Origin of the sequence: Romboutsia sp. MSSM.1001216sp_RTP31141st1_G3_RTP31141_220114, assembly GCF_039031195.1 — a bacterium.
Lineage (GTDB): Bacteria > Bacillota > Clostridia > Peptostreptococcales > Peptostreptococcaceae > Romboutsia_C > Romboutsia_C hominis.
The window spans coordinates 1-41,918 of sequence record NZ_JBCIUO010000014.1 but is presented as its reverse complement, the minus strand read 5'-3'; the positions used below and the strand labels follow the sequence as shown (position 1 = coordinate 41,918).

The window sequence follows — 41,918 nt, the reverse complement described above, 5'->3', positions numbered from 1 at the left end:
TACTTATCAAAAGACCATTGTATACAAGATGCAGATGATATAATGGCTAGATATAAAATTTCTGGGGTACCTATAGTAGATGAAAATAATAAGTTAATAGGAATAATAACTAACAGAGATATAAAATTTGAAGATGATATGACTAAGAGTATAGAGGAAGCTATGACTAAAGAAAACTTAGTAACAGCTAAGGAAGGAATCGATTTAGTTGAAGCTCAACAAATACTTAAAAAGCATAAAATAGAAAAGCTACCTATAGTAGACGAAGAAGGTCGTTTAAAAGGATTAATAACTATAAAAGATATAGAAAAGAAAATACAATACCCGAATTCTGCTAAGGATGCTCATGGAAGACTTTTATGTGGTGCAGCTGTCGGAATAAGCGCAGACTTATTAGATAGAGTAGATGCATTAGTTAAGGCTAATGTAGATGTTATAGTATTAGATAGTGCACATGGACATTCAAAGGGAGTTATGGATGCAGTTAAAAAAGTAAAAAATGCTCATCCACAGCTTCAAGTTATAGCAGGAAATGTAGCAACACCAGAAGCAACAGAAGATTTAATAAAAGCTGGAGCAGACTGTGTAAAGGTTGGTATAGGACCAGGGTCAATATGTACTACAAGAGTAGTAGCAGGTATAGGGGTACCACAATTAACAGCTGTAATAGATTGTGCAGAAGTTGGTAAAAAATATGGAGTGCCTGTAATAGCAGATGGAGGAATTAAATTCTCAGGAGATATAGTTAAAGCATTAGCAGGTGGAGCAGCAGTATGTATGATGGGATCAATGTTTGCTGGAACTGAAGAAAGTCCAGGAGAAACAGTTCTTTATAGAGGTAGATCATACAAAACTTATAGAGGAATGGGCTCTATAGGGGCAATGGAAAGAGGATCAAAGGATAGATATTTCCAAAATGATGCTAAGAAATTAGTTCCAGAAGGTGTTGAAGGAATGGTTCCTTACAAAGGTAAAGCAGAAGATATAATATTCCAAATGATAGGTGGAATAAGAGCTGGTATGGGATACTGTGGAGCACCTACATTAAAAGATTTAGCAGATAATGCTCAATTTGTTAAGATAACAGCAGCATCTTTAAAAGAAAGTCATCCACATGATATAACAATAAGCAAAGAAGCACCAAACTATAGTATGCAAGGGGAGATATAATATGAAGCATGAATTAGTACTTGTTGTTGACTTCGGAGGTCAATACAATCAATTAATAGCAAGAAGAGTAAGAGAAAATAACGTATATTGTGAAATAATACCATATACGACTCCTATAGAGAAAATAAAAGAAAAAAATCCAAAGGGTATAATATTTACAGGAGGACCTAATAGTGCATATTTAGAAGATTCTCCTAAGATAGCTAAGGAAATATTTGAAATAGGTGTACCAATACTTGGAATATGCTATGGTATACAAGTAATGGCTCACATATTAGGTGGTAATGTAAGAAAAGGAAATACTAGTGAAAAAGAGTATGGAAAAACATCAATAACTTATGAAAAGTCAGCTATATTTGAAGGTATAACTACAAGTACAGTATGGATGAGTCATACAGACTTAATAGATGTTTTACCAGAAGGGTTCAAGTCAATAGCTTACACTGCTGATTGTCCAGTAGCAGCTATGGAAAATGCTGAACTGAACTTATATGGAGTGCAATTCCATCCAGAAGTTGAACATTGTTTAGAAGGAGATATGGTTCTTAAAAACTTCTTATACAATGTATGTAAGGTAAGTGGAGATTGGACAACAGATTCTTTCATATCAGATAAAATAAAAGAATTAAAGGAAACAATCGGAGATAAAAAAGTTTTATGTGCATTAAGTGGTGGAGTTGACTCATCAGTTGCTGCAGTACTTGTTCATAGAGCTATAGGAGATAACTTAACTTGTGTATTCGTTGACCATGGTTTACTTAGAAAAAATGAAGGTGACGATGTAGAAAGAATATTCAGAGATAAGTTTGACATGAACTTAATAAGAGTAAATTGTGAAGATAGATTCTTAGGAAAATTAAAAGGGATAACTGAACCAGAAGCTAAGAGAAAAATAATAGGTGAAGAATTCATAAGAGTATTCGAAGAAGAATCTTCAAAGTTAGGAAAAATGGACTTCTTAGTACAAGGAACTATATATCCAGACGTAGTAGAAAGTGGACATGGAGAAGCTGCTACTATAAAATCTCACCACAATGTAGGTGGAATACCTGAAGATATAGAGTTCCAAATAGTAGAACCATTAAGAGAATTATTCAAAGATGAAGTTAGAAAAATAGGTTTAGAACTTGGAATAGATGAAGCTTTAATATTCAGACATCCATTCCCAGGACCAGGTCTTGGTATAAGAGTTATAGGAGAAGTTACTAAAGAAAGATGTGATATCTTAAGAGAAGCTGATGCTATATATATGGATGAATTAAAAAAGGCTGGATTATACAAAGAAATATGGCAAGCATTCGCTACTTTACCAGATGTTAAAACTGTTGGAGTTATGGGTGATGAAAGAACTTATGCTTATTTAGTAGGTTTAAGAGCTGTTACATCTTCTGATGGAATGACTTCTGATTGGTATAAAATGCCATATGATGTTTTAGAGAAAATATCAAATAGAATAGTTAATGAAGTTGATGGAGCAAATAGAGTTGTTTATGATATAACTTCTAAGCCTCCAGGAACTATAGAGTGGGAATAAGATTATAATATAATTACTTCATATACACTTTACATTATAAAAATAAAAGGCTTATAGCCTTTTATTTTTATAAAACCATCGACAAAATATTACAGTATAAAATAAAAAATAATATAAAATTGAAAAAATTCTGAAATATTAATTGAAGGAGACGTATAAATGAAAGATACGATAAAAAATAGCAAAGGGAAGGTTAATGTTTTAGAAAATATATTTAAGCTTAGCGAAAATAATTCAAATGTTAAAACAGAAGTATTAGCAGGGATTACTACATTTATGACAATTGCATATATATTAGTTGTAAATCCTACAATACTAGGACAAGCAGGTATGGACAAGGGAGCTGTTTTTACAGCCACAGCAATAGCATCGGCAATAGGATGCTTAATAATGGGATTACTTGCTAATTACCCAATAATATTAGCGCCAAGTATGGGTATAAATGCATTCTTTACTTATACAGTAGTTTTAGGTATGGGATATAGTTGGCAATTTGCTTTATGTGCAATGTTTATAGAAGGTATCATATTTGTTTTATTAACAGTAACTAATATTAGAGAGAAAATCATAGAGTGTATGCCAGATGTTTTAAAACATGCTATAACAGCTGGAATAGGTTTATTTATAACATTTATCGGATTTGTTAATGCAGGAATAATCCAACAAGGTGGAGCCATTATATCTCTTGGAAATGTAAAGTCTCCAACAGTTATACTTGCTATAGTTGGCTTAATAATTGCTGCAACATTATTAATAAGAAAAGTAAATGGAGCATTCTTAATATCCATAATAATAACATCAATAATAGGTATGATATTTGCAATAGTTCCTATGCCCCAAGGAGTTATAGATGTACCACCATCTATACAACCAGTATTTATGAAAGTTTTTGAAGTAGGAAAATCAGATATTTTTAGCTTAGATATGTTAGTGATAGTATTAACTCTTTTATTTGTAAATATGTTTGACTCTATAGGATTTTTATTAGGTATAGCTGATAGAGCAAATTTAATAGATGAAAATGGAAATATGCCAGGGGTAAAAAAAGCATTATTAGCTGAATCAGTTTCAACTACTATATCTTCAGTGTTAGGGACATCTACACTTGCTACTACAGTAGAAAGTGGTGCTGGCATAGCCGTAGGTGGTAGAACTGGATTAACTGCAATTGTCACAGCAATACTATTTTTTATATCATTATTCTTTGCACCTTTATTTACATCAATACCAGCTCAAGCTACAGCTCCAGTACTTATACTAGTTGGGTTTATGATGGCAAGTTCTATAATTAGAATAAACTTTGATGATTTAACAGATGCAATACCAGCATTTATAACATTTATAGTAATGCCTTTATCGTATAGTGTTGCAGATGGGATAATGTTTGGGATAATATCTTATACAGTATTAAAATTATTATCAGGAAAAAAAGATGAAGCAAAAACATCCTTAATAATATTATCAATAGTATTTATATTAAAATTTGCACTACTATAAAATCAATAAATTAAGAATATAAATTAGATATACTAAGCAATATAGACATATATGAAAAAATACACTAGGAGGAAAAATATGAAATTCAAAAAAATAACAGCATTAAGTACAGCTATAATAGTAGCATCATTAAGTTTAGTTGGATGTGGTTCAGATTCAGCTAAGGGTGAAAAAGAAACTATAAAAGTAGGTATGGTAGCAGATGTTGGAGGAATAAATGATGAATCATTCAACCAATCAGCATATGAAGGTCTTAAGCAAGCTGAAAAAGAATTAGGTATAAAAGTAAAAGTTATAGAATCTAAACAAGCATCAGAATACATACAAAACATAGAAAGTGTCATAGATGAAGGTGTAGACTTAGTTATAGGTGTAGGAAACACTATGAAGGATGATATTAAGAAGGAAGCTGAAAGTTATCCAGATCAACAATTTGCAATAATCGATGAAACTTATGATGATATCCCAAAAAATGTAACACCAATACTATTTAAAGAAAATGAAGCAACATTCTTAGCAGGTCTTGTAGCAGGTAAGATGACTAAAACTAATAATGTAGGATTTTTAGGTGGTATGGAAAACCAAATAATATCAAGATTTGAAAATGGATTTAAGTACGGAGTAAAAACTGCAAATCCAAATGCTAATATAAATGTACAATATGCAGGTACATTTGGAGATGCAGCTAAAGGTAAATCAATAGCAAATCAAATGTATGGAAACAATACAGATATAATATTATCAGCAGCAGGAGCTACTGGATTAGGTGCTATAGAAGCAGCTAAAGAGAAAGATAAGTACGCTATAGGAGTAGATAGAGATCAAAGTAATTTAGCACCAAAAAATGTATTAACATCAGCTTTAAAGAAAGTTAATGTAGGTGTATATGATACAGTTAAAGAATTAGTAGAAGGTAAGTTAAAAGGTGGAGAAGAAAAAGTATACGGACTTAAGCAAGGTGGAGTTGGTATAGTAGAGAAAAAAGATGGATTAATCCCACAAGATGTATTAAACTATGTTAATGAAATGAAAGAAAAAGTTAAAAATGGAGAAATAAAAGTACCTGCAACTAAAGCAGAATACGAAAAAACTCAAGGATAAATCAAAAGCTAGAGCAAAATTATGCTCTAGCTTTTTTTCTTTAAAGAAGAAAGTACATTACACATAGTATTTATATCATCTTCACTTAAATCATCGAAGTTTTCCAACCTATTTACTATATCTAGTATAACCATGTCTTTATATTCATCTTTACTAAATCTAGCACCAATAACTACATCCTTTAGGCTATCTTGAAGGAGAGAATGATGTTTTTTATGTTTTTTATGATGATGCCTTATATTTTCCTTTTTAATAAAATATGTAGATAGCGTAGAAGTAAGCGAACCTATAAATCCTATACCAAATATCATAAGAATCGATGCTATTATTCTACCACAAAAAGTTTTAGGGCATATATATCCATATCCTACTGTTGTAACAGTAACTATACTCCACCAAAGAGAATCTCCAATATCCCAATTTTCAAAATAACTAATAGAAATAGAGCTTAGGAGTATTATTATAACGGCTATAAAAAGAGTATAACTAAAGTTATTGGTTCTTATTAAACGATAAAAATTGCTATTACTTCTTTTTATTATAGCTAATATTCTTAGCACCATGACTAACTTCAGTAAAAGTATATATTTTCCAACATGAAAATTACATAAGTTTGAGAAAAATATATATATTGTATGAAAAGGTATTATTGATACTAAATCTAATATATTATTTTTTATAAAAAGTTTCTTATTATCACTAGTAATAAATCTAGCTATATAATCTATAACAAATATTACCCATATGAAAAATTCTATATTTGAAAGAATTAACGAGGTTTTGGGGCTAATACTTATAGTTAATTGAATAATTAAAATACTAGCAATTAACAACGAAAGAAGTACCATAGTAACGTTGTAGAAAACTCGCTTTTTTCTTGTAATAACTAACAAAATAAAAACCTCCAATTTATATAAGTGATTTGAAATCAAACTATGATACTAATAATTCTAAGATATAAAAAATATAATGTCAAAATAAAGCCAATATATAAGAGTTAAAAATCTGATAGAAATAAGCGAAATATAGAACGTTTTAGAGTATATACTAGTAAAATATAATAAAAATTAACTAAAAATACGAACTTTAGAAATAAAAAATATAAAAAGGTTCAAAAAAACTATTGAAAAAATATGGACTATATAATATACTTACTAATGTAAGGTTAAGATAAAAACGAATTATTTATATAAGATATTATTATAAATTCGAAAATTGGGGAGGTACAAATGCAGTCAACTCAGACAATGAACAAGGGTGTTCTAGAAAAAGTATTTAAACTATCAGAACATAACACAAACGTAAAGACTGAAGTTATAGCAGGAATAACGACATTCATGACTATGGCATATATTTTAGTAGTAAACTCAAATATACTTGCAGATGCAGGTATGGATAAAGGTGCAGTATTTGCTGCAACAGCAATAGCAGCATTTATAGGAAGTTGTGCTATGGGATTATTAGCAAACTATCCAATAGGTTTAGCACCAGGTATGGGGCTTAATGCATTCTTTGCTTATACAGTAGTTTTAGGTATGGGATATAGTTGGCAGTTTGCTCTTTGTGCAGTATTAATAGAAGGAATTATATTTATATTACTTACAATAACTAATGTAAGAGAGAAAATAATAGATTGTATACCAACTGCTTTAAAACATGCAGTAACAGCAGGTATAGGATTATTTATAGCATTTATAGGATTATCGAATGCAGGAATAGTAGTTAACGGATCTACAATACTTGCACTAGGAAACTTAAAAGATCCATTAGTTTTATTAACTATATTTGGATTATTATTAACAGCAATACTAATAGCTAGAAATGTAAAGGGAGCATTCTTAGTGGCTATGCTTACTATATCTATTGTAGGAATGGTAGGTGGATTAGTTCATCCTCCAGAAGGTGTAGTATCGGCTGCACCATCATTAAAGCCAGTATTTATGCAAGCTTTCTCAGTTCCAATGGAACAAATATTTAGCTTTGATATGATAGTAGTTGTATTTACATTCTTATTTGTTGATTTATTTGATACAGTAGGATGTTTAGTAGGGGTTGCCTCAAAGGGAGATATGTTAGATGAAAATGGTAAGTTACCAAAAGCTAAACAAGCATTATTTGCAGATGCAATAGCTACTACAGCAGGAGCATTACTTGGAACATCTACAGTAACAGCTTATGTAGAAAGTGCGGCAGGTATAGGTGAAGGTGGAAGAACTGGATTAACAGCAGTAACTACAGGAATATTATTTTTACTAGCACTATTCTTTGCACCAGTATTTACAGCGATACCAACTCAAGCTACAGCTCCAGTACTTATATTAGTTGGAGTTATGATGGCAAGTTCATTAACTAAGATAGATTTTTCAGATTTTACAAATGCTATACCAGCATTCTTAACATTTGCTATGATGCCTCTTGCATATAGTATAGCTGATGGAATAATATTTGGTATAATATCATTTGTAGTTTTAAAGATAGCGACAAAAAGAACAAATGAAATAAATTTATCATTGATAATATTATCAATATTATTTATATGTAAGTTTATATTCTTATAAAATAACAAAAAGCCACTCAGTGAGTGGCTTTTTTATGTTAAGAAAGTTAGAGGTTAAATTAAAAATTAAATCTATTAATGCTATATATTACAATTTATTACAAATTGAGTAAAGTATAGTTAGAAATATAAATAAATGTTAAACTAAATATAAAAATATCTATGGGGAAAAGTCATATATAAAGGAGGAAAGATTTACTATGTTTGGAATAATAGTAAATATATTTTTAATAATGATGGGGATATATACTATATATTCAACAAATAGAGTAAGAAAGAATGGGGTTATACCATCTTCTAATTTTACGTTTAGTTGCATAGAAAAAATGAAAGATAATGAGGAATATAAAAAATACTACATAAAACTTAATTACACTATAGGATTTTTACTAATAATAGAAGGGATTATATTCACCATAGATAAATATTATAAGCTACCAGAGATGTTAATTCCGATTTTATTATTTTTATGTTTGATTTATATGTTTACTATTACATGGAAAACATTTAGTTTTCTTCCTAGTTATAAGAATAAAAATAGATAAAAATATAGCCACTTTTATATATAAAAGTGGCTATATTTTTATTTAAAATCTTAGATATTCTAATTCATTAGATATACTTATATTGAAAACATAAGATAAGCAAACCTCATTTAAGAAATCTTTTTTATCTTCGTCAGCTAATTTTATTAAATTAAGTTTTTGATGGTACATCATGACAAATCCTTTTAAATCTTGTATTTGATCAAATACATAATAATTAAGTCCTTTATTATCAATATTGTATTTAGATTTAACTATTTCGAATATTGTTCTGCCACCAAATAAATCTGCTAAATATCTAGTATATGCATGAGCAACTAATAAATTAGGATTTATTTTAGATAACTCATTTAATCTATTAACAAAGACCTTAGTTGAATCACAAATTTCCATTGAGTTAAATTTATCTCCTAATAAGAACTTAGAATCTTTTAGTAAAGACTCAGCTCTAAAAACTTCGGGAGTTATAAACTCTTTTAAAACTTCATTATCTTCATGTTTTCTTAAATTATCTTCTATAGCTTTATATACAAAGTAAAGGTTGTAGATATACTCACCATATGTTTCAATAGTAGCATTACCATCTACTAATCTTTTTATGAACCCTGTATTCTCTGCCATATCATGTAATTTTTTTGTGTCACTTTGAATTGTTTTTAGGAAATTCATATCCATAAAATCATCTTCTTTCTTCATAATTTTAATTATCTACTAAATTTATACCTAATAAGTAATAAGCTAAACCAAAATTATAAAAATTTTTATAATATAGACCGAAAAATGTTTAAAAATCAACTAAGTCGTTAGATAAATAAAGTAGAGGGTCTAATGAAAGATAATTTCATATAAAACATAATTTAATTATACATTTATCGAACAATATATAATTAAATTATGTAAATGATAATTAAATATCGAATTTAATCAACAAAAAACAAAATAAATACTTGAAAATATATGAATATTAATATAAAATTTAAATATAAAGTTCGAATTATAGTACGAATTAAATATATCGTATTTATAATAAAAAAACGGAGGGAATTTAAAATGAAAGTAGCAGTAGTTATGGGTTCCAAATCAGATTATCCTAAATTAGAAGAAGGAATAAATTTATTAGAAAAGTATGATGTAGAAGTAGTAGTTAGAGCTTTATCAGCACACAGAACGCCAAAGCAACTTATGAGTTTCTTAGAAGAAATAGAAGACAATACAGACGTAATAATAGCAGCAGCAGGAAAGGCAGCACATCTACCAGGGGTAATAGCATCTCATACATTAATACCTGTAATAGGTTTACCAATAAAATCATCTACTATGGATGGTTTAGATTCACTTTTATCAATAGTTCAAATGCCTAAGGGAATACCAGTAGCAACTGTGACTATAGACCTAGGGCTCAATGCAGCTTTAATGGCACTTCAAATAATGAGTATAAAATATCCAAAATTAAAAGAAGATTTAAAATTATATAGAGAAGAAATGGAAGCTAAAGTATTAGAAGATGATAAAAATTTTAGGGGGAATTAATTATGTTATTATACGAGGGAAAAGCTAAACAAATATATTCTACAGAAAATGAAAATGAGTACATAGTTCATTACAAGGATGATGCAACTGCATTTAATGGGGAAAAGAAAGCTGAAATATCATCAAAAGGGATATTAAATAATAAAATATCAACAATAATATTTGAAATGTTACACAAAGAACAAATCAAAACACACTTCATAAAAAACTTATCAGAAAGAGAAATGTTAGTCAAAAAAGTAGAAATTTTACCACTAGAAGTTATAGTAAGAAATATAACAGCAGGATCATTTTGTAAGAGATTTGGAATAGAAGAAGGGATAGTTTTAGAAGAACCAATATTTGAGCTATGCTACAAAAATGATGAATATGGTGACCCAATGCTAAATGATGATCATGCAGTAGCAATGAAGTTAGCAACTAGAGAAGAAATAGATTTTATAAGAAAAGAAACTTTAAAAATAAATGAAGTTATGAAAGATTTCTTCTTAAAGATGAATTTAAAGCTAGTAGATTTTAAGTTAGAGTTTGGAAAAGATAGCGAAGGAAATATAATTTTAGCCGATGAAATATCTCCTGACACTTGCAGACTATGGGATGTAAACACTAATGAAAAATTAGATAAAGATAGATTTAGAAGAGATTTAGGAGACCTTGTACAAGGATATGAAGAAGTCCTTGCAAGAATGAGTAATTAGGGGGATATAATATGTGCGGAATAGTAGGTATATATTCAAATAAAGATATATCTAAAGAATTATATTATTCTTTGTACTCTATGCAGCATAGAGGTCAAGAAAGTTGTGGTATAGCAGTAGTTGATAATGAAAAAATAAACTACAAAAAAGATATGGGATTAGTATCAGATGTGTTCAAGGAAAAAGACTTAGCAGAGTTAAAGGGAAATATGGGAATAGGACATGTAAGATATTCAACTGCTGGTGGAAGTTATATGGCAAACTGCCAGCCATTAGTTGGAAGTTGTAGAAAGAGAAAATTAGCCTTAGCTCATAATGGTAATTTGGTAAATGCAAATTATTTACGAGACATGTTAGAAGAAGATGGATATATGTTTCAAGCGAACTCTGATACGGAGGTAATTTTATACATACTTGCTAGATACTATAAAGGTGATATAGTAGAGAGTTTAAAAATAACAATGGATTATATAAAAGGTGCATATTCACTAGTAATAATGGGTGAAGATGAACTTGTAGCAGTTAGAGACCCTCATGGATTTAGACCATTAATATTAGGTAAGAAAGATGAAAAATTTATATTTGCATCTGAGGATTGTGCGATAGATATAATAGGTGGAGAAGTTATAAGAGATGTAGAGCCAGGAGAAATAATAGTTATAAAAAATGGTGAAATGAAATCTTATTTTTACTCTGAAAATTATAAAACAGTGAAAAGAAGTTGTATATTTGAACACATATACTTTGCTAGAAATGATGCAACTATAGATAATGTAAACGTATATAATTTTAGGATTAAATGTGGAGAAATATTAGCTAAGGATGATAAAGTTAAAGCTGATATAGTTGTTCCGGTTCCAGATTCGGGATGGGCAGGGGCAATAGGATATTCCAATGCTAGTGGGCTACCTGTGAGCGAAGGATTAGTTAAAAATAGATATGTGGGGAGAACATTTATAAAACCTACTCAAGAAGAACGAGAAATTGGAGTAAAGATAAAGCTTAATCCATTATCAAGTGTAGTCAAAGGAAAATCATTAATACTCGTAGATGACTCAGTAGTTAGGGGAACTACTTCAAAGGCAATAGTAAAATCTCTAAAAGATGCAGGAGCAAGTGAGATTCACCTTAGAATAACATCACCCCCAGTTAAGTATTCTTGTTACTATGGAATAGATACACCAAACCGTTCGAAATTAATAGCATCACAAAATGATGTAGAAGGAATTAAAGAATATATAGGATGTGATTCATTAGAATTCTTAGAAATTGAAGGAATGCTAGAGGCAACTGGACAAAAATCTAAATTCTGTAAAGCTTGTTTTGATGGAGATTATCCAGTTAAGAAAATAGATAGGGAGGAATTACTTTCATGTTAACATATAAGCAATCTGGAGTAGATATAGATGAGGGAAATAGAGCAGTAGATCTTATAAAAGGAAAGATAAAATCTACCTATGACAGCAATGTAATAGGAGATTTAGGAAACTTTAGTGGATTATATAGTTTAAAAGATTTTACAACTATGAAAGAACCAGTGTTGCTATCATCTACAGATGGAGTTGGAACAAAATTAAAGCTAGCCCAAATGTTAGATAAACATGATACGGTTGGAATAGATTTAGTTGCAATGTGTGTTAATGACTTAATATGTCAAGGGGCAAAGCCATTATTTTTCTTAGATTATATAGCTACTGGAAAATTAGTTGCAGAGAAAGTAGAACAGATAGTTTCGGGTATAGCAAAAGGATGTAAGATGGCAGGATCTGCACTTATAGGTGGAGAAACAGCTGAAATGCCAGGTATGTATTCTGATGATGAATATGATTTAGCAGGATTCTCAGTTGGAATAGCTGACAAAGAAAAAATAGTATCTGGTAAAAATGTTAAAAATGGAGATGTGCTTATAGGGATATCATCAAGTGGAGTTCATAGCAATGGATATTCTTTTATAAGAAAGATTTTTTTAGATACATATAATTATAAATTAGAACAGTACATAGAAGAATTAGGGATGACTTTAGGAGAGTCACTTTTAACTCCTACTAAAATATATGTAAAGTTAGTTTTAGATTTAATAAATAAATTTGAAATAAAATCTATAGCTCATATAACAGGTGGAGGAGTTATAGAGAATATACCTAGAGTTATACCAAAAGATTTAGGTATAGATATTAAGAAGGATTCATGGGAAAAACCTCCTATATTCAAAATGATAGAAGGATTTAATTCTATAGAAGAAAGAGAACTTCATAAGAGTTTTAATATGGGAATTGGATTAGTGCTAGTTGTAGATAGTGAAAGAGCAAAAGAAGTTGTAAATTATATAAATACTAAAGATCAAGAAATAAATATAGATGAAAAATATAAGGGACTGATGAAAGATAAAGCATATATAATAGGAAACGTTGTAGACACTCATGAAGGAGTAAGTCTATGTTAAACATAGGAGTATTAGTATCTGGTGGAGGGACTAATTTACAATCAATCATTGATGGAACTAAATTTGGAAACATCAAAGGTAATGTTAATGTTGTAATATCAAACAACGAGAATGCCTATGCTCTACAAAGAGCAAAGCATAACAATATAGATGCAATATATGAAACTAATGAAGATAAAATTATAGAAATATTAAAAGAGCATAAAGTTGATTTGGTAGTTTTAGCAGGATATTTAAAAATAATAAGTCCTAAGTTTGTATCAGAATTTAGAAATAAGATTATAAATATTCATCCATCATTAATACCTTCATTTTGTGGAGAAGGATATTATGGAGAAAAGGTGCATCAAGCTGTCATAGATTATGGGGTTAAATTTACAGGAGCAACAGTTCATTTTGTCGATGAGGTTGCAGATAATGGACCAATAATAATGCAAAAAACAGTTGAAGTTAAGCAAGATGATGATGCTAAAACATTATCTAAAAGAGTATTAGAAGTTGAGCATAAAATATTAAATGAAAGTATAAGGTTGTTCTGTGAAAATAAATTAAGTATTCAGGGTAGGAGAGTGTTTATAAATGAGTAAAAGAGCATTAATAAGTGTGACAGATAAGAGTGGAGTAGTAGAATTTGCTAGAGAATTAAATAATCTAGGTTATGAAGTTATTTCTACAGGTAATACATTTAAAACACTAGTAGAAAATGGAGTAGATGCTCTAACTATAGAAGATGTAACAAAATTTCCTGAAATGTTAGATGGAAGAGTTAAAACATTAAATCCATATATACATGGAGGAATACTTTATAAAAGGGATGAAAAATCTCATGTTGATACAGTAAATGAGTATAATATAGGCTCAATAGATTTAGTAGTAGTTAATTTATATGACTTTGAAGGAACTTTAAAGGCAGGTAAAAGCCATGAACAGATGATAGAGAATATAGATATTGGTGGACCATCTATGATACGTTCGGCAGCTAAAAATTATAAATATGTAACAATAGTAGTAGATATAGATGATTACGACATGATAATAGAAAAACTAAAAAATGATGATTTAAATTTAGAAGATAGAAAAAAATTAGCATATAAGGCTTTCTCTACAACGGCTAGATATGATTCGCTTATATCAACTTACTTCGCAGAGAAAGTAGGAGCTACTTATCCTGAGATATTGAACTTAACATTTCAAAAAGAAGAAACTTTAAGATATGGAGAAAATCCACACCAAAATGGTGTTTTATATACTCAATCTAATGCTAAAAATTCAATATTAAATTATGAACAATTAAATGGAAAAGAACTTTCATTTAATAATATAAATGATTTACATGGATGTTTAGAAGTAATGAGAGAATTTAAAGATAGTAAAGAAGTTGTTAGTGTAGCTATTAAACATACTAATCCATGCGGAGTAGGAGTAGGAAAAGATAGTTTAGAAGCTTACAAAAAATGTTATGAGGCTGACAAAGTATCTATATTTGGTGGAATAGTAGGAATAACTTCTACTGTTGATGCTGAAACTGCAAAGATGATGAATAATATATTTTTAGAAATAGTAGTAGCATATGACTATACAGAAGAAGCCTTGGATGTATTAAGACAAAAGAAAAACCTTAGAGTTTTAAAATTAACTAGAATAGAAAAGAGTTTACAACCATATGATATGAAATATCTTGATGGAAAATTATTGATACAAGATAGAAATAATACTTTAGCACAAAAAAGTGAAGTAGTGACAGATGCTAAACCAAGTGAAATTCAATTAAAAGACATGGAGTTTGGTATGAGAGTAGTTAAAAATATGAAGTCAAATGCAATAGCTATAGTTAAAGATGGTCAAACTTTAGCTCTAGGATGTGGCCAAACTTCAAGAATATGGGCATTAAAAAATGCTCTAGAAAATAATAATGATAAAGACTTCAAAGGAGCAATCCTTGCATCAGATGCATTTTTCCCATTTAGTGACTGTGTAGAATTAGCACATGAATATGGAATAGATGCGATAGTTCAGCCAGGTGGTTCTATGAAAGACCAAGATTCTATAGATGCTTGTAATAAAAATCAAATGACTATGGTGTTTACAGGAATAAGACATTTTAAACACTAGGGGGGAAACTATGAAGGTACTAATTATAGGTGGTGGCGGTAGAGAACACGCTATAGCTTGGAAATTAAGTAAAGAAAAAGGTATAGAAAAAATATACTGCGCTCCAGGAAATGCAGGGATTTCAGATGTAGCTCAGTGTATAGATATAAACGATAGTGATATAGATAAACTTTTAGTATTTGCTAAAGAAAATAAGATAGATTTAACGATAGTAGGACCAGAAGTACCACTTGTAAAAGGAATTGTAGATGAATTTGAAAAGTGTGGACTTAGAATATTTGGACCGAATAAAGAATGTGCTAAGCTTGAAGGAAGTAAGGCTTTTTCTAAAGACTTTATGGTAAGACATAATATACCTACTGCAAAATATAAAGAGTACATAAATATAGAAGATGCTATAAATGAGATAGACACTTTTGGATATCCAGTAGTAATAAAGGCTGATGGATTAGCTGCTGGAAAAGGTGTTGTTATACCACAAAATAGAGAAGAAGCAATACAGACTTTATATGAAATGATGAGTGACAAAAAGTTTGGAGAAGCTGGAAATAAAATAGTTGTAGAAGAGTTTTTAAAAGGCATAGAAACATCAATATTAGCTTTTGTAGATAATAATACTATAGTTCCTATGGTAAGTGCAAAAGATCACAAAAAAGTATACAACAATGAAGAAGGCCCTAATACTGGTGGAATGGGAACCTTCTCTCCAAGTGAAATATATACAGATAAAGTAGCTAAGGAAATAGAAAAGGAAGTATTGTTAAAAACTTTAGAAGGATTCAAAAAAGATGGATTAGATTACAAAGGTATATTATTTATAGGTCTTATGATAACTGAAGAAGGTGCTAAAGTCCTTGAATATAATGTAAGATTTGGAGATCCGGAGACTCAATCAGTATTATTTAGACTAGAAACTGATTTAAATAAGATAATGAAAGCTATATTAGATAATAAGCTAAATGAAATAAACATAACTTATAAAAAAGAAGAGGCTGTTTGTGTTATGCTTACATCTGGTGGATACCCAGAAAGCTATGAAAAAGGAAAAGCTATAGAAGGTCTTAATGAATTAGATGATGATATAGTAGTGTTTCATAGCGGGACTAAGTTCACAGATGGAAAGTTAGTAACCAACGGTGGTAGAGTGTTAGGCATAACCTCTAGTGCACCTACTGTAGAAGAGGCAGCAAAAAAAGTTTATGAAAATATTAAAAGGGTAAATTTTGAAGGAATGCACTATAGAAAAGATATAGGAATAATACTGTGCGAAGAATTAAGTTAAAGATATTTTTAAATCATAATAAGATAACTTCTAGTATGTTATATGTGTTAAGTATAACATACTAGAAGTTATTAGATATAATTTAAAAAATCTACAATTATATATTCATATACTTTAGATATTTTAATTAGAGGTTTTATATTTGAATACATGGTAGCTTTAAAAACTAATTCGTTGACAGGTTACTTAAATTTTAAGAACAAATAAGATTTAAATAATGTATTAATGAATTAATCAATGTAGTAAAAATCTAATTTTATAAAAGGGAGATAAGATATGTTAGATACTATAAGTTTAGAGTCAAGTGTTAGAAGAATATTTGTAGAAAAAAGGCCAGGATTCGATTTTGAAGCTAAAGCTTTAAAAAAGGATTTAATAGAAAGCTTACATATAAAGGGAATAGAAAGTATAAGAATTTTAAATAGATATGATATAGAAGGAATAGATTATGAAGTATATAAAAAAGTAGCTCAAACAGTATTCTCAGAGCCAAATTTAGATATTGTTTATCATGAAACATTAGATGTTACAAATAGTGATGAAACAAAGGAAAGAATATTTGCTATAGAATATTTGCCAGGGCAGTATGACCAAAGAGGGGATTGGGCAAGTCAATGTATTCAAATAGTCAATCAAGGAATAAGACCAACTATAAATACAGCTAAAGTATATATATTTAGTGGAAATATAAGTGATGAAAATTTTAATAGAATAAAAGAATATTGTATAAATCCTGTAGATAGTAGAGAGGCATCATTAGAAAAGCCAGAGTCATTAAAAATAGAAAGTGAAATACCCATAGAAGTAGAAGTGCTAAATGGATTTATAGAATTAACAATAGATGGACTAAAAGAGTTTTTAAATAGTAATGGATTAGCAATGACATTAGCTGATTTAGAACATATACAAAATTATTTTAGAGATACAGAAAAAAGAAATCCAACCATAACGGAAATAAAAGTACTAGATACATATTGGTCAGATCATTGTAGACATACTACTTTTATGACAGAAATAGAAGATGTAAAAATAGAAGATGGTAAATATACAGATATAGTAAAAGAAGCTTATGATATGTATCTTAATTCAAGAAATAAGGTTTATGTAGATAGACAAAAAGATGTATGTCTAATGGATATAGCGACAATAGCTATGAAAGAATTAAGAAAAGATGGTAAGTTAGAAGATTTAGATGTAAGTGAAGAAATAAATGCTTGTAGCATAAACGTAGATGTTGAGATAGATGGTAAAGTCGAACCATACTTAGTAATGTTTAAAAACGAAACACACAATCATCCAACAGAGATAGAGCCTTTTGGTGGATCAGCTACATGCTTAGGTGGAGCAATAAGAGACCCATTATCAGGAAGAAGCTATGTATATCAAGCAATTCGTGTTACAGGAAGTGCAGACCCTAGAACAACCTTAGAAAATACACTACCTGGAAAGCTTATGCAAAGAAAAATAACTCGTGATGCAGCTCATGGATATAGTTCCTATGGTAACCAAATAGGATTAACAACAGGCCAAGTTGCTGAAGTCTATGATGAGGACTTTGTTGCTAAAAGAATGGAAATAGGTGCAGTTATAGCAGCAGTTCCAAAGGAAAATGTAATTAGAGAAACTCCAAAAAGTGGAGATATAGTAATACTTCTTGGAGGAAAAACAGGAAGAGATGGATGTGGAGGAGCAACAGGCTCATCTAAAGAGCATAGTGAAAAATCTTTAACTACTTGTAGTGCTGAAGTTCAAAAAGGAGATGCTCCAAATGAAAGAAAAATACAAAGATTCTTCAGAAACAAAGAAGTAGCTCAAATGATAAAAAGATGTAACGACTTTGGAGCTGGCGGAGTTTGCGTTGCTATAGGAGAGGTTGCAGATAGCATAGATATTAATTTAAATTTAGTTCCTAAAAAATATGATGGACTTGACGGTACTGAAATAGCTATATCAGAGTCTCAAGAACGTATGGCAGTAGTTGTTGAATCTAAAAATAAAGAAAAATTTATAGAATTAGCAAGAAAAGAAAATTTAGAGGCTACTCATGTAGCTACAGTTACAGACAGTGGATATATGAGAATGTTCTGGAATGACAAAGCGATAGTAAATATAAGTAGAAACTTCCTAGAAACTAATGGGGTTAAACAGACTACAAAAGTACATGTAGATAAGGTAGATGAAGAAAAGCCATACTTTAGAAGTATAAAAAATGAAGAAATTTGTGAGTTAGCAACAGGTGAAGATATAAGTATAAAAGAAAGATTTATAAATGTATTATCAGATTTAAATGTATGCTCACAAAAAGGATTAGTTGAAAGATTTGATAACACAATAGGTTCAAATACAGTATTAATGCCATTTGGAGGAAAGTATCAAGCAACACCAGCTCAAGGTATGGTAGCAAAAATACCTGTACTTGGTGGAGAAACTAATACATCGACTATAATGACTTATGGATATAATCCAAAGATAGGAAAATGGAGTCCATTCCATGGAGCACTATATGCAGTAGTAGAATCTGTGTGTAAAGTTGTGGCTATTGGGGGTAACTATAGTTCGATTAGGCTTACTTTACAAGAATATTTCGAAAAGCTTGGGGATAACCCAACTAAATGGGGCAAACCATTTGCAGCACTTTTAGGTGCATATTATGCCCAAAATAGACTAGAAATAGCTGCAATAGGTGGAAAAGACAGTATGTCTGGAACATTTAAAGATATAAATGTTCCACCAACATTAGTATCATTTGCTGTTGATACTGTGGATGCAGAAAAGGTAGTATCTTCAGAGTTTAAGAAAAGTAATTCACAAGTTATTATGTTATGCACAGATAAACTAGAAAATGGTGTGGTTAACTTTGATTTACTAAAGAAAAATTTAAATAAAGCAAAAGAACTTATACACAATAAGCAGGTATTATCAACATATGCACTAGGAGGTGGTGGGATAAGTGAAGCTATAAGTAAGATGGCATTTGGTAATAAAATAGGATTTAAATTTGAACAAGGAGTTACGAACCTATTTGAAACAGGGTATGGAAATATAATTTTCGAATTATCTCAAAATGATTTAAGTATATTAGAAGGATATAATTATATAGTTCTAGGTACTACAATAGAAGAAGAAAAAATATTTATTGAAAATGAAGAAATATGTTTAGATGAATTATATAAAGCTCATTGTAATACTTTAGAGTCTATATTCCCAACAAAATCAGTAGAAATAAAAGGTAAAGTAGAAACTATAAGTTTTACTTCTCAAGATAAATATAAAAAATCTTCTATAACAGTTGCTAAGCCAAGGGTATTTATACCTACATTCCCGGGAACAAACTGTGAATATGATTCAGCTAGTGCATTTGAAAAAGCTGGAGCGAAGGCAAATATAGAAGTATTTAGGAACTTAACATATAAAGACATAGAAGAATCTATAGATACTATAGTAAAAGAAATACGAAAGTCTCAGATAATAATGTTACCTGGAGGATTTAGTGCAGGTGATGAACCAGACGGTTCTGGCAAATTTATAGCTACAGTATTTAGAAATGAGAGAGTAAAAGAAGCTGTAAATGAATTTTTAACTAAACAAGATGGATTAATGCTAGGAATATGTAATGGATTCCAAGCTCTTATAAAACTTGGATTAGTGCCATATGGTGAAATAAGGGATACATCAGTAGATGCACCAACACTTACTTACAATGATATAGGAAGGCATCAAGCTAAAGTGGTAAGAACAAGAATAGCATCAAACAAATCGCCTTGGTTATCAGGTACAGAGGTAGGAGATACTCATAGTATAGCAATATCTCATGGAGAAGGTAAATTTGTAGCTAGTGAAGAAGTTATGAAAGAGTTAATAGCTAATGGACAAATAGCTACTCAATATGTAGATTTTGACAACAATCCTACTTATGATATAGAGTTTAATCCAAATGGTTCATTCTATGCAGTAGAAGGAATAACTAGTGTTGATGGAAGAATACTTGGTAAGATGGGTCACTCTGAAAGAGTTGGTAACCATGTAATGAAAAATATATTAGGAGAAAAAGAACAAAGAATATTTGAAAGTGGAGTAAATTACTTTAAATAAAATATAGAAAATAGACTATCTAAGCTTTTAAATAGTCTATTTTTATTTGAATTAAAATGGTTGAATTATACAAAGCAAATATACATAGTATAATGAATTGCTGAATTAGTTTAAATGTGATCAGATATAGAAATTAAAATAAATTAATAAAAAATTTATTTTAAATTTGTAAAACCATATATAAACACCATGTTAATATTAGTTAAAAATAAAATTATTACAGTTTGAAAATATTCTATAAATCTATATAACAAGGTGCTATAATTATGCAAAGGAAATTGAAAATTAAAAAATGTTAAAGCTATAGAAATAGGTTCTAAATAGCCTTATCTGTAGCTATTTATAGTGAAATTAAAGGGGGAAAAATAAGGAGATGAAAATAGAACAAGTTCTAAATGTGCCAATACATAAAGTATGGGCAAAATTTGTAATTGCATCAGTTATTGGTGTTGTACTAAATACTATTTATACTATGGTAGATGGTATATTTGTAGGTCAGGGAGTGGGAGAGGTAGGTCTTGCAAGCGTTAATATAGTTTGGCCAGCCGTAACTGTTATAGTTGGAACAGGTCTTATGATAGGGATTGGGTCAAGTAGCATAATTGCTATACATATTGGAAAACAAGATAAAGAAAGTGCTCAAAAGTGTTTAGGAACATCTGTAACATCTATAGTACTAATAGGCTCTATAATTATGATTTTAGGGTTTATGTTTAGAGAACCGATACTTAAGATGCTAGGTGCAGAAAAAGATACTATAGAAAATGCAAGAGAATATTATAGTGTAATTTACTTAATAACCATACCATATTTGTTTTCAACAGCGTTAAATCCAATAGTAAGAGCAGATGGTAGACCGCAGCTATCAATGATGATGATAGGAATAGGTGCTATTTGTAATATCATATTAGACTGGATATTTGTTATGAAACTTGGATATGGGGTTAAGGGTGCCGCTATGGCAACTAGTGCCAGTATATTTATATCAACTGTTGTATCATTATACTACTTTGTAAAAGGGAACTCTAATATAAAGATTAAGAAAGAGTATCTAAAAATAGATGTAAGTATATTAAAAGAAATACTTAAAATAGGATTTGTAAGTTTTGCAATACAGTTATCATATGGAATAATATTATTTGTTCAAAATAAAACAATGTACTTATATGGAAATACAGTAGATGTTGCTATATATACAGTTGCAACTTATATTAATTGCTTCTTAGTTAATACTTGCATGGGTATATCACAAGGTCTACAACCTCTTATAGGGTATCATTATGGAGCGAACAAAATAAAAAGAATGAGACAATTACTATATATAACTATTGGGGTATGTGCAATAGGTGGAACATTAGTATATATAGGCATTAACTCATTTGGAAGAGAACTTATACAAATATTTGGAATAAGTAGTGAAAATATAGAATTTGCATATAGCGAAATATTAATATATTGTTTAGGAAGCCCTGCTATAGGTATCATATTTGCGATGAGTGGATATTATCAAGCAATAGGAAAAAATATATATGCTAACATATTGTCAATAGGAAGGGGATTTTTGTTTCAGTTTATATTAACAATGATTTTACCTCCAATAATAGGTGTTAGAGGAGTTTTCTTATCATTACCTTTAGCTGAACTAATTACGTTAACTATACTAGGTATGATTTTAACAATTGAGAAATATAAAAATCACAAGTCATTTAAGTATAAAAATTCAAATTTAGAGCAAATAATGTAGTCATAGTAAATATGATTGAACATTTAAATTTAAAAGAATAATGGTTAACAGACACGAATGTTAAAATATAAAAAAGGAGAGTTTTACTCTCCTTTTTTATATTTTATTTCATCTCTTTAAAGTCTATATGTAAGAACAAATCTTTTACACTATCTACTTGAACATCTGTAATAATGCAATTGTATACTTTGTTATTTAGATTTAGTTGAATATAACCATCATGATTCTTAGAATCTATTAATCTAGTGAAATCTGTTTTATATACTGAAATAGGTATGCTTTTATCTAATTTGTTTCCATATATAACACCTGGAATATAGCCTTTACTTCTTATAGATTTAGTTTTTTCATTTAAATCCCTAACAAATACATTTAACATAGTATCCCCCTTATATTGATAATAATCTTAGGCTTGTTTACCTTTAATTAATACTATTAAGGATATAATATTTTTATTCATAAAATTTAGTATAAAAACAATTAAGAATACCCATTTTTAAATAAGCAATAAGTGATAACATGTTTGGTATAAATGGAGTAAGGAAATATATATAATATAAAATATTTTTATGATCTAATATATTTAATATATGTAGAAATATAAAAATCATTATTTTATAATATTATTTAGGTAGTAATAAGCAGGGGGAGAGGGGTAATGTTATTAAAAACCGAGAAAGAAGATACACAAACTAGTAATAATATAATAATGGATAATATACCATTTCCAATATGGATAAAAAATTTAGATGGAAAATTAATTGCCACGAACAAGGCATTTAAACATATATACAACTTTAGAAATAATGAAGATATAAGTGTAATAAATAACAAATGTTTAGAGTGTAGCAACAATGATATATGTAATGAAGATTTTAAGTCTGTAATTATGACTAAAGAGCCTAAGAATTTTGAAGTATGCATAAATGGTAAATTTAGTCAGTGTTATGTTACGCCTTATATAAATGAATACGAAGAAATAATAGGTGTAATGGGTATGTTAATAGATATAACACCTTTAAAGGAAGAACAAAGTAAATTAGAAGAGAGAGAAAATATATTAAGAACAATAATAGATACATTGCCGCAATACATTTTCTATAAAGATAGAGACAGTAAATATATAGGGTATAACAAAAAATGGAAAGAACATTATGATGCACTAGGAATAGGAAGTATGATAGGAAAGAATGATATTGAAACACAAACTGTATCTGAAGAAGTAGCTAGGGGATTTATGGAAGAAGATAAAGCAATAATAGAAAGTAAAAAGATGAAAGTGGTCGAGCGAAGAATCAACGGTCAAGATGGTAGAGAAATAATAGAAGAAACTATAAAAGTACCTGTGATAGATGAACAAGGTCAAGTATGGGGAATAGTAGGTATATCTAGTGATGTTACTGAAAAAACAGAACTAAAAGAAAAACTAATGAAACTTAGCTTTACAGATAGTTTAACAGGGGTATACAATAGAGCTTGTTTTGAGGAGAAAAAAGAAGAATTAAATAATATCGAACATCTTCCTATAGGAGTTATAATGGGAGATGTTAATGGTTTAAAAGTTATAAATGATACATTTGGTCATCTTGAAGGAGATAGATTATTAAAGGAAATGGCTAAGATATTAAAAAGTGTAACTAGAGAGGAAGACTTCATATTTAGGTGGGGTGGCGATGAATTTGTTATACTTATACCAAATTGTGATGAACAAAAATGTGAAGAAGTGATATCTAAAATAATTGATGAATGTGAAAAAGGTGACTTTAATCTTATTGACATGAGTATTTCTTTAGGATCATCTATAAAAAATTGTTTAGGTGAAGATATTTATACAAATCTACAAGAAGCAGAAGAAAAGTTATATAGACAAAAGCTTTTAAATTCTAAAAGTGTAAGAAATTCCATAATATTTTCATTAAATAAATCTCTTCAAGAAAAAAATTTAGAAACTGAACAACATACTCAAAGACTAACAAATTATGCAATTAAAATAGGAAAAAGGTTAGGATTTACAACTGCTCAATTAGATGAACTAGAATTAGTAACAAAGTTACATGATATAGGAAAAATAGGTATTAGTGAAGAGATACTCTTAAAAAAAGGAAAATTAACTGAAGATGAATTTAATATAATAAAATCTCATACAGAAAAAGGATACAGAATACTTCAAACATCAAGTGAACTATCACATGTTGCTATAGGTATTCTCGCACATCACGAAAGATATGATGGTAAAGGGTATCCACTGGGTCTTAGAGGAGAAGAAATTCCTATTATGGCTAGAATAGTAAATATAGTAGATTCTTATGATGCTATGACTAATGATAGAGGATATAATATAGTAAAAAATAAAGAAGATGCTATAAAAGAAATGATGTATTGTAGAGGTACCCAATTTGATCCTAAGATTACAGATATATTTATAGATATAATAAGCAAAGAAAAATAAAAGTATAGTAATACATAAAGTCAAAGATATATATACTTTAACTAAGATTAATATATCTTGGAGGAGTATAAAATGAGAATGTATACAAGAAAAAAAGGCCACAAAAAAGGTTCAGAAAGTAGTGTACCAAATGTACTCGCATTTACAGTAATAAGGAACTTTTTAACAGATAATAGTTATAAGGATATGAGAAAAGAGTATTTTATAAATAACTTAAGCAGCAATCAAGTAAATCAAGCTATGAAGGACATAAAGTGGTTATTTAAGGAATATAAAGGGCTAGATGTAGTTACAATTGAAGATACTTTTGGTGATACAAATAAATTTATATTATGAGTATTTAGATACAAATATTATCAAATAATAATCTAGAGTAAGCTAGTAGATAATTTCTGCTAGCTTATTTTAAAATATACAAAAAAGGTTTATTATATAAGATATAAATACATAGGAGATAATATAATGATTGTTGGAGTTATATCAGATACACATGGACTTTTGAGAAAAGAAGTGTTAGCTAACTTAAAAAATTGTAATCTTATAATTCATGCAGGTGATATAGGAAATATAAAATTACTCAGAGATTTAGAAAATATAGCTAAAGTAAAGGCAGTAAGAGGTAATTGCGATAAAGATATAGATATAGAAAGTTTAGATATCAAGGAAAAAGAAATATTAAATGTATTAGGTAAAAAAATATATTTAATACATAATATAAAAGATAAAGATATAGACTTAAAGAATCAGGATTTTGATATCGTTATATATGGTCATTCCCATAAATTATCTATAACTAAAGAAAGAAATACAATATATATAAATCCGGGATCAGTAGGGCCAAAAAGGTTTAAGCTACCTACTACTATGGTAAAATTATATATAGATTCTAACGAGAAAGTTTTAAATATAATAGATAATGAATTAATAAAATTTGAAGATATATATGTAGAAATTATAAATATCTAAAAGTAAATTAAATAAACTATTAGAGAGGATAAAAATATGTTTGGTTATGTAAAAGTTAATAAAATGGACCTAACATTTAGAGAATATGAGCATTATAGAGGATATTACTGTGGGTTATGCAAATATCTAAAAGATAATCATGGAGAGATATCAAGACTATCTCTAAATTATGATATAACATTTTTAATATTGGTTTTAACTTCAGTATATAGACCTAAGTCTTTGGTTATAGAAGAAGGATGTATAGTAAATCCATTCAAAAAGAAAAAGAAAATAACAAATGAAATTACAGAGTATGCAGCAAGTATGAATGTGCTTCTGACATATTATAAATTAGAAGATAATTTAAGAGATGATAATGGTATAAAAGATAAATTAGCATATAGTATATATAAGAAAAAGCTTAAATTAGCTTATGAAAAATATCCCAAGAAAGCTGATATAATAAAATCTCAGCTAGATCATTTATATAAATTAGAAAAAGAAAATAATACTAATATAGATATGGTATCGAATACTTTTGGAAATCTTATGGCAGAGATTTTTGCGTATAAAGAAGATGAGTTCGAGGATGATTTAAGAAGAATTGGATTTAATGTAGGTAAGTATATATATATACTTGATGCTTATGAAGATTTAGAAAAAGACTACAAAAAAGGTAGGTACAATCCATTTATAGAATATATAAATAAAAAAGATGAACTAAAAACAAGAGTAGATAAACTTATAAGCATGTCTTTAGGAATGTTGTCTAATAGTATAGATAATTTGGATATAAAGATAAATAGAGGAATAATAGAAAATATAGTGTATTCAGGAGTATATCTTAGATACCAAAATATATTAGAAAAAGGGTGTGAAGTAAATGTACAGTAATACTTATAATAATGAAATGTTTAGCCCCATAATTAAGTTAATTAATAACAAAGATTTTGAAAAGGCACATGAGCTATTAAATAAAATGAAAGATAGATGTGCAAATTGGTATTACCTAAATGGAGTATCTGCTATGAATATAGGATACTATGAAGAAGGTGAAGAATGTATAAAAAAAGCTAATGCCATAGAACCTGGTAATCCTGAATATGAAAAAGCTTTAAAACAATACAACTTCTACAGAGATGATTATAGAGATAGATCATATAGATACAACAGAAGAAGACGTTCAGACCTAGACGGTTGCTGTTGTTGTTGCTGTGATGATTGTTGTTGCTGTTGTGGAGATGATTGTTGTGAAGATTGTATGAAGCTATGGTGTTTAGATTCTTGTTGTGAGTGCTGTGGTGGTGACTTAGTAGATTGCTTCTAAGGGTATTAATATGAGTAAAAAAATAGCTTTAGGAGGAGTTTTATTAGCAATAAACATAATTTTATTAATGCTTATAAATATAATACCTATAAATACATTATTTTTAATGGGAATTGCCTCACTAGTAATTTCTATAATTATAATGGAGTTTGGTCCTAAAATGGGAGTTGTATTTTATTTAGGAGTGTTTACACTAAGCTTTTTTGTTATGGCTAATAAGTTTCAATGGATTTTATATATATTTACTTTTGGATTGTATGGACTATTCAAATATATAATAGAACAAGATAGATCAATATACATTGAATATATATTAAAATTAGTATTTGCCAATATTTCAATAGGCATTGTGTTTTTTATAATAAAAGAATTTGTATATATACCTATAAATATTTTTACAGTAGTGTTTTTTGAAGTCACATTTTTAGTATATGACCATATTTATAGTTTGTTTATAGAGTATTACAATAATAAGCTTAAAAAAATATTAAAAAATATATAAATTTATAAAAAGGAGCATCTTAGAATGATTATATCAATCTAAAGATGCTCCTTATTTTATAAATTTTATTATATAAATTTAGCGAGAATACTTCATAGAATACAATTAGTTTCTATCTAACTATATTAAAAAATTCTCTTTGCTTTTCACTAATTTTTGAGTCACACTTAGAACAGTGATAAGACTTAGATATATTAGAAAATTTACCTAGATTATTATCAAATGACATTTTAGACTTATCTGTGATTCCAACTACAGTTAAATTTGAACCACAATTCGTACAATTTTGTATAGAACATAATTCATTTAAGCTCTCAATAGATATATCCTTAAGATCTTTATTACAATTGCAGCACACTACTAAGTTAGATAGTTTTCTAGAAACTTCTATGGGTTTATCATTTTCTAATGAATATTTATACTCTATAGACTCAGTAACTCTATACCCAGATTCAAAAATATTGTGATTACAATGATCACAAAGATATCTAGGAAAATATTTATTTCCTTTATTGGCATTTGAATTAGATGTAGAATCGTCTATTTTTTTCACTATTGTATCTTTATCAATATTATTACAAGATGAAGGATTTTCAAGGTAGTTAAGTATATCTAAAGCCTTATTTTGTTTTGCTATGAAAATAAGATGTTCTTTTATATTAGGATAATCATTATTTCTAGAAGGTGCATTTAGGTCTATAAGGTTATTGCTTATAGCATGTTCTACTATTGATTTATAATTATATTTAATAGCAAAGAACAGCACCATTTCATCGAAAATATTATCATTTACTTTTCCTGAAAACTCAATCCACAAGTCAGGTGATTCAAGATATAAGTTTTTACTAAGCTTTTCTATAGAATCTTCTAAGTTTTTACTTGAATTATTTTCTTTAGAATTCATATTAACCTCCTTTAATAAGTTAAAAAGTCCAAGAATTATTATATCAAGGACTTTTCAAATATTTATTATTGAAAATTATCTAAATTCGATAATTAAATTTATGTTATATACTAAGGATATCTACATTCGGAGAAAGTGAATATATTATATCTTTTCTTTCGACTACTATTTTAGCAGCATTAGATATAACAGGATCTTTTGCTATATGATTTAGAAGTTCTTTAGTTGGATTTATAGCTATAGGGTTGCCAACTCTTCTTAACATATTAATATCACCATTTGTATCTCCGTAAGCATAAGAAATAGATAAGTCTATATTATATTTTTTTACGAAGTCATCAATAGCAGTGTTCTTACTTTTAGAGTCCCACATAGGAATTACTGTGCCATTGAACGTTCCATTTTCAAAAACATAATTACTTCCTATAAAATCAGTAACATTATATTTTTCAGCCATTTTTCCAACTAAGAAATCAGGACTACCAGATATAAATATTACTATGTGATTATTTTCTAAGTGCCATTTTATTCTTGAACGAGTGTATTTATACACTCTATCTGATTTAAGCTTTATAACTTGGTCACTAGTAAAATCAATATAATTTTTATCAAGTCCAATTAGAGATTCTACATATAAATTACAAACATCATCTAGATAATCATCATAATTACCTTGTCTTTTATCCCAATTCATAAAAGCATCTCTTGCATTATCGTACCATGCTTTTTGATCTATTATGTCATACTTAATGAGCTTTTTAAAATGTTCAACCATAAGAGAGTCTCTATATAGAGTACCATCTATATCAAAAAAAGCTGCTATATTTCTCATTAATATCACCTCTATTAAACATTTATTTTATTATATTACAAAATTTATTTAAGTTGTGAACTTATACAAAATAAATTTAAATTTTTTTTGGTAGATTTTATTATTTTATATTATAATTTATAGTTAATAGTTAAAATCTAATTGTAAAATATCTTATGAGATTATATGTTATTTATAACATATGTATTAATAAGAAATTATATTGATATTAAAAAAATTTATTAAATAAATATCTCCAATAAGGAAGTGATTTTGTGAAATTCAAATATGCAAAGGTAACCAATTCTAGATTAATGGGAAGTATGGGACTTTTAATAATATGGCAAGAAAAAAATGATAAGATATATCAATACTTTTTGTTAGATTCAGAAGGACTTGGATTAGCAGACTATGTAAGCTTAAAAAATCCTACTATAGAAGAATCTCATAGAGAAGAAGAAAGGTTAATGGGTGGATTGGGAGCTGATAGAATAGATATATCAGAAGAAGAAGCTTTATTTCTAGTTAATTACTATGGAAATAAAAATTCTTACTATGAAAAACCATTACTAGGAGAGGTAAAAGAGTATATAGATATTATAGAAAATTATGAACCAAAATTAAAACTTGAAGACATATATCCTAAAATTTGCAAGAAAATTACTGATGAAGTAGAATTTATAAATTATATGACTATGAGATTTATAGCGTGGGATAGAGAAAGCTTAAGATATTTCTCAGGAAGTGAAGAAATAAGTAATATGCATATTACAAATATAAATGGAACACTCCTAAAAAATAAAGTAATACCAAAAGGTAATGAAAGGTATATAAGTGAAGCACTTTACGAAGATAGTGATGGATATTATATATGTAGAATAGCTTTTAGTATATCAAAAGAAGAAAATGGATTTAAGATAAACTCTATTTTAGTAGGAGATAAAGAAGGAATTTTTGACTTTGAAGTTTTTGATGAAATATCAAAAGAAGAGTTTGTAAGCATTTATAGATTGAAAAATAAGGAAGAGTTTATAGAAAAGTTTTATATGGATAATCCATTTTTATTAAGAAGTGATATGGAAGATGGGACATTCTTCACTAGATTTAATTTTGATAACCATCATGTAGCAAAAGAAGTGTACCTTATAAGTAATGACATAAAAGCTATTTATTATCAAATAGGTAATGAGTTTTTTGTAGGAACTTACAATAATAGAGATAAAAAATATATAAACAAATTACTTCAATGTAATTATTCTGACTATATAGAGATTAAAGAAGAAATGTATTTTGAGGAAAATGTACTTTATGATTTCGTAGAATCTGGTGCAGATGACTTTGATTATTTCTTAGAATAGTAAATTATTGATAAAAAATAAAGCCACGACTTAACTGTCAGTGGCTTTATTCTGTATTTATAATATTGGGGGAATATTATGAGGAATACATTATTATTTTGGACAAGTTTTAAAATTTTATAACAATTAAATTAAAAAAATTTACATTTCTTCCTCATCAAATTCTTCCATGTTTATTTGAGGCATCATACCCATCATCATATAAGGATTATACATCATGCCTGGCATCATAGGCATCATCATATTAGGCATCATAGGCATACAACCCATCATCTGGGGCATCATAGGCATACTACCCATCATATTAGGCATCATAGGCATGTTACCCGGCATCTGAGGCATCATATTCATATCTTGATCCATATACATAGTTTCCATATCCATATCATCAAAATAGAAATCATTATCTAACATTGCATATTGATTATCCATCACAGGATAATTGATATAAGGATTCATATAAGTCATATAGTACCCAGAATTACCGTAGTCCATTGGACGTTGATTATAATAAGGATTAACATACATCATAGGATCTATATAAGGTGTAGGGTATATATAATTAGGATCCATATCTCCATTTTGTTTGTGTGAGAAATTATCAAAACTCATAGTAAATCATCCCTCCTAAAGTATTACTTACTAAATAACAATTCACTTTAATAATATATATATTACTAAAAATGCTATTATGTGCATTTTATAAAAAAATAGTTAATATTAGTTGCAAAAATTTGGACATGGGCATATAATTATATATATGAACAATTATTCATATATTGTTATTAATTTGGAGGAATTAAGATATGAGTAAAAATATAAATGAAAAATTAAACTCGTGCAATTGCGAAGAGGTTCATGAAGATATAGTAAAAAGAGCTCAGACATCAATGCCAGAAGAAGAGATGCTTTATGACTTAGCAGAGTTATTTAAGGTATTTGGAGATACAACAAGAGTAAAAATTTTATATGCATTATTTTCAAATGAAATGTGTGTATGCGATATTGCAAGTTTATTAGGAATGACTCATTCTGCAATATCTCATCAGCTAAGGGTACTAAAGCAAGCTAGACTAGTTAAATTTAGAAAAGAAGGAAAAGTAGTTTATTATTCTTTAGATGATTGTCACATAAGTAAGATATTTGATTGTGGTTTATGTCATATACAAGAAACATATAAACGATAGGAGGATTGGGTTATGGATGCTAGTAGCATAATTAGAAAAGAGCTGATTCTAGGTGGATTAAACTGCGCTCATTGTGCAGAAGTAATAAATGAAAAAGTATCTAAACTAGAGGGTGTAGAATCATCAAATCTAAACTTTATAAATAAAAAGCTTGTATTAAACATACAAGAAGGTGTAAATGAGGAAGAAATTATAGAAAAGGCTATAAAGATAATAAATGACACAGAACCAGGATTAGATATAGAAATAGTCTCAAATTCTAAAGTCATTAAAAGGGAATTAATATTAGGTGGATTAAATTGCTCTCATTGTGCAGAAGTAATAAATGAAAAAGTATCTAAGTTAGAAGAAATAGATTCTTCAAATTTAAATTTTATAAACAAAAAACTTACAGTAAATATAAGAAAATCTTTTGATGAAAAAGAGACTATAAATAAAATAGTAGGAATAGTAAATGCAACAGAACCAGGTTTAGACATACAAATAAAAAATGAAAATGGTAATGTTAAAAAATCAGAAGTTAAAGAAGAAAAGAATGATATAAATAAAAAAGATATAATAAAGTTAGTAATAGGGTCATTAGTATATATATTTGGAATATATCAAATTGCAACTGGATTTGAAAGTAAACTTGCAGATGCGATGTTTATAATAGCATATGTAATAGTAGGTGGAGAAGTTTTATTAAAAGCACTAAAAAATGCTATAAGAGGTCAAGTGTTTGATGAAAACTTCTTAATGTCTATTGCAACAATTGGAGCATTAGCAATTGGTGAATTACCAGAAGCAGTAGGAGTTATGCTTTTCTATCAATTAGGAGAATTCTTACAAGGTATAGCAGTAGGAAAATCAAGAAGATCTATAACATCACTTATGAAGATAAGACCAGATTATGCAAACTTAAAAGAAGGATCAGAACTTAAAGTAGTTTCTCCTGAAGAAGTTAAAATAGGCGATGTAATAGTTGTAAAACCAGGAGAAAAAGTTCCACTAGATGGTGTAGTTATAGATGGATACTCAATGGTAGATACATCTGCACTTACAGGAGAATCTGTATTAAGAGAAGTATCAAAAGGAGAATCTGTATTATCAGGATTTATAAATAAAAATGCCTTATTAACTATAGAAGTTACAAAAGGATTTGAAGAATCAACAGTTTCTAAAATATTAGATTTAGTTGAAAATGCAAGTAGCAAAAAATCTAAAACTGAAAACTTTATAACTAAGTTCTCAAAATATTATACACCAGCAGTAGTTATAGGAGCTGTTTTAGTAGCAGTTGTACCTCCAATTATAATACCAGGAGCTACATTTAGTGAGTGGCTATATAGAGGTTTAGTATTTTTAGTAGTATCTTGTCCATGTGCATTAGTTTTATCTATACCACTTAGTTTCTTTAGTGGAATAGGATTTGCATCTAAAAATGGTATATTAATAAAAGGAAGTAACTATTTAGAAGCACTTAGAAATGTTGACACAGTTGTGTTTGATAAGACAGGAACACTTACAAAAGGTGTATTTAATGTAACTAAGGTTAATGCAGTTGGAATATCTGAAGAAAAATTATTAGAGTACGCTGCTTTTGCAGAGGCAAACTCTAATCATCCAATAGCAAAATCAATATTAAGTTACTATGATAAAAAAGTAGATTTAGACAAAATAACTAGTTATGAAGAAATAGCAGCTTATGGAATAAAAATAAATTACAATAATGAACTTATTTTAGCAGGTAACGAAAAATTAATGAAAAAAGAGAATATATTCTATTCTAAAGCTAAAGAAGTTGGAACAGTAGTTTATATAGCTGTCAATCAAATATATAGAGGATATATAGTAATATCAGATGAAGTAAAAGAAGATAGTAAAAAAGCTATAAAAAATCTAAAATCATTAGGAATAAAAGATGTTGTAATGTTAACTGGTGATAATGAAAAAGTAGCTACAGCTATAGCAAAAGAGCTTGGAGTAGATAAAGTATACTCAAATCTACTTCCTAATGAAAAAGTAGATAAGCTAGAAAAAATATATGAAGGAAAATCAGAAAAAGAAAAAGTTATATTTGTTGGAGATGGAATAAACGACGCTCCAGTTTTAGCTAGAGCTGATATAGGTATAGCTATGGGAGGATTAGGTTCAGATGCTGCTATAGAAGCTGCCGATGTAGTTTTAATGACAGATGAACCAAGCAAAATTTCTAAAGCAATAGAAATAGCAAACAAAACTAATAAGATAGTATGGCAAAATATAATATTTGCATTAGCTGTAAAAGCTATAGTTTTAATATTAGGAGCAGGTGGAGTTGCTACTATGTGGGAAGCTATATTTGCAGATGTTGGTGTTGCATTAATAGCAGTATTAAATGCAATGAGAGCTATGAGATAGAAGTAAAAAACGAACTCAATTGAGTTCGTTTTTTTTATTTAAAGTATATTTTATATATTAATTAAGAAAAATAAGAATTGTAAGGTTTATTTAAGATTAATTTTACAGAAATTTAAATTTATTTATATATAATGAATAAACATATGTGAAAAATAAAGTATACATATTAAAAATTTATTATGAAAAAATGATTTTTAGAAGAAATTACAAAAGGAGAAATAAACCATTAATGAAGAAAAAACCTAGTAAAGCACTTATAATAATCTCAACTATTATAGTTTTGTTAGTATTAACTATATTAAGTAACATTGTATTAAATAAAGTATATAAGACTAAATATGAAGAATTTGATTCTGTAGATAAAGAAATGTTTGTACAGTTATCAAGTATATATAAACAATTTAATGAAAATGGTGAAAAACTATGGAACAATAAATATAAATTAAATAAGGAGCCTATAATTCTAATAAGAACTAATAAAGATAAAGGGATTATAAGAAAGTATGCCTATGCAGTTAACGTAAAAGGAATTGAAAAAAGCTTTCTTGCAAGGAAAATGAATATGCCTAAATCTTTAAATCTACCAGAAGTTTATAGAATAAGTAAGTTTGATATAAGTCTGATTTCAACCTGGGCGCCTTCAAATTTTGGTACTGTAGATATTAATGGTAAAAGTATTTTTTATTTTAAATATCACCCTAAAATGATAGAAAATCCAGAATTATATTTTGATTTTACTTCATTTTTATTACATGAATCATTCCATACATATAAGCAAAAAGATTGGACATATGATAAAGGTGATGGAGAGTATATAGAAAATTATCCAGTAAATAAAGAAAACTATGCTTTAATGGGATTAGAATTTAAGCTTTTAGATAAATGCATGGAAACTAATAACAAAGAAGAAGTTAAGAAGTACCTAAAACAATGGACAACTGTACGTGCTTATAGATATAAAAAATGGCCACAGTTAGTAGCAGAAACAAACACAGAAGCAATAGAAGGAACTGCAAGATACATTGAATATAAATATAGTGATTTAACAGGAGGAAAGTTAACTGTACTTGCAAAAAAAGAAAGTCCATACCATGTTACATTTATGCAGGCATATGATTATATTGCAAATGGTCAAGCAGAATCGCCATCTTATTTAGAAAGATCAATGAAGTATGAAACGGGATCTGCTTTAGGGTTGGTAATGGATAAAATAGATATAAATTGGAAAAAAGGCATAGAAGATCGTAAAGATAAAAATGGAGAAACTCAATATAAAATACTAAAGAAATACTTTAACATCTCAGATAAAGATATTACAGAAGATAAAATAAATCAGATAAAAGAAGAAAATGATTATAATGAATTACTAAAACAAGGACAAAAAATAGTTGATTTAGTAAATAACAATAATTAAAAAAATATATAAATAAGAGCAAAGTTATGCAAAAAATAGCTTTGCTCTTATTTATTTTGCCAAATAATTTATATTAAATAAGAAAAATTTGAATTGTAAGGTTTATTTAAGATTAAGTTTATGATGGTGTAAATCTAGATATATATAATAAATTTGTAATCACAAGAGAGGAGAACAAACATGTTAAGATGGGAATTAAAAAAAATAGTTAAAAATAAAACCTCAATAATAGCACTTATACTTATGGGACTTTTATTTATACAAATTGGATTTGTAAAGCCTATGTTAGAAACTGAAAATGAATATTTCGATGAAAGTAAAAATGAATATATAGTAGACAAAAGGCCAGGAGATGTAATAGCACAGGAAAAATTAGACAATAAAGTAAATGAGATAAAATCGATTGCTAATAAAAATACTCATGGTTTAAAAGATGAAAATGAAAAGCAAATTAGCAAAATGTCAAAAGAAAAGCTAAGTAAAGATAATGGTGAAAAATATAAAGATGTAACATTCTATCAAGTATTTGAAAATAGAGCAACTTTTCCTTTAGCTACACTACTTATCGTAGCTATAATAGTTACACTTTCTTCAAATTTATATACAGATGAAAGATTATCAAATGTAGATACTATAATCTTATCATCTAAAAACAAATATAAAGCTTTAAATTCAAAGCTTTTAATATCAATAATTTTACCAATTATTGTTTATGCAATTTATTTAATTGCAACTTTTATAGCAACATATATTCAATATGGGGCTCCTGTAAATGGAGGCTTACAAGCATATAGGATATCTAATATAGCAAGTTTAGTTAGAGAAATGAGTATTGTTCAATATATAGCCTCTGAAATAGGGGTAATATCTTTAGTATTTATAGCTATATCAATATTCTCAGCTTTATTTTCATTTATAACGAAAAACTCGATACAATCTATATCTTGTTCGATTTTATTTATAGCTATGGGAAAAATACTGGTATTTTTTAAATTTTTACCTTATGAATTAATGCTGATAATACACCAATGTAGTTTTATAGATATACTTTCAAAAAATAGTTTTATACCTACTGCATATATGGGTCAAATTAAATTATTTTCAATGAATTTTGACTTAGTTATAACTTGTTTAAGTTCATTAGGATTAATAATTGTATCTGGGATACTACTAAATGTTTACGTATTTAAGAAAGTACTAAATAGATAAATAAAAATATGGAGGAAGTAAAAATGAATAAATTAGAAATTGTAAATTTAACTAAAACATATAAACATAAAAATGCAAATGAAAATATAAGTTTAACTTTAAATAGTGGAGTATATGGTTTATTAGGTCCTAATGGAGCTGGTAAATCAACTTTAATGAAACAATTAGCAACTATAACAACACCAAGTAGCGGGAAAATATTATATAACGAAAAAGATATAGTATCTTTAGATGATGAATATAGAGCTTTAGTTGGATATTTACCACAAGATTTTGATGCATATAAAAACTTTAAAGCGAGAGAGTTCTTAATGTACATGGCGGCGCTTAAAGGAATGAATAATAGTGAAGCTAAGAAAAAAGTAGATGAGTTATTAAAATTAGTAGGTCTTTATGAAGTAAGGAATAAGAATGTGTCTAAGTTTTCTGGAGGAATGAAAAGAAGAGTTGGTATAGCACAGGCATTACTGAATAACCCTAAGATATTAATATTAGATGAACCAACAGCAGGTCTTGACCCTCAGGAGAGAACTAGATTTAGAAATTTATTATCAAATATAGGAACGGAAACAATAGTAATACTTTCAACTCATATAATTTCTGATATAGAGTCAGTAGCTAAAGAAACTATTATGATAAAAGATGGTAAATTACTTCTAAAAGGAACTCATAGAGAAATTTTAGAAGACATGAAAGGTAAAGTATATACAATAACTACAAAAAATGAAAGTGAAGTAAATGAGATTCAAAGAAACTACAAAGTAGTAAGTATAAATCGTGGTGTTGAAGATACTCAACTAAGAATAATAAGTGATAAAGCGCCATCATATGAAAATACAAAACTAACAGAACCAAGATTTGAAGATGTTTACATGTTCTATTTTGAGTTAGAAGATGCAAGGGAGGTATAATCATGTTCTCAGTTGTCAAGGCAGAGATAAAAAAGAATTTTAAGCTTGGAGTAATTATTGTTTGGATGTTAATAATGTTTTTAGCATATAGCTCTACTTATAATTTTGATATTAATGAGACATATGCAAATTTATTTTCTAAATGGTTTGGCCTTGCTCCATTTATGGGATTAACTATGTTTATGATGTTTTCAGGAAGTTTTATTATAGAGTATAATTCAAACATGGATGGATTGATAAAAGCTACAAAAAATGGTAAGAAACAGTTAGTTATAAGTAAATTTATAGCAGCTGGAGTAAGTGCTAGCATAGTAAATCTTTCAATATTATATACAATGGTATTAAGAGCATTAGTATCCTTAAACTTTAAAGGATTAGATACTCCATTAAAGAATTTATGGTACTTTGGAAATAGCGGATCTAATATAACAGTAATTCAAATGATATTAATGATGACTATCAACATAATAATAGGATCATTCTTACTAGCAGCTTTAGGATTATTTTTATCATCTATAAGTAAAAATGCAATAGTACCATTTTTAATAGGTGGAGCATGTATGGCAATACCTTACTTTATGGAGGCTAGAGGTATGGTTAGTAATGTTTTAGAATGGCCTATATTAGGAATGTATGCAACTCCAATTATAAGATATAAACTACCATTAAGTATATGGGCTGTATTTATAGGGACAAGTGTAGTGGGAGTAGTATTATTTTACAATTTAGCTAAGAGAAGTTTTTTAAGTGAAAGATAATATATAAATATAAATAATTTAGAAATAATAAAAAGAAAAGCAAAACATTAGTTATGCTTTTCTTTTTTCATTAGAAATAAAAGTTATAAAATATGGTATAAATTAAATATAAAAAAACGTAAAATTAAAAAATAATATGTAGTAAGAAAAATTATATGAAGTGATAGGAGGGTTTTAAGTGGAGTCTTTAATAAGAAAAAGTAAGATATTAGTAGTAGATGACGAAGTAGAGATATTAAATCTAATAAAAAAGGCACTTAAAAAAGAAGGCTTTGAAAATATTTATATAACTGATAATGGAACTAATGGATTAGAAATATTCAAAAATGAAAATCCAGATTTAGCCATACTAGATATTATGCTTCCGGATATCGAAGGATATGATGTATGTAAAAAAATAAGACAAACATCAGACATACCAGTATTATTTTTATCAGCGAAAGGAGAAGAATTAGATAAATTAGTAGGGTTATCTATAGGTGCTGATGATTATATAACAAAGCCATTTAGCATAAAAGAACTAGCACTTAGGGTAAAAATTCAACTTAGAAGAAGTAAGAAGCAATTTAACATAGAAGAAAAAATAAATAATAATATTATAAAAGTAGGGCCATTTGAAGTGAATGAGCAGACTTTAGAGGTAAAGAAAAATGGAGAATTATTAGAATTAAAGCCTAAAGAATTAAAGATGTTTATGTATATGGTAAAACATAAAAATCAGATAATAAGTAAAGAAAAGTTTTGTGATGAAGTATGGGGAGATGATTTTATAGGATATGATAATACCATAATGGTTCATATAAGAAGACTGAGAGAAAAGATAGAAGATAATCCTTCAAAGCCAGAATATATAATAAATGTAAAAGGGCTTGGATATAAGTTTTTAGTAAAAGAATAGATAGCTAAGGATGATTTAGTATGAAATGGAAATTGACTTTAAAGTACCTTTTATCAACTGTAATAGTAGCTATGATAGTTGTTCAATTAAATATAGCTATAGCTATTTTTATATCTGTTATGATAAATGCGGATTCTTCACAAAATGGACATGGAATATTTAATAATGTAGAGGCATTTGTAAGAGATTTTAATAAAAATATTTTTAATGATACAGATGATATAAATAACGTTTATGTGAATGATAAAGGTAAAGAAATATTAAAAAAAGATAAAATGTGGATACAAATATTAGACAGTGATGGAAGTGTAATTTACAAGTATAATGCACCTAATAATATCCGAAATAAATACACACCTGTTCAGTTAATAAATACATATAAATATGCTGGAGTAGAAGATAATAAATCTACAGTTTTAGTTGCTGAAAAAAATATAAATAATTACTCATATACATACCTAATTGGATTTCCAATGAACAAGGTGAGTAGAACTAGTATAGTTACTGAATCTGAGTCATTAAGAAATATAATATCAAAAGTTATATTGGCGATTATAATAGTAGACTGTATAGTAGCTACAGTGATAGGGTATATATTTAGTAAATCTTTAACTAAACCTGTAAAAAGTATAATTGGTGGAGTTGAAGATCTAGCTGGTGGAAACTATGAATCATATTATAAAGAAAAAGGAATATACAAGCCAGTATTTAATAAATTGAATAATTTAGCAGACACATTAAAATCAAATGAAAGAGAAAGAAAAAAAATCGAATCCATGAGAAATGAGTGGATAGCAAATATCTCTCATGATATAAAAACACCTTTAGCATCTATAAAAGGATATGCAGAATTAATGTCTAGCGGATATGATATAGAAGTAGATGAAGTATCTCAATATGCAGAGATTATAGATAGTAAGGCAAACTATATAAAAGAATTAGTTGATGATTTAAATTTAACTATGAAGCTAAAAGATGGATATTCAAATATATCCAGGGAAGAAAATAATATAGTATCACTGGTTAGAGGATGTATTATAGATATACTTAACAACCCTAAATATAATAATGTATATATAGATTTTAATTTGAAAGAAGATAATATAGTATTGAAAATAGATGAATTACTAATGAAGAGAGCAATAAATAACCTCTTATACAACTCTATTATTCACAATAATGAAGATGTAAGTATAAAAGTAAATATAATTTTGGATGAAAAGACACATATAATTATTGAAGATAATGGAAGGGGAATATCTGAAGAAGATCTTAAGTATATATTTGAGAGATATTATAGAGGAACTAATACAGGTTATGCTCATAAAGGATCAGGCTTAGGTATGGCCATAAGTAGAGATATTGTAAAGGCTCATAATGGAGATATAAAAGTAGAAAGCAATATAGGTAGTGGTACAAAAATAGAAATAATACTTTAGATAAATAAAAAAGGAGACTAATCAAAACTGATAGTTCTCCTTTTTTATTATATGACAAAATTAAATACACAGAAAAAATGAGTTAAACTTCCAAGCATTATAAATATGTGGAAGATTTCGTGAAAACCTAAGTATTTAAATTCTAAAAATTTTGGTTTAGTTGCATATATTAAAGCTCCTATAGTATAAAAAACTCCACCTAATACAAGTAAAGAAAGTCCATGGAATGATAAAGCTTTATATAATGGACTAATAAGAAATATAGAAATCCATCCCATAGCAACATATATAGCTGTTGAAATCCATCTAGGGCAGTTAAACCAAATTAATTTAAAAGATATGCCAGCAATAGCAGTAGCCATTATAACTCCAAATAAAATCCATCCAGTAGGACCATCTAAAGCTATCAAGCAAAATGGTGTATATGAACCTGCTATTAAAACAAATATCATAGCGTGGTCTAATCTTCTTAAAAATCCTATTACCTTATCACTAGAAATAACTAAATGATAAGTTGCAGAAGCTGCATATAGAAGAATCATACTTAATCCAAATATTATTACAGCTGTTAGCTCTAAAGTAGATGGGGTATTTAATGTTGTTTTTATTACCAATGCTAGTAGACCAATAAAGGATAAGATTGCACCAGCAAGGTGTGTGAAACCATTAATTGGCTCTCTAAGATAATTATTCATAATTTACCTCCATAAATTAAAGTTGAATATATAATTCATTTTAAACGTTTTTACATAAATAAGTAAATAAACCAACAAATTATAACAAAATTAGTATCTGGTTTTAATACTATATTACTATTATACTCTAATTTGTAAATGTATATATACTTTAAAAAAATTTTTCAATAAAAAATAAAACCAAATTAACTGGAAATTCTCTTAAATACAAGAGTTTTGGATATATTAATTTATGTTTAAAATATAAATAATAATAATTTTTTTAAAAAAGTTTTAAAAAAGTGTTGACGATATAAATGTAAGGTGATATAGTATTACTTGTCCTTAAGAAAAGGGCAAAAACGAAAATGAACTTTGAAAATTAAACAGTAGGTTAATTTATATAACTGATTCTTAAAAGAATCGAAAACAAACCAAGCCA

At 28.0% G+C, this 41,918-nt stretch carries 37 protein-coding genes; 30 read left to right on the top strand and 7 right to left on the bottom strand.

Going from position 1 to position 41,918, the window contains the following annotated elements:
- From guaB to ABCP60_RS13510, 4 genes are all read left to right on the top strand, one after another.
- The coding region (gene guaB / locus ABCP60_RS13525) for an IMP dehydrogenase (RefSeq protein ID WP_343101880.1) at nt 1–1,170 on the top strand (1,170 nt) is incomplete at its 5' end.
- Between the two features lies 1 nt (nt 1,171).
- Entirely contained in the window at nt 1,172–2,704 is a 1,533-nt protein-coding gene (guaA, locus tag ABCP60_RS13520; protein ID WP_092922026.1) for a glutamine-hydrolyzing GMP synthase, read from the top strand.
- A 159-nt stretch (nt 2,705–2,863) separates the two neighbouring features.
- The gene (locus ABCP60_RS13515) at nt 2,864–4,201 is read left to right on the top strand and encodes an NCS2 family permease (protein ID WP_343101879.1); all 1,338 of its coding nucleotides are present in this window, start codon (nt 2,864–2,866) and stop codon (nt 4,199–4,201) included.
- Between the two features lie 78 nt (nt 4,202–4,279).
- Nucleotides 4,280–5,302: a BMP family ABC transporter substrate-binding protein gene (locus tag ABCP60_RS13510; RefSeq protein ID WP_092922031.1), complete on the top strand. Its 1,023-nt coding sequence runs from the start codon at nt 4,280–4,282 to the stop codon at nt 5,300–5,302.
- A gap of 26 nt (nt 5,303–5,328) precedes the next feature.
- Here the strand turns inward: ABCP60_RS13510 and ABCP60_RS13505 are convergent, their stop codons facing one another.
- Nucleotides 5,329–6,195 (bottom strand): potassium channel family protein, encoded by an 867-nt coding sequence (locus ABCP60_RS13505; protein ID WP_195238497.1) that lies wholly within the window; start codon nt 6,193–6,195, stop codon nt 5,329–5,331.
- 336 nt (nt 6,196–6,531) lie between these two features.
- Between ABCP60_RS13505 and ABCP60_RS13500 the strand changes: the two genes are divergently transcribed.
- Nucleotides 6,532–7,860, top strand: a complete 1,329-nt coding sequence (locus ABCP60_RS13500) for an NCS2 family permease (protein ID WP_343101878.1) — start codon at nt 6,532–6,534, stop codon at nt 7,858–7,860.
- Nucleotides 7,861–8,059: 199 nt separating this feature from the next.
- On the top strand, nt 8,060–8,404 hold the full coding sequence (locus tag ABCP60_RS13495; protein WP_092922040.1) for a hypothetical protein: 345 nt from the start codon (nt 8,060–8,062) through the stop codon (nt 8,402–8,404).
- Between the two features lie 42 nt (nt 8,405–8,446).
- Here ABCP60_RS13495 and ABCP60_RS13490 read toward each other — a convergent pair whose 3' ends face one another.
- Nucleotides 8,447–9,100, bottom strand: a complete 654-nt coding sequence (locus ABCP60_RS13490; RefSeq protein ID WP_240275501.1) for a biliverdin-producing heme oxygenase — start codon at nt 9,098–9,100, stop codon at nt 8,447–8,449.
- A gap of 354 nt (nt 9,101–9,454) precedes the next feature.
- Between ABCP60_RS13490 and purE the strand changes: the two genes are divergently transcribed.
- The 9 genes from purE to ABCP60_RS13445 all read left to right on the top strand — a co-directional run bounded on the left by purE (nt 9,455) and on the right by ABCP60_RS13445 (nt 22,305).
- A complete protein-coding gene (gene purE, locus ABCP60_RS13485; RefSeq protein ID WP_092922043.1) occupies nt 9,455–9,934 on the top strand; it encodes a 5-(carboxyamino)imidazole ribonucleotide mutase in 480 nt (159 codons plus the stop codon).
- Nucleotides 9,935–9,936: 2 nt separating this feature from the next.
- Complete coding sequence (gene purC, locus ABCP60_RS13480; RefSeq protein ID WP_176579624.1) at nt 9,937–10,632, top strand: phosphoribosylaminoimidazolesuccinocarboxamide synthase; 696 nt, start codon at nt 9,937–9,939, stop codon at nt 10,630–10,632.
- Nucleotides 10,633–10,643: 11 nt separating this feature from the next.
- The gene (gene purF / locus ABCP60_RS13475) at nt 10,644–12,011 is read left to right on the top strand and encodes an amidophosphoribosyltransferase (protein ID WP_092922049.1); all 1,368 of its coding nucleotides are present in this window, start codon (nt 10,644–10,646) and stop codon (nt 12,009–12,011) included.
- Nucleotides 12,005–13,075, top strand: coding sequence for a phosphoribosylformylglycinamidine cyclo-ligase (gene purM / locus ABCP60_RS13470; protein WP_166506079.1), 1,071 nt, complete (start codon nt 12,005–12,007; stop codon nt 13,073–13,075). Before purF ends, purM begins: the two co-directional genes overlap by 7 nt.
- Nucleotides 13,069–13,662, top strand: a complete 594-nt coding sequence (gene purN / locus ABCP60_RS13465; protein ID WP_343101877.1) for a phosphoribosylglycinamide formyltransferase — start codon at nt 13,069–13,071, stop codon at nt 13,660–13,662. The genes purM and purN overlap by 7 nt, the downstream gene beginning before the upstream one ends.
- Nucleotides 13,655–15,187, top strand: a complete 1,533-nt coding sequence (purH, locus tag ABCP60_RS13460) for a bifunctional phosphoribosylaminoimidazolecarboxamide formyltransferase/IMP cyclohydrolase (RefSeq protein WP_343101876.1) — start codon at nt 13,655–13,657, stop codon at nt 15,185–15,187. The genes purN and purH overlap by 8 nt, the downstream gene beginning before the upstream one ends.
- 10 nt (nt 15,188–15,197) lie before the next feature.
- Entirely contained in the window at nt 15,198–16,469 is a 1,272-nt protein-coding gene (gene purD / locus ABCP60_RS13455; protein ID WP_343101875.1) for a phosphoribosylamine--glycine ligase, read from the top strand.
- Between the two features lie 276 nt (nt 16,470–16,745).
- Nucleotides 16,746–20,561, top strand: coding sequence for a phosphoribosylformylglycinamidine synthase (locus ABCP60_RS13450; RefSeq protein ID WP_343101874.1), 3,816 nt, complete (start codon nt 16,746–16,748; stop codon nt 20,559–20,561).
- Nucleotides 20,562–20,934: 373 nt separating this feature from the next.
- On the top strand, nt 20,935–22,305 hold the full coding sequence (locus tag ABCP60_RS13445) for an MATE family efflux transporter (protein ID WP_343101873.1): 1,371 nt from the start codon (nt 20,935–20,937) through the stop codon (nt 22,303–22,305).
- A gap of 103 nt (nt 22,306–22,408) precedes the next feature.
- Here the strand turns inward: ABCP60_RS13445 and ABCP60_RS13440 are convergent, their stop codons facing one another.
- Nucleotides 22,409–22,684 carry a hypothetical protein gene (locus ABCP60_RS13440; RefSeq protein WP_092922079.1) on the bottom strand — a complete coding sequence of 92 codons (276 nt, stop codon included), beginning with the start codon at nt 22,682–22,684 and terminating at the stop codon, nt 22,409–22,411.
- 279 nt (nt 22,685–22,963) lie between these two features.
- Here ABCP60_RS13440 and ABCP60_RS13435 point away from each other — a divergent pair, with 279 nt between their 5' ends.
- The 6 genes from ABCP60_RS13435 to ABCP60_RS13410 all read left to right on the top strand — a co-directional run bounded on the left by ABCP60_RS13435 (nt 22,964) and on the right by ABCP60_RS13410 (nt 27,531).
- Complete coding sequence (locus tag ABCP60_RS13435) at nt 22,964–24,754, top strand: HD domain-containing phosphohydrolase (protein ID WP_343101872.1); 1,791 nt, start codon at nt 22,964–22,966, stop codon at nt 24,752–24,754.
- A gap of 72 nt (nt 24,755–24,826) precedes the next feature.
- The gene (locus ABCP60_RS13430; RefSeq protein WP_092922082.1) at nt 24,827–25,090 is read left to right on the top strand and encodes a hypothetical protein; all 264 of its coding nucleotides are present in this window, start codon (nt 24,827–24,829) and stop codon (nt 25,088–25,090) included.
- Between the two features lie 126 nt (nt 25,091–25,216).
- Nucleotides 25,217–25,720 (top strand): metallophosphoesterase family protein, encoded by a 504-nt coding sequence (locus tag ABCP60_RS13425; RefSeq protein ID WP_092922085.1) that lies wholly within the window; start codon nt 25,217–25,219, stop codon nt 25,718–25,720.
- Between the two features lie 36 nt (nt 25,721–25,756).
- Entirely contained in the window at nt 25,757–26,596 is an 840-nt protein-coding gene (locus tag ABCP60_RS13420) for a DUF5685 family protein (RefSeq protein WP_092922088.1), read from the top strand.
- Nucleotides 26,586–27,029, top strand: a complete 444-nt coding sequence (locus ABCP60_RS13415) for a hypothetical protein (protein WP_343101871.1) — start codon at nt 26,586–26,588, stop codon at nt 27,027–27,029. The genes ABCP60_RS13420 and ABCP60_RS13415 overlap by 11 nt, the downstream gene beginning before the upstream one ends.
- Nucleotides 27,030–27,039: 10 nt before the next feature.
- Nucleotides 27,040–27,531 carry a hypothetical protein gene (locus ABCP60_RS13410; protein ID WP_195928852.1) on the top strand — a complete coding sequence of 164 codons (492 nt, stop codon included), beginning with the start codon at nt 27,040–27,042 and terminating at the stop codon, nt 27,529–27,531.
- 112 nt (nt 27,532–27,643) lie between these two features.
- Here ABCP60_RS13410 and ABCP60_RS13405 read toward each other — a convergent pair whose 3' ends face one another.
- Together ABCP60_RS13405 and ABCP60_RS13400 are read right to left on the bottom strand one after the other, a co-directional pair.
- Nucleotides 27,644–28,435, bottom strand: coding sequence for a hypothetical protein (locus ABCP60_RS13405; RefSeq protein WP_195928850.1), 792 nt, complete (start codon nt 28,433–28,435; stop codon nt 27,644–27,646).
- Between the two features lie 103 nt (nt 28,436–28,538).
- Nucleotides 28,539–29,267 carry an HAD-IB family hydrolase gene (locus tag ABCP60_RS13400; protein WP_092922100.1) on the bottom strand — a complete coding sequence of 243 codons (729 nt, stop codon included), beginning with the start codon at nt 29,265–29,267 and terminating at the stop codon, nt 28,539–28,541.
- A 254-nt stretch (nt 29,268–29,521) separates the two neighbouring features.
- Here ABCP60_RS13400 and ABCP60_RS13395 point away from each other — a divergent pair, with 254 nt between their 5' ends.
- Nucleotides 29,522–30,604, top strand: a complete 1,083-nt coding sequence (locus ABCP60_RS13395; RefSeq protein WP_343101870.1) for a hypothetical protein — start codon at nt 29,522–29,524, stop codon at nt 30,602–30,604.
- Nucleotides 30,605–30,745: 141 nt separating this feature from the next.
- Here the strand turns inward: ABCP60_RS13395 and ABCP60_RS13390 are convergent, their stop codons facing one another.
- Nucleotides 30,746–31,216 (bottom strand): hypothetical protein, encoded by a 471-nt coding sequence (locus ABCP60_RS13390; RefSeq protein ID WP_092922105.1) that lies wholly within the window; start codon nt 31,214–31,216, stop codon nt 30,746–30,748.
- Between the two features lie 194 nt (nt 31,217–31,410).
- Between ABCP60_RS13390 and ABCP60_RS13385 the strand changes: the two genes are divergently transcribed.
- The 8 genes from ABCP60_RS13385 to ABCP60_RS13350 all read left to right on the top strand — a co-directional run bounded on the left by ABCP60_RS13385 (nt 31,411) and on the right by ABCP60_RS13350 (nt 40,802).
- The gene (locus tag ABCP60_RS13385) at nt 31,411–31,791 is read left to right on the top strand and encodes a metalloregulator ArsR/SmtB family transcription factor (RefSeq protein ID WP_207733588.1); all 381 of its coding nucleotides are present in this window, start codon (nt 31,411–31,413) and stop codon (nt 31,789–31,791) included.
- A 12-nt stretch (nt 31,792–31,803) separates the two neighbouring features.
- Nucleotides 31,804–34,173, top strand: coding sequence for a heavy metal translocating P-type ATPase (locus ABCP60_RS13380; RefSeq protein ID WP_343101869.1), 2,370 nt, complete (start codon nt 31,804–31,806; stop codon nt 34,171–34,173).
- A gap of 229 nt (nt 34,174–34,402) precedes the next feature.
- On the top strand, nt 34,403–35,587 hold the full coding sequence (locus tag ABCP60_RS13375; protein ID WP_343101868.1) for a hypothetical protein: 1,185 nt from the start codon (nt 34,403–34,405) through the stop codon (nt 35,585–35,587).
- A 180-nt stretch (nt 35,588–35,767) separates the two neighbouring features.
- Nucleotides 35,768–36,796, top strand: a complete 1,029-nt coding sequence (locus ABCP60_RS13370; protein WP_343101867.1) for a hypothetical protein — start codon at nt 35,768–35,770, stop codon at nt 36,794–36,796.
- A 23-nt stretch (nt 36,797–36,819) separates the two neighbouring features.
- Nucleotides 36,820–37,707 carry an ABC transporter ATP-binding protein gene (locus ABCP60_RS13365; RefSeq protein ID WP_092922114.1) on the top strand — a complete coding sequence of 296 codons (888 nt, stop codon included), beginning with the start codon at nt 36,820–36,822 and terminating at the stop codon, nt 37,705–37,707.
- 2 nt (nt 37,708–37,709) lie between these two features.
- Entirely contained in the window at nt 37,710–38,465 is a 756-nt protein-coding gene (locus ABCP60_RS13360; protein ID WP_343101866.1) for a hypothetical protein, read from the top strand.
- A gap of 178 nt (nt 38,466–38,643) precedes the next feature.
- The gene (locus ABCP60_RS13355; RefSeq protein ID WP_343101865.1) at nt 38,644–39,363 is read left to right on the top strand and encodes a response regulator transcription factor; all 720 of its coding nucleotides are present in this window, start codon (nt 38,644–38,646) and stop codon (nt 39,361–39,363) included.
- A 20-nt stretch (nt 39,364–39,383) separates the two neighbouring features.
- Nucleotides 39,384–40,802: a HAMP domain-containing sensor histidine kinase gene (locus tag ABCP60_RS13350; protein ID WP_195581672.1), complete on the top strand. Its 1,419-nt coding sequence runs from the start codon at nt 39,384–39,386 to the stop codon at nt 40,800–40,802.
- Between the two features lie 47 nt (nt 40,803–40,849).
- On the opposite strand, the gene ABCP60_RS13345 is transcribed toward ABCP60_RS13350, so the two are convergent.
- The gene (locus ABCP60_RS13345) at nt 40,850–41,497 is read right to left on the bottom strand and encodes a hemolysin III family protein (protein ID WP_092922126.1); all 648 of its coding nucleotides are present in this window, start codon (nt 41,495–41,497) and stop codon (nt 40,850–40,852) included.
- Nucleotides 41,498–41,918 lie beyond the last annotated feature (421 nt).

What these genes read in the sequence shown, in the direction of transcription:
- guaA (WP_092922026.1), top strand. Translation starts at nt 1,172, where the DNA reads ATGAAGCATGAATTAGTACTTGTTGTTGACTTCGGAGGTCAATACAAT.
- ABCP60_RS13515 (WP_343101879.1), top strand. Translation starts at nt 2,864, where the DNA reads ATGAAAGATACGATAAAAAATAGCAAAGGGAAGGTTAATGTTTTAGAA.
- ABCP60_RS13510 (WP_092922031.1), top strand. Translation starts at nt 4,280, where the DNA reads ATGAAATTCAAAAAAATAACAGCATTAAGTACAGCTATAATAGTAGCA.
- ABCP60_RS13500 (WP_343101878.1), top strand. Translation starts at nt 6,532, where the DNA reads ATGCAGTCAACTCAGACAATGAACAAGGGTGTTCTAGAAAAAGTATTT.
- ABCP60_RS13495 (WP_092922040.1), top strand. Translation starts at nt 8,060, where the DNA reads ATGTTTGGAATAATAGTAAATATATTTTTAATAATGATGGGGATATAT.
- ABCP60_RS13490 (WP_240275501.1), bottom strand. Translation starts at nt 9,100, where the DNA reads ATGAAGAAAGAAGATGATTTTATGGATATGAATTTCCTAAAAACAATT.
- purE (WP_092922043.1), top strand. Translation starts at nt 9,455, where the DNA reads ATGAAAGTAGCAGTAGTTATGGGTTCCAAATCAGATTATCCTAAATTA.
- purC (WP_176579624.1), top strand. Translation starts at nt 9,937, where the DNA reads ATGTTATTATACGAGGGAAAAGCTAAACAAATATATTCTACAGAAAAT.
- purF (WP_092922049.1), top strand. Translation starts at nt 10,644, where the DNA reads ATGTGCGGAATAGTAGGTATATATTCAAATAAAGATATATCTAAAGAA.
- purM (WP_166506079.1), top strand. Translation starts at nt 12,005, where the DNA reads ATGTTAACATATAAGCAATCTGGAGTAGATATAGATGAGGGAAATAGA.
- purN (WP_343101877.1), top strand. Translation starts at nt 13,069, where the DNA reads ATGTTAAACATAGGAGTATTAGTATCTGGTGGAGGGACTAATTTACAA.
- purH (WP_343101876.1), top strand. Translation starts at nt 13,655, where the DNA reads ATGAGTAAAAGAGCATTAATAAGTGTGACAGATAAGAGTGGAGTAGTA.
- purD (WP_343101875.1), top strand. Translation starts at nt 15,198, where the DNA reads ATGAAGGTACTAATTATAGGTGGTGGCGGTAGAGAACACGCTATAGCT.
- ABCP60_RS13450 (WP_343101874.1), top strand. Translation starts at nt 16,746, where the DNA reads ATGTTAGATACTATAAGTTTAGAGTCAAGTGTTAGAAGAATATTTGTA.
- ABCP60_RS13445 (WP_343101873.1), top strand. Translation starts at nt 20,935, where the DNA reads ATGAAAATAGAACAAGTTCTAAATGTGCCAATACATAAAGTATGGGCA.
- ABCP60_RS13440 (WP_092922079.1), bottom strand. Translation starts at nt 22,684, where the DNA reads ATGTTAAATGTATTTGTTAGGGATTTAAATGAAAAAACTAAATCTATA.
- ABCP60_RS13435 (WP_343101872.1), top strand. Translation starts at nt 22,964, where the DNA reads ATGTTATTAAAAACCGAGAAAGAAGATACACAAACTAGTAATAATATA.
- ABCP60_RS13430 (WP_092922082.1), top strand. Translation starts at nt 24,827, where the DNA reads ATGAGAATGTATACAAGAAAAAAAGGCCACAAAAAAGGTTCAGAAAGT.
- ABCP60_RS13425 (WP_092922085.1), top strand. Translation starts at nt 25,217, where the DNA reads ATGATTGTTGGAGTTATATCAGATACACATGGACTTTTGAGAAAAGAA.
- ABCP60_RS13420 (WP_092922088.1), top strand. Translation starts at nt 25,757, where the DNA reads ATGTTTGGTTATGTAAAAGTTAATAAAATGGACCTAACATTTAGAGAA.
- ABCP60_RS13415 (WP_343101871.1), top strand. Translation starts at nt 26,586, where the DNA reads ATGTACAGTAATACTTATAATAATGAAATGTTTAGCCCCATAATTAAG.
- ABCP60_RS13410 (WP_195928852.1), top strand. Translation starts at nt 27,040, where the DNA reads ATGAGTAAAAAAATAGCTTTAGGAGGAGTTTTATTAGCAATAAACATA.
- ABCP60_RS13405 (WP_195928850.1), bottom strand. Translation starts at nt 28,435, where the DNA reads ATGAATTCTAAAGAAAATAATTCAAGTAAAAACTTAGAAGATTCTATA.
- ABCP60_RS13400 (WP_092922100.1), bottom strand. Translation starts at nt 29,267, where the DNA reads ATGAGAAATATAGCAGCTTTTTTTGATATAGATGGTACTCTATATAGA.
- ABCP60_RS13390 (WP_092922105.1), bottom strand. Translation starts at nt 31,216, where the DNA reads ATGAGTTTTGATAATTTCTCACACAAACAAAATGGAGATATGGATCCT.
- ABCP60_RS13385 (WP_207733588.1), top strand. Translation starts at nt 31,411, where the DNA reads ATGAGTAAAAATATAAATGAAAAATTAAACTCGTGCAATTGCGAAGAG.
- ABCP60_RS13380 (WP_343101869.1), top strand. Translation starts at nt 31,804, where the DNA reads ATGGATGCTAGTAGCATAATTAGAAAAGAGCTGATTCTAGGTGGATTA.
- ABCP60_RS13375 (WP_343101868.1), top strand. Translation starts at nt 34,403, where the DNA reads ATGAAGAAAAAACCTAGTAAAGCACTTATAATAATCTCAACTATTATA.
- ABCP60_RS13370 (WP_343101867.1), top strand. Translation starts at nt 35,768, where the DNA reads ATGTTAAGATGGGAATTAAAAAAAATAGTTAAAAATAAAACCTCAATA.
- ABCP60_RS13365 (WP_092922114.1), top strand. Translation starts at nt 36,820, where the DNA reads ATGAATAAATTAGAAATTGTAAATTTAACTAAAACATATAAACATAAA.
- ABCP60_RS13360 (WP_343101866.1), top strand. Translation starts at nt 37,710, where the DNA reads ATGTTCTCAGTTGTCAAGGCAGAGATAAAAAAGAATTTTAAGCTTGGA.
- ABCP60_RS13350 (WP_195581672.1), top strand. Translation starts at nt 39,384, where the DNA reads ATGAAATGGAAATTGACTTTAAAGTACCTTTTATCAACTGTAATAGTA.
- ABCP60_RS13345 (WP_092922126.1), bottom strand. Translation starts at nt 41,497, where the DNA reads ATGAATAATTATCTTAGAGAGCCAATTAATGGTTTCACACACCTTGCT.